The organism is Noviherbaspirillum album, from assembly GCF_035916955.1.
In the GTDB taxonomy this organism is placed as follows: Bacteria; Pseudomonadota; Gammaproteobacteria; order Burkholderiales; family Burkholderiaceae_D; genus Noviherbaspirillum; species Noviherbaspirillum album.
The window spans coordinates 56,735-113,062 of sequence record NZ_JAWIIV010000018.1 but is presented as its reverse complement, the minus strand read 5'-3'; the positions used below and the strand labels follow the sequence as shown (position 1 = coordinate 113,062).

The window sequence follows — 56,328 nt, the reverse complement described above, 5'->3', positions numbered from 1 at the left end:
GCTTATCATACCCCGCTGAGCGCGGCGGCCAGCGATGCCTTGCGTGCGGCCTTCGTCAAGCTGGCCGAAACCGCCGACGAAGACCCGCGCATCCACATCGAGGCGCGCGAAATCCGCGCCTTGCGCCGCGCGGGAGGCGTAGTCTGGTTCGATTTCGCGACCCTGTGCGGCGGGCCGCGTTCACAGAATGACTACCTGGAACTCGCAAGCCGCTTTCATACGGTGGTTCTTTCGGACATTCCGAAGATGTCTGCCGCCATGTCGTCGGAAGCGCGCCGCTTTACCTGGCTGATCGATGTATTCTATGACCACAAGGTAAAACTGCTGATGTCGGCGGAAGTGGAGCCCGACCAGCTTTACACGGAAGGCATGCTGGCCAATGAATTTCACCGCACGGTGTCGCGCATCATCGAGATGCAGTCATCGGAATACATGAACAGCGAGCGGCGCGACGTGGCCGGCTCCATTGCCTGACCAGATTCCAGGAAGGAAGCGAAGCCGATGATTCCGACTCTCCAGCAACACCGACGGCCTCCTCGCAAGGGTGCAATTGGATCAGCTGCCTTGCTTGCCGCCGTCCTCGTCATCGGCGGCGTGAGCGCCGCGGCGGCGCAAAATACTCGGGTTCAAGGCGCGCAATCGCAGACGGTCGACATCGGTGCTGTCGCCAGGCGTTATCCCTCCGGATCCATCAAGACCGCCGAGCAGGCCGAGAGGGCGCTGGATGAAGCAGCCCTCGAACGCGATGCGGTGCAGGCACGCCATGCTCAGGAAGAGCAGCGATGCAATCCGAAGTTCTTTTCGAGTTCCTGCATTGAGGATGCCAATGAAGCGCGGCGCGAGGCGCTGCGGTCGCTTCGTGCCGTCGAGGTCGATGCCAACAAAGTCATACGCCAGGCCAAGGTCACATCGCGCGAAGAAGCGCTGGCCGCGAAACGGGAAAAGGAAGGCGCCAGCCGGGAAGAGCGGGATGCCGCTGCACGCGAAGCGGCGTCCGGCGCGCCGATTCATGGTGCAAGCCAGACTGACGGCGCGGCGCCGGAGCCAACGTCCAAGCCTTTACCTTCCGCCAAGCCGCGCGCGGTTGACCGCGTTGCCGAGCACGAAGAAAAGATGCGTCTGCTCAGGGAAAAGGAAGCGGCAGAGGCTGACAAGCGGGCGAAGAACATCGCTTCTTACGAGCGAAAAGTGCAGGAGTCCGAAGCGCGCCAGAGGGAAGTCGCAAGGCGAAAGGAAGAAAAAGCGCGCAAGCTTGAGGAGAAGAAGCAGCGCGCAGCCGAGTCAGCAGCGAAATAGTTGGATCGCTGGATCATCGGCAGGATTGCGCGATCAATTGTGAGGTCGCCATGCGTGCCGGATTACAGCTGCGCAATTACACGGCACGCCGCATCCGGTCCACGGTATAGGACTTGGTTTCCCGGGTCGGTTCCGCCAGTTTGACCACCGCCATCGTGCAGTTGTCGGCTTCGTGGCCCGCTGCCCGTTCGCGTGCCTTGGCAATCAGCATCTCGCAGGCCTGCCTCGGGGAATTGACTGCAATCGCCGCGCCCAGCTCCGCGCGCGAGAAATACTGCCAGAGTCCATCGGTGCATAGCAGAAAAGCATCGCCTGCCTTCAGATTGGCGCATTTGCCGATCGTGATTTCCGGCTCGCTTTCCGCGGAACCGAGCGCGCTGAACAACAGGTGCGCCATCTTGTGCTCACGCGCCTGCTGAGGCGTAATTTTTCCCTGCTGGATGAGATTCGCCACATGGGAATGGTCGATGGTGCGCTCTGCGCAATTCGGCCCGTCGAAGCGGTAGAGTCGGGAATCGCCGGCATGCGCCCAGATTGCGGTACGTTCCGGTGTCAGCAACAGGACCACCATCGTGCTGTGCGGCTTTTTTTCCGACGAAATGGCGTTGAGCTTGATGAGGGTATGTGCGTCCCTGGCAATCGTTCTGATCAGGGTGACAGCATCTTCAGTTTGCGGGGAAAACAGATCGAATGCCTGCTTGGCGGTACGCAGCACCTGTTCGGCCGCCATTGCGCCGCCGCTCAGCCCACCCATTCCATCCGCCACGACTGCCATCAGGTAGCCGGGAGCCTTCGGTGCAGTGAACAGTGACACGCGGTCCTGTTGCTCGGCGCGATCTCCGATATGCTGCGCCGTACCTGCCTCGATTTTGTATTGGCTCATAAACTTGGGTTGTTGAACTGCTCGGGGAAATTATTGCATGGGCAAAATATCTTCCGTTTTTTTGTAGAGTTTTGTTACATCTGTTCAAGCTAACACTGTCCAGCCATGCAAGACAGTGATGTCGACCCGTACCTGTGCAAGAGTGTTTCATGTCCGCATCGCAAAAGAAATTTCCCGGCCGCCATGCCAAGCTTTTCTACGCGTGCGGGCTTTTCCCTCTTAAAATAACGGGTTATCGAACTTCATTGGCCGTTCATGATTCCGACAGAAGAAATACAGCGACGCATTGTCGAGCTGGAAGTAGAGCACCGCGACCTCGACGCCGTGATCAACCTGATGTCGCGTGATGTGCTGCATGACGAACTGCAGCTGCGCCGCCTGAAGAAGCGCAAGCTCCAGCTCAAGGATCACATCACATTGTTGAAAATGCAACTCATCCCCGACGTGCCGGCTTGACGCGCGGGGACCGTTTCTGATTGACCGCCTTGACCGACATTACCGCACCGTCCCCCGTCCCGGAATACCACGATACCGACATTGATCAATTGTTCAATGCAAGCGGCCCGCTCAGCCAGGCGGTACGCGGTTTTCGTCCACGCCAGTCGCAAACCGAGATGGCCAAGGCAATCGCCAATGCCATCGCCAACCGTCAGGCCCTGATCGCCGAAGCGGGCACCGGTACCGGAAAGACTTTCGCCTACCTGGTTCCCGCCCTGCTATGGGGCGGCAAGGTCATCCTGTCCACCGGAACCAAGAACCTGCAGGACCAGCTTTATCTGCGCGATATTCCCACCGTGCGCAAGGCGCTCAACACGCCCGTTTCGGTAGCCTTGCTGAAGGGAAGGGCGAATTATGTCTGCCATTTCCATCTGGAGCGCACCCTGCAGAACGGACGACTGACTGCCCGCGAGGATGTCGGGCACTTGCGCGAGATATCCCGCTTCGTCAAGACCACCAGTTCCGGCGACAAGGCGGAGCTTTCCAAGGTGCCGGAATCGGCATCGGTATGGAATCTCGTGACGTCGACGCGCGATACCTGCATGGGCAACGAATGCCAGTATTACCAGGATTGCTTCGTGATGAAGGCGCGCAAGGAAGCGCAGCAGGCCGATGTCGTGGTCGTCAATCATCACCTGTTCTTCGCCGATGTCGCCCTGAAGGATACCGGCGTGGCCGAACTGCTCCCGACAGCCAATACCGTCATTTTTGACGAGGCGCACCAGCTCCCCGAAACGGCCACCCTGTTTTTCGGTGAAACCATCTCCACGTCGCAGGTGCTGGAACTCTGCCGCGACGTGCTCGCCGAAGGACTGGCGCATGCCCGTGACGGCGCAGACTGGGCAAAAGTCGTTTCCACCGTCGAGCGCGCGGCACGCGATCTGCGGCTGACCTTCCCGCAGGATATCGTGCGCCTCGCGGTCAACCAGATCGCGCCGTCGAGTCCATTCTTTCCGGCGCTCGACAAGCTCAGGGAAGAACTCGACATCATGGTCGGCGTCCTTGAAGGGCAGGCCGAGCGTGCCGAAACGATAGAGCAGTGCCGCACGCGCGGACTCGAACTGGCAAAGAGGCTGGCCGACTGGGACGCGGCAAGGCAGCCGACCCAGGAAAGCACCGAATATCCGCAGGACCGCGTGCTCTGGGTGGAGGCATTCACATCGTCGCTGCAGCTGCACCTGACGCCATTGTCGATTGCGCCCATCTTCAGCAAGCAGCGCGAGGGCACGCCGCGGGCATGGATCTTCACCTCCGCTACGCTGGCGGTAAAAAACGATTTCAATCACTATGCTTCCCAGATGGGATTGTGGAACGAGCCGGCGCATACCTGGCCCAGCCCTTTCGATTACGGCAACCAGGGCCTGCTATATGTGCCGGAAAACCTGCCGGCGCCGAATTCCTTCGATTACACGGATGCCGTTATCGATGCCGCGTTGCCGATGATCGAAGCTGCAGGCGGGCGCACTTTCCTGCTCTGCACCACGATACGCGCGGTCAATCGGGCTGCAGAGCGCCTGCGGGAGGAGTTCGAGAAGCGCGGCTTGCCGTTTCCCCTGATGGTGCAGGGCGAGGCGGGGCGCACCGAGCTGCTCGACCGCTTCCGCGCCGCCGGCAATGCCGTGCTGATCGGCAGCCAGAGCTTCTGGGAGGGCGTGGATGTGCGGGGAGACGCGCTGTCCCTGGTCATCATCGACAAGCTGCCATTCTCGCCGCCCGACGACCCGGTGCTTGCCGCGCGCATCGACGCGCTCGAGCGCAAGGGCTTGAACGGCTTCGTGCATCATCAGCTGCCGGCCACCATCATCAACCTGAAGCAGGGCGCCGGACGCCTGATCCGCGATGAAACCGACCGCGGCGTATTGATGATCTGCGATCCGCGGCTCATCACCAAGCCCTACGGGCGCCGCATCTGGCAAAGCCTGCCGCCGTTCAAGCGCACCCGCGATGCTGATATAGCGAAGGCTTTCTTTGAGCAGGCTCATGTCGAGCAGCTTGCGGACAATGTGGCATAGTCGGAATGCCGGCCGCCGCATTGCGATGTTGCGTAAAATCTCTCTATACTTGCATCGCTGTGGACATTCTGCACTCGCCTGAAAGGTCACATGTCTGAACCCGTGGTTTCATTGATTCCAGTGCGTGCCGCCGACTTGGCGGTCGGCGCGCCGCTGCCGCGCTCGATTTACGACTGGCACGGCAAACTTCTGCTGGCACAGGGCTTCGTGCTGGAGAACCAGAAGCAGCTGGATGATTTGCTCGACAGCGGTTTCATACAGGACACCGCCTGGGAGTTCAACTCGGTTCCCACGGCGCGCCCGCCGGTTCAGCAACCGGCCGCGGCAGAGCCTGCCGTTCAAGCGCAGGGACCTGCGCGCGGCGATGAGAATCAGGCGAAGGAAATCGTCGTCGGCATGGACGACGTACGCTGGTATGTCGGTGAAACCCTGTACCTGCAGCAGATCGACAACTCTTCCATCCGCTATACGGTGCGGCTGATCGGTTTCGTCAAGAACAAGACAGTGTTCGTCACGGCGCCTAGTACCGATGGCAAGCTCGATTTCATTCGCGACGGGCAGACCTTCATCGTACGCGCCTTTTCGGGAAAGAAGGCTTATGCCTTCGTGGCGGCCGCCGTCAAGTCGGTGCATTCGCCGCATCCCTATCTCCATCTGTCCTATCCGAAGGAAGTGCGCTGCACCGTCGTGCGCAAGGGCGTGCGGGCCGAGGTCAAAATCATCGCCGCGGTTTCGCTCGGCTCGGCCGAAAGGACCGGAGCGGCAACGCTGACCGACCTCAGCATGGGAGGCACCTCGGGCACGGTCAAGCAGATACTCGGCACGAAGGGCGAAGAAGGGCACATCAAGTTCAAGGTGCGCGCGGCCGGGCAGGATGAATTCCTGAATTTGCGCATGGTGCTGCGTTCGGTGGCGCCATCGGAAAATGGCGACGGGTTCAAGCATGGATTCGAGTTCGTGGATGTCTCGATCCATGACCGCCTGATCCTTTCGGCCTTCGTCCACCAAACGCTGGCCGAGCGGGATTAGAGCGGAGACTTGGCGATACCGCCGCGCAGTCGCGGCGAAACCGCTCTAAGCGCCGGCCGCTGGGTACGCGGCCGGGAACTGGCGGAATGCCTTATTTCTGCGGCTGGATCACGACCTTGCCGGTGACCTTGCGCGCAGCCATGTCGTTCAAGGCCTGCGCCGTGTCGGCCAATGCATAGCGCCCGGAGATATGCGGCTTGATCTTGCCTTGTGCCATCCACTCCATCAGCTCGCGCATTGCGGCCAGGTTCGCTTTCGGCTCGCGGCGTGCATATTCGCCCCAAAATACGCCCACCAGCGACGCGCCCTTGAGCAGTGCAAGGTTAAGCGGCAGCTTAGGAATCTCGCCGTTGGCAAAACCGACAACCAGATAGCGGCCGCGCCATCCGATGGAGCGGAATGCCGGCTCGGCATAAATGCCGCCGACCGGGTCATAAATCACATCAGGGCCTTTGCCGTCCGTTGCCGCCTTGATCGCCTCGCGCAGGTCCTGCGTGGTGTAATTGATGGTCGCATCCGCACCGTGCTCGGTACACACGGCGAGCTTTTCGTCGGTCGATGCCGCGGCGATAACGCGCGCGCCCAGTGCCTTGCCTATCTCGATCGCGGCAAGCCCCACGCCGCCTGCGGCTCCCAGCACCAGCATGGTTTCGCCCGCCTTCAACTGGGCCCGGTCGACGACCGCATGATGGGATGTGCCGTAGGTAAGCGTCACTGCCGCTGCTGTGTCGAAGTCCAGTCCCGGCGGCATGGGCATCACCAGCTTAGCCGGCACGGCGATCTGCTGCGCAAAGGCGCCCTGGCTGACAAAGGCCAGGACCTTGTCGCCCGTCTTGACATTGGTTACGCCGTCGCCGACGGCCGTAATGACGCCGGCCAGTTCGCTGCCCGGTGTAAACGGGAGTTCCGGCTTGAACTGGTACTTGTTCTGAATGATGAGCACATCGGGAAAATTCACGCCGGCTGCCTCCACCCGGATGGCAACCTGGCCGGCGGCGGGAATGACATCCGGCAGCTCCTCTACGACCAAGGTATCGGGAAGTCCCCAGCTCTTGCAGAGGATAGCTTTCATGGTGTCTCCTTGTTGTCAATGATGGTAAAAAAGAACGGTCGTTTTATTCTAGGCTTCTGCCGCAAAATGTCAACAAGGTCCCGATGCCATGCTGGAAGACTGGATCGCATCGGGTAAAATTCCGGTATGAAAATTCTCGTTAGTAACGACGACGGTTACCTTGCTCCGGGCATTATCGCGCTTGCAAATGAAATGCAGTCATTTGCCGAGGTGATGGTGGTCGCTCCGGACAGCAACCGGTCCGGCAGTTCCAACTCCCTCTCGCTGGACCGTCCGCTGATGGTTTATCGCGCGGACAACGGCTTCTATTTCGTCAACGGCACGCCATCCGACTGCGTGCACATTGCGCTGACCGGCCTGTCGTTTCGTCCGGATCTGGTCGTTTCGGGAATCAACCAGGGTCAGAACATGGGCGATGATACGCTGTACTCGGGGACGGTGGCTGCGGCCACCGAGGGATACCTGTTCGGCATTCCGGCCATTGCCTTCTCCCAGGTGGAAAAGGGGTGGGCGCATGTGGACTCGGCGGCGCGCATCGCGCGCGAATTCGTGCAGCGCGATCTCGACCTGCTGGGCAAACCCTATCTCCTGAATGTCAACATTCCCAATCTGCCTTACGAGGACATCCGCGGCATGCGCGCAACCCGGCTCGGCAAGCGGCATGAGTCCGAACCTGTGATCAAGACGCTCGACCCCCAGGGCCGCGAAATCTTCTGGATCGGTCCGGCGGGCAGGGCCAAGGATTCGGGCGAGGGCACCGATTTCCATGCGGTCGCCGGCGGCCACGTTTCCGTGACGCCGCTGCAGATCGATCTTACCCACACGGCGCAGCTCGACGTGCTCAAGCGGAGCATGGCATGAGCGGCAAGGACAAGCGTTTCCCGCTGCCCCTTTCTTCCGTGGTCGACAAGGCGGCGGGCAGGGCGCAGCCATCGAGGCCGTTGCCAAGGGTAGCAACGCCCCAAACCGCAACACAGAATGCAACGCTGAATGCCTCGCTCAACCTGAACCGGTCGGCGCCGGTCATCGACGCCGTTCACGGGCGCGGAATTGCGCGCTCCGCTTCGGCCAATCCGCCGCCGGTCGCCCGTCCGGAACCGATGGTGTCGGATGCGGTGCGCTCGGCCATGGTCGCGCGTGTTGCCAAGCAGGGCGTGAAGGATGCCAAGGTGCTGGCCGCAATGGCGGCCGTCCCGCGCCACATGTTCGTCGAACCGGGACTGTCGGGCCAGGCCTACATCGATGCATCGCTGCCGATCGGACATCACCAGACCATTTCCCAGCCTTATATCGTCGCGCGCATGATCGAAGTCATGCGCGCCAATGCCAGCGGCGGCGTGCTCGACAAGGTTCTGGAAATCGGCACCGGCTGCGGCTACCAGGCCGCGGTGCTGTCGCTGGTAGCCAGGGAAGTGTATTCCATCGAGCGCATCAAGCCCTTGCATGAACTGGCCAAGTCCAACCTTCGCCCGCTTCGCATCGCCAATATCCGGCTGCAGTATGGAGATGGTATGCTTGGCCTTCCGCAAGCGGCACCGTTCGACGGCATCATCCTCGCGGCCGCGGGAATGGAAGTGCCGCAGGCGCTTCTGGACCAATTGAGTATCGGCGGACGACTGGTTGCTCCGGTCGGCGCGCAACGGCAGGTACTGCAACTCATAGAGCGCGTCAGCAAGTTCGAGTGGACCAACACCACGCTGGAGGATTGCCATTTCGTTCCCCTGCGTCCTGGCGTCGTCTGACTTCCCGATTTCGATGCAGACCCGTCGCGCGCTGTCGCCAAATGTAAATAGTATGAGAATGAGAACAAAACAATCCCTGTTTATCGCAGCCCTTTCGATTTGGCTCGCCGCGTGTACGACGCCGCACGGCACCGCACCCGTGGTTGACCGGCCGGTCGGACCCAGGGTGGGCGAGGCGCCGAAGCCCGCTGCGCCTCCGCCCGCACAGCAGCAGGCCGCACCCGCGACCCGCGCCGACAACCGTGGTTTCTACACCGTTCGCAGAGGCGATACATTGATCCAGATCGCGCTAGATTTTGGGCAGAACTATCGTGACATCGTTGCATGGAACAACCTTGCCAACCCGAACGACATCAAGGTGGACCAAGTGTTGCGCGTCCTGCCGCCGGACGGCGCGCCGCAGACCGGGAGCGTTGCCTCCGCGCCGGGTACGGAGGTTCGTCCGCTGACGCCGCCCCAGTCCGCAGCCGGCGCAGTACCCAACAAGTCGGGACCGCGCGGCGACAAGCGGCCGTACTCCGACGGAATTCTTGCGGAACTGCAGAAACCGGATTCGGCCGTTGCCGCGCCTGCGGCACCCGCCGCCGGAACGCCTCCGCGCGCGGAAGCGCCGAAAGCCGTGGACAAGACTCCTGAACCCGGGCCCTCGGGCGATGATGAAAACATCGCATGGATCTGGCCTGCGGAAGGCAGGGTCATTTCCCATTTCAGCGAAGGAAAAAGAGGCATCGATATTGCCGGAAAGATGGGGCAGCCGGTTGTAGCGGCGGGGTCGGGCAAAGTGCTGTATGCTGGCAGTGGCATTCGGGGTTACGGTAATCTTGTCATCGTCAAGCACTCCAACAACTTGTTATCCGCTTACGCGCATAACAAAACCATCTTTGTGAAAGAAGATCAAAATGTCACCAAGGGTCAGAAGATTGCCGAGATGGGAAATTCTGATACCGACGAGGTAAAGCTGCATTTCGAGATACGTCAGCAAGGAAAGCCGGTCGATCCGTCAAAATTTCTTCCAAGCCGCTAAATGAATCGCACTCCTCACGATCCCATGGATGACGACGCTTCTTCGGATGGCCTGTCCGAAGACATGCCGCTCAACGTCGCAGATGATGCCGACGAACTGATCGACGATACAGAACGTGGGGAGGAGGCCATCGCACCGGCGGCGGATCCCGTTGACGAGTTGAAAACGGTGCTGGCGGCCGAACTGTCAACCGACACGACGCAGCACTATCTCAACCAGATCGGGGCTAGGCCGCTGCTGACGGTCGCGGAAGAAGTGCATTACGCAACGCTCGCCAAGCAGGGAAATTTCGAAGCGCGGCAGAAGATGATCGAGCACAATCTGCGGCTGGTCGTCTCGATTGCCAAGCATTACATCAACCGCGGGGTTGTGCTGCTCGACCTGATCGAGGAAGGCAATCTCGGCTTGATGCGCGCGATCGATAAATTCGAACCCGAGCGCGGTTTCCGTTTTTCCACCTATGCCACCTGGTGGATACGCCAGAGCATCGAACGCGCGATCATGAACCAGGCGCGCACTGTGCGCCTGCCGGTTCACATGGTGCGTGAACTCAACCAAATTCTCAGGGCCAAGTATCACCTCGAGGCGCAGCATCACGACGGCAAGGACGCAACGGCGGAAGATATCGCCCATCTCGTCGACCGTCCCGTGGAAGACGTGCAGGATATCCTCGCGCTGTCGGAGCATGCCACCTCGCTCGACGCTCCGCTCGACAACGACCCGCAGGCCAGCCTGATGGACATGCTGCCGGGTGATGCGGACGACGGTCCGGATTCGCGCGCGGAGCATCACGAAATGATGGGATTGGTGCGGGACTGGCTGAAGAAGCTTCCCGACAAGCAGCGGGTCGTCATCGTTCGACGTTTCGGCCTCGATAACGACGATCCGGCCACGCTGGAAGAACTTGCCGCCGAAATGAGCGTCACCCGCGAGCGGGTGCGCCAGATACAGCAGGAAGCCCTGGTCAAGCTGAAGCGGGCATTGACGGCGCGCGGCGTCGGCAAGGACGCTTTGTTGTGATTCCCGTTCTTGTATTCGACATCGAGACGATTCCCGATGTCGCCGGCTTGCGTGCCTTGAACCCGGAATTCGCCTCGCTGACCGATGCCGAAGTTGCCGCAGCAGCCTTCGCTGCCCGCCGTGAAAAGACGGGATCGGAATTCCTCCAGCATCATTTGCACCGGGTCGCCGCGATTTCCTGCGTTTTTCGCGACGATGACGGCTTCCGCGTCCGCTCGCTTGGCACCCTGGATGACCAGGAGCCGAAGCTGATCCACGACTTCTTCCGCATCATCGACCGTTACACGCCGCAGCTGATTTCCTGGAACGGCGGCGGATTCGACCTGCCTGTTCTGCATTATCGCGCGATGGTGCATGGCGTCTGCGCATCCCGCTACTGGGAAATGGGAGAGGAAGACCGCGATTTCAAATGGAACAATTATCTGAGCCGGTACCACACGCGGCACATGGACCTGATGGACCTGCTGGCGCTGTACACCGGGCGTGCCAATGCGCCTCTCGATGACCTGGCCAAGCTGTGCGGCTTTCCGGGAAAAATGGGCGTCGACGGTTCGCAGGTATGGACGCTGTTCCAGGAAGGGCGCCTCAAGGAAATCCGGGATTATTGCGAGACCGACGTGGTCAACACCTATCTCGTATACTGCCGTTTCCTGCTGATGCGCGGCGTCATGAGCAAGGCCGCTTATGAAGAGGAAATGGCGATGGTGCGCGATGCCTTGGCCCTGCAGGATGGCGAGCACTGGAAGGAATACCTCGCCGCGTGGTAGATTCCACGGTTTTCCATCGATTATCTTGATTTCCACAGCCGAGCCGCGCCTCCCCTTGTCTTTTGCGTAACAGAAGGACGAATGACAGGGGCCGCGCACGTCAGGCGACTACTATTTCCTATGCAACAGAGCACTATTGTTATCGAATCCCTCGACATGGAGGGACGCGGCGTCGGCCACTTGCAAAACGAGGATGGCACGCCTGGGAAGGTCATCTTTGTCGAAGGCGCCTTGCCTGGAGAGCGTGTCAGCTTTCAATCCTTTCGCAAGAAGCCGAAGTGGGAAGCGGCAACCCTGACGGAACTCCATAGCGAATCGGCCTTGCGGGTCGCGCCGAAGTGCACCTATTTCGGCACCTGCGGCGGCTGCGCGATGCAGCATCTGGAGCCCTCGGCGCAGGTGGCGATCAAGCAGCGCGTACTGGAAGACAACCTCTGGCACATCGGTAAGGTAAAGGCGGAACGCATGATGCGGCCGATCTACGGCCCGACCTGGGGCTACCGCTACCGCGCGCGCCTGTCGGTCCGCAATGTGCAGAAGAAGGGGGGCGTACTGGTCGGTTTTCATGAACGCAAATCCTCGTTCATCGCCGACATGAAAACCTGCGAAATCCTGCCGCCGCACGTGTCGGCAATGCTGGTGCCGTTGCGCCGCCTGGTGGAATCGCTTTCGATATTCGATCAGATGCCGCAGATCGAGCTTGCGGTGGGCGCCAGCGTCACGGCACTGGTGATGCGGAACATGGCGCCGCTGACCGCAGACGATGAAGCGAAGCTGCGGGCCTTTGCCGACGAGCATGCTGTCCAGTGGTGGCTGCAGCCGAAGGGGCCGGATACCGTTTATCCGTTTTACCCGACCGATGTGCAGCTTGATTACGTATTGCCGGAGTTCGGCATCACGATGCCTTTCAAGCCGACCGACTTTACCCAGGTAAATCACCATATCAATCGCGTTCTCGTAGGACGCGCGTTGCGCCTGCTCGATGCGCAGCCGGATGAAAGGGTGGCGGACCTGTTTTGCGGGCTTGGCAATTTCACGCTACCGATCGCAACCCAGGTTCGGGAAGTCGTAGGTATCGAAGGCAGCACCGCGCTCACCGAGCGCGCGCTCGCCAACGCCAGGACCAACGGTGTAGATACGAAAACCTCGTTTCATTGCCGCAATCTGTTTGAAGCGACAACCGAGGATTTCATCGCGCTGGGCAAGTTCGATCGCATGCTGATCGATCCGCCGCGAGAGGGAGCGATTGCAGTCTGCCAGGCCATCGTCGGGCTGGGAGAAACCGCACCGGGATTGCGTCCCAAGCGTATTGTCTATGTCTCTTGCAGCCCGTCGACGCTGGCGCGAGACGCCGGCTATCTAGTACACCAGGGTGGATATCGCCTGAGCCATGCAGGAGTGGTGAACATGTTCCCTCATACCGCGCACGTGGAATCGATTGCCGTGTTTGACCTGCCTTGATAATCGAGCCCTCGGCAACGATAGGACATGAAAATAAAAAGCCGACCCGAGGTCGGCTTTTTCTCTGCGCGGGGCCTTTCCATGCCAAGGCGTGGTTCAGTCCCGGCTGCCGCCTGCGAAGCCCAGCAGGGCAAGCAGGTTGCTGAAGATATTGTAGACGTCGAGATAGATGGCCAGCGTTGCCGAAATGTAATTCGTTTCGCCGCCATTGATCACTCGCTGCACATCATGCAGGATGTAGGCAGAAAAAATCACGATCGCCATCACTGAAATTACCAAGTACAGCGCCGTCATCTGCAGGAAAATATTGGCCAGTGCGGCAACGATCAGCACCAGCACGCCTACGAAAAGCCATTTGCCGAGTCCTGAGAAATCGCGCTTGGAGACGGTGGCGATGGTCGCCATCCCCGCGAAAATTGCAGCCGTGCCGCCGAAGGCCATCATGATCAGCGAAGCGCCGTTGGAATAACCGAGGATATGCCCGATCAGGCGAGACAGCATCAGACCCATGAAGAAGGTGAAGCCGAGCAGCACGGCGACGCCTAGTCCTGAATTCTTGGTCTTCTCGATCGCATAAAAGAAACCGAATGCGATTGCAAGGAATGCAACGAAACCGAAAATAGAATTGCCCGCAAAGAATGAAAAATTGAACTGCACTCCAATCCATGCGCCCAGCACCGTGGGAAGCATGGAAATTGCCAGCAGCCAATAGGTATTGCGCAAAACGCGGTTGCGGACGACCAGGGCTTCCCGGCCCGCGGTCGGTGAGTAAGTCTGCTGCAGATGATTATCCATAAAGCCTCCTGAAAAAGGAACACGACCACGATTTGTGTCTGTTAGCAGCATAGCATGCTGATTCAGTGTTTAGGCCACGTGGAACCTATAAAGGTTCTCCCGCATCAAAACGCGCTGCCTGTAGGGAAGCTCTGAGTTCAAATGCTTTCGTGCTAAAATTGAAGGTTAGTTGATTTCTCGATTATTCACCTTAACCCTTTCTTTTTATTGGAGTTTTCACAGATGGCAAATGAACGCACCCTGTCGATCATCAAACCCGACGCTGTAGCGAAGAACGTTATCGGCCAGATTTATACCCGTTTCGAAAACGCCGGCCTGAAAGTCGTCGCAGCCCGCATGGCGCAGCTGTCTCGCGCCGAAGCCGAAGGCTTCTATGCCGTGCACCGCGAGCGTCCGTTCTTCAAGGACCTGGTCGATTTCATGGTTTCCGGTCCGGTGATGATTCAGGTGCTCGAAGGCGATAACGCCATTGCCAAGAACCGTGAACTGATGGGTGCAACCGACCCAAAGAAGGCAGACAAGGGCACCATCCGTGCCGACTTCGCCGACTCCATCGATGCCAACGCGGTCCATGGCTCCGATGCGCCGGAAACAGCCCAGGTCGAAATTTCCTATTTCTTCCCCGCGCTGAACGTTTATTCGCGCTAATTGCAATCCCGTCTGTCCGTGAATCACTATTCTGGACAGACACTATTAATGAAGACTTGTCATGACGGAACTCACCAATCTGCTGGATCTTGATCCTGCGCAACTTATTGCCTACTGCGGCGAGTTGGGTGAAAAACCGTTTCGTGCCAAGCAATTGCAGCGCTGGATACACCAATTCGGCGCCAGCGATTTCGATTCAATGACGGATCTTGCGAAATCCTTGCGTGACAAGCTGAAACTGCATGCAAGGATTTCCGCGCCGGCCGTGATCAGCGATCACACCTCGTCGGACGGAACACGCAAGTGGCTGCTGGACGTAGGGCAGGGTAATGCCGTCGAAACTGTTTTCATTCCCGAGGAAAACCGCGGCACGCTTTGCATTTCCACACAGGCGGGCTGTGCGGTGAACTGCCGTTTCTGCTCGACGGGCAAGCAAGGCTTCAACCGCAACCTGACGGTCGGTGAAATCATCGGCCAGCTCTGGATGGCTGAATTCGAGTTGCGGCGTACCAAGGGCATCGAGCCCGGACCCAAGGGTGAACGCCAGATCACCAATGTCGTGATGATGGGCATGGGCGAACCGCTGCTGAATTTCGAACCCACGGTCACCGCGCTCAAGCTCATGCTCGATGATAATGCCTATGGCCTGTCCCGCCGCCGCGTGACCGTCTCCACCAGCGGCGTCGTGCCGATGATGGACAAGCTGTCCCAGGAATGCCCGGTGGCGCTTGCCGTATCGGTCCACGCATCGAACGATGCTCTGCGCGACGGACTGGTGCCGCTCAACAAGAAATATCCGCTGGCTGAACTGATGGCGGCCTGCCGTCGCTATCTCGAATTCGCACCGCGGGATTTCGTTACCTTTGAATACTGCATGCTCGACGGCGTTAATGACACCGACGCGCATGCGCAGGAATTGATCAATCTGGTGATGCACGGGCCGGAACCGGTTCCCTGCAAATTCAACCTGATTCCATTCAATCCCTTCCCGGAGTCGGGTCTCAAGCGGTCCAACAATGGCCGCATCAAGGCCTTTGCCCAGATCCTGATGGATGCGGGCATCGTCACGACCATTCGCAAGACGCGTGGCGACGACATCGATGCCGCCTGCGGGCAGCTGGCCGGCGAAGTGCAGGACCGCACCCGGGTACAGGAACGTATGCAGAAAATGGCCGAGTACCAGCAAAAGTTCGGCAAGAATTTCGGCCGCATCGTCGAGGTGCCAAGGTGAGTCATCGCAGGACGGGCGCACTGCGCCTGACATTTATTTCCGCCATGGCGTCCCTGGTATTTCTGACCGGTTGCGCCACGACTTCCGGCACTTCGGGGGAACTTCCAACGCTGTCGGACCAGACCGACAACCAGAAGCGCGCGCGCATCCGCTTGCAGCTTGCGGTCGGTTACTACGAGCAACGCCAGATGGCGGTAGCACTCGACGAGATCAAGCAAGCGCTTGCCGCCGACCCGGATTTCGCCGATGCCTACAGCATGCGCGGCCTGATCTATATGGATATGGGCGAGACCCGGCTTGCTGAGGAAAACTTCCTCCAGGCGATCCGGCTCGCGCCGAATACTCCGGATTTTAATAACAACTATGGCTGGTTTCTCTGCCAGAACGGCCGTGAAAAGCAGTCGATCCAGTACTTCGAGGCGGCGCTGAAGAATCGCGCCTACCAGTCGCCGGCCAAGGCCCTGAACAACGCGGGATTCTGCAGCCTCAAGAGCAACGACAAGGTGGCGGCCGAACGGTATTTCTCACAGGCGTTCCAGGTCGATCCCGGTAATCCTTCGACGAACCTCAATCTCGCCCGCCTGTATTTCGAACGCGGCGATTATGAGAGAGCGCGGTTTTACGTTGCCCGGGTCATGAAAGCTGAAGTGATGACAGCCGACGTGCTCTGGCTCGCAATCCGCATTGAGCACCGGCTGGGCGACCGCGCAACCGCGGCCAGCCTTGCCAACCAGCTGCGCCGCCGCCACGCCGGTTCGGCCGAATATGCCGCTTATCAACGTGGAGCCTTCAATGAATGAGCCAGGATTGAACGATCAAGCCATGCCCGGCGATACCGGTAGGGAGCAGCCCGTCCCGGCTTCCCCGGGAGCACGCCTCGCGGCCGGCCGCCAGGAGCGCGGCTGGACGATCGAGCAGGTGGCTGGCCAGCTGAATCTCGCCCCCAGGCAGGTGATTGCCCTCGAGGCGGACGACTATCCGTCACTGCCCGGCATGGCGACGGCGCGCGGGTTCGTGCGGCAGTATGCGAAGCTGCTCAAGATCGATGCAGCACCTCTGCTTGCCTCGCTCGGCGGCGAAACCATGGTGGCGCAGGAGCTTGTGCGTCCGCGCCAGAATCTGTCGACGCCGTTTTCCGAGGCTCGCCTTCCATCGATGAACGCTCGTACGGGCGGTGGTACGGCAAAATGGATCGTCGCAGGTGTCGCGATCGCGGCGATCGGCGCCGTCGTGTTTGCGCTGCAGCAGGGCGTGGATTTTGCAGGCATGTCGCAATCGGCCAGTTCCCAAGTCAGGGATGGCCTGTCCCAGATAAACACGCCATCGGCACCCGATTCCCAGGGTGCATCCACGCCGCCCGCGCCGGATTCCGTATCCGCATCGCCGGAACCCGTCAATGCACAGCCGCCGCTTGATCCGGCTGCAGCCAGCGACCCGCGCAATCCAGCGCAACCCGCGCAATCCACGGCGCAGGGAGCAGCCGACGATTCCCCGGCCCAGCAAAGCGCAAGTCCTGCCGTCCCTGCAACGACAGCGGCCGCAGCCGCACCTTCTACATCGGCATCGCCCGCAGATGGAGCCAATTCCCTGGTGATCCGGGTAAGGCAGGATTCATGGGTCGAAGTCCGGTCCGCTGGTGGCAAGCCGTTGATAGCGCGCGTGGTCAAGGCAGGGGAAACGGAAACTTTCGACGTCACGGATCCTGTCGCCGTCGTCATCGGCAATGCATCCGGTGTCGATGCCACGCTGCGCGGAACCCCGGTCGAACTCAAGGCGCCGGGCAATGGCAACGTCGCCCGCTTAACCCTGAAATAATCATCCCATGTCGACAGCCAATTCTCCTATTGCCTCGGGCCCGATGTCCAAGCGCCGCACCCGCGGAGTGTCCATACGCTATGGCACCCGGGAAGTGCTGGTCGGAGGCCCGGCGCCGGTCGTCGTACAGTCGATGACCAATACCGATACCGCGGATGCCATCGGCACCGCGATCCAGATCAAGGACCTTGCCCGTGCCGGTTCGGAACTCGTGCGCCTCACCGTCAATAATCCCGAAGCCGCCGCCGCGGTGGTCGCGATCCGCGAGCAGCTTGACAGGATGGGCGTCGATGTTCCGCTGGTCGGCGATTTCCACTATAACGGCCACAAGCTGCTGACCGATTTTCCGGAATGCGCGCAGGCATTGTCGAAGTACCGGATCAATCCCGGCAACGTCGGTCAGGGTGCCAAGCGCGATACCCAGTTCGCGCAGATGATCGAGGTGGCCTGCAAATACGACAAGCCGGTCCGCATCGGCGTCAATTGGGGTAGCCTCGACCAGTCCCTGCTGGCCCGCATCATGGATGAAAACGCCGGCCGCGCCGAGCCGTGGACTGCGCAGGCTGTCATGTATGAAGCCCTCGTGACCTCGGCGATCGAAAACGCCCAGCGCGCAGAAGAACTCGGACTGAATGCCGACAAGATCATCCTGTCGTGCAAGGTCTCCGGCGTGCAGGACCTGATCGCGGTATATCGGGAGCTCGCACGCCGCTGCGACTATCCGCTGCACCTCGGATTGACGGAAGCCGGCATGGGCAGCAAGGGCATTGTCGCTTCCACCGCGGCCCTGTCGGTGCTGCTGCAGGAAGGCATCGGCGACACGATCCGCATTTCTCTTACCCCGGAACCCGGCGGCGATCGCACCAAGGAAGTCGTGGTGGCGCAGGAAATCCTGCAAACCATGGGCCTGCGCAAATTCACCCCGATGGTCATTGCCTGTCCAGGTTGCGGCAGGACGACATCCACCGTATTCCAGGAACTCGCCGACAGGATCCAGACTTACCTGCGAGACCAGATGCCGGTCTGGAAAAAGGAATATCCCGGCGTCGAAAACATGAACGTCGCCGTCATGGGCTGCATCGTCAACGGTCCCGGCGAGTCCAAGCATGCCAACATCGGCATCAGTCTTCCCGGCACCGGCGAGTCGCCTGCCGCTCCCGTGTTCGTCGACGGCGAGAAGAAAGTGACTCTGCGCGGCGAGCGCATCGCCGAAGAATTCCAGGCCATCGTCCTGGATTACGTTAAAACCCGTTACGGGAAAAATGCGGTCGCAGCCTGAAGGCGCCGTACACCGAGTAAAAGCATGTCTGAAAATAAAAAAGCTGAAAAAATCGTCGGCGTGAAAGGGATGAACGATATCCTGCCAGCCGATGCGCCCCTGTGGGAGCTGTTCGAAAACACCGTGCAATCGGTACTGAAGAGCTATGGCTTCCAGCAGATCCGCACGCCTATCGTCGAACCGACGGCTCTGTTCGCGCGCGGGCTCGGCGCGGTCACCGATATCGTCGAAAAGGAGATGTATTCCTTCGTCGACTCGATGAACGGCGACCATCTCACCCTGCGTCCGGAAAGTACGGCAGGCGTGGTGCGCGCGGCGCTCGAACACAATCTGACTTACGACGGCCCGAAACGGCTTTGGTATGTCGGCCCCATGTTTCGCCATGAAAGGCCGCAGCGCGGGCGCTATCGCCAGTTTCACCAGGTCGGCGCCGAAGCCATCGGCTTCACCGGGCCGGATATCGACGCCGAGCTGATCATGCTTTGCCAGCGCCTGTGGGACGATCTCGGGCTGGACGGCATCAGGCTGGAGCTCAATTCCATCGGCAATGCCGAAGAGCGCAGCCGCCATCGGGCCGATCTGGTTGCCTATTTCGAGCAGCACAAGGAACTGTTGGATACGGACGCGCAAAGGCGCCTGCACTCCAATCCGCTCCGCATCCTCGATACCAAGAATCCCGTCATGCAGGAGATGGTGAACGGCGCCCCCAAGCTGCTCGACTATCTCGGCGAAGAGTCGCGTGCCCACTTCGAGGGCGTGCAGAGGATCCTGCGCCACAACAGCATCCCCTTTACCATCAATCCACGACTTGTTCGCGGCATGGATTATTACAACCGCACGGTGTTCGAGTGGGTGACCGACCAGCTTGGCTCGCAGGGTACGGTATGCGGAGGCGGGCGTTATGATCCATTGATCGAAATGTTCGGCGGCAAGCCGACGCCGGCGTGCGGCTTCGCGATCGGCGTCGAGCGTCTGCTCGAACTCCTGAAGGCAAACGGTGAACAGTTCACTCCCAACCAGTGCGACGTATATGTCGTGCACCAGGGCGATGAAGCGCAGCTGCAGGCCTTCGTGGTTGCCGAACGCCTGCGCGACGCGGGGCTGGATGTCGTGCTTCATTGCGCGTCCTCCAACGGCGGCGGCAGTTTCAAGGCGCAGATGAAGCGCGCGGATGCCAGCGGAGCAGGTTTCGCCGTCATCATCGGCGAAGACGAAGTGGCCAAATCGGTCGCTTCCGTCAAGAACATGCGGGCCGATGCGGCTGAAGGCAACCAGGTCGCCGTTCCGCTCGAAAACGTTGCCACCTACGTCCTGGACCAGATTGTCAGCGGCGACGAGTGCGACGATCCCGCTCACCATCATCATCATCATTAATCCGAAAGCATCATGGCATACAATCTTGAAGAACAGGAACAGCTGGCGTCGTTGAAGTCCTGGTGGAGCCGGTACGGCAATCTGGTCACATGGATCGTGATCATTGCGCTCGCCGCCTACGCTGCGTGGAGCGGCTGGAATCTGTACCAGCGCAACCAGGCGACCCAGGCCGGGCAGCTGTATGAGGAATTGCAGAAGGGCTTTGCGGCCAAGGACGACCAGAAGGTGCAGCGCGCGGCAAGCGATCTCGAGAGCAAGTTCGGCAAGACAGCCTATGCGCAGATGGGAGCGCTCGCCGCCGCAAAAAGCGCCTTCGATGCCAATGACCTGAAGACCGCGAAATCGCAGCTGCAATGGGTCGTGGAGAACGGCACCGAAGCATACAAGGCGATCGCAAGAATCCGCCTCGCCGGTGTCCTGCTCGACGAGAAGGCGTTCGAGGAAGGCCTGAAGCTGCTCGAGGGTCAATTTCCCGAGCAGTTCGCCGGTGCGGTGGCCGACCGCAAGGGTGATATTCTCGTCGCCCAGACCAAGATCGATGAAGCCCGCGCCGCCTACAAGCTCGCGCTTGAAAAAACCGATGAAAAAAATCCGGCGCGCCAACTCATCCAGCTCAAGCTGGACGCAATCGGCGGCGCAGCCAAGGCTGCCGCATAAAAATTAAAAAAGGGGAATCCATGCATACTGCTGTAAAGCTCACCTATGTCGGACTGATGGCCATGCTGGCGGGATGTTCATCGCTCAATCCGTTTGCCAGCAAGGCGGCGCCGCGCAATCCGCCGGCCGCGCTCGAGAACATTCAGCAGACATTGGAGGTGCGCACTGCATGGACGAGCAGCATCGGCAGCGCAGGCGGGTTCGTGTTTTCGCCAGCCGTCGCTGAGGGCAGTGTCTATGTCGCTGCGGCGGATGGCGCAGTGTCACGCATCGACGCGGCGTCCGGCCGGACGCAATGGCGGATCAATGCGGGCATGCCGCTGACCGCGGGCGTTGGAAGCGACGGCAGCACCGTCGCGGTCGCGGGCGAGAAAGGCATGCTGCTTGCTTTCGATGCGGACGGCAAGCTGCGCTGGAAGGTGCAGGCTTCCAGCGAAATCCTCTCCGCACCCGCCGTGGGGCAAGGCGTGATCGTTGTCAGGAGCGTCGACAACCGGATTGCCGCCTACGAAATCGAGAACGGCAACCGACGCTGGGTGGCGCAGCGCCAGACGCCGCCCCTCACCTTGCGTACCGCGCCCGGCATCGCCATTTTCGGACCGACCGCCTACGTGGCCCTGCCGGGAGGCCGTCTCTCGGCGCTGGCGCTGACCAACGGCGGCGCGCGTTGGGAAGCCGCGGTCGGCGACCCGCGCGGCACGACCGAACTCGAGCGCATCGCCGACTTGTCGGGAACGCCCGTGATCGCCGGACGAGACGTCTGCGCCATCGCCTACCAGGGACGTGTCGCATGCTTCGATGCGACGACCGGCGCGCCGCGCTGGGGCAAGGAGGCATCGAGCGAAGTCGGTGTCGCGGTGGACGAGCGCTCGGTCTATGTGGCGGACGATCGCGGCAACGTGACGGCGCTATCGCGTGAGTCAGGCAGCGGCGCATGGCGCAATCCCAAGCTTGCCTACCGGCGTCTCTCCACGCCCGTCGTCGCCGGACGTTCCGTCGCGGTGGGCGATGGACAGGGATACATTCATTTTCTTTCGCGCGACGACGGTGCCATGCTGGCCCGCGTTGCCACCGATGGCAGCCCGGTAACCGGCACGGCATCCGTAGCCGCTACGACGGCACTTTTCCAAACTCAAGCAGGTACAGTGGTTGCCCTCGCAGCCGAGTAATAAATCAATGAAGCCGGTAATCGCATTAGTAGGCCGACCCAATGTCGGCAAATCCACATTGTTCAACCGGCTTACCCGGTCGCGCGATGCATTGGTCGCCGACCTCCCTGGTCTTACGCGTGACCGACATTACGGCGAAGGCCGGGTCGGCGAGCGTCCGTTTCTGGTCATCGATACCGGAGGTTTCGAGCCGGTCGCCAAAGAGGGGATCATGCATGAAATGGCCAAGCAGACCAAGCAAGCGGTCGCCGAGGCCGACGTCGTGATCTTCATCGTCGACGGCCGCCAGGGCTTGACACCGCATGACAAGACCATCACCGACTTCCTCCGCAAGTCGGGACGCCAGGTCATGCTGGTCGTCAACAAGGCGGAAGGCATGAAATACACTTCTGTCACTGCGGAATTCTATGAACTGGGCCTGGGCGATCCCTATGTCATATCGGCTGCGCACGGTGACGGCGTGGTCGATCTGGTCAACGAGTCGCTCGACCTCGCCTTCGCGCAGCGTCCGCCGGAATCGGAGGCCGAGGTGTCCGCGACCCGCGGCATCAAAATCGCCATCGTCGGACGTCCGAACGTAGGAAAGTCCACACTGGTCAATACGCTGCTCGGCGAGGACCGCGTGATCGCCTTCGACATGCCCGGCACGACGCGCGATTCCATCGAAATCCCGTTCGAGCGCGAGGGCAAGCATTACACGCTGATCGACACCGCGGGCATTCGGCGGCGCGGCAAAGTCTTCGAAGCCATCGAGAAGTTCTCGGTTGTCAAGACCCTTCAATCGATCTCGGAAGCCAACGTCGTCCTATTGCTGCTGGATGCCCAGCAGGATATTTCCGAACAGGATGCCCATATCGCCGGTTTCGTTCTGGAGTCGGGCAGGGCACTGGTGGTTGGCGTTAACAAATGGGACGGCCTCGACAGCGACCGGCGCGACGAGATCAAGATCGACATGGAACGCAAGCTCGCCTTCCTGTTCTTCGCGAAATTCCATTTCATCTCGGCGCTGAAGGGAAGCGGCATTGCTCCGCTGATGAAATCCATCGATTCTGCCTATGCCGCGGCAATGGCGAAGCTCTCGACGCCACGCCTGACGCGCGCCCTCATCGAAGCGGTCGAGCATCAGCAGCCGCGCCGCAAGGGTTCGATCCGGCCGAAGCTGCGGTACGCCCACCAGGGTGGCCAGAATCCGCCGATCGTCGTTATCCATGGCAATGCGCTGGAAGCAATTGACGACAACTACAAGCGCTATCTGGAAAAACACTTTCGTGAAACTTTTTCATTAGTGGGGACTCCATTGCGTATCGAGCTGCGTTCCAGCAAAAATCCCTTCGCAAAGGATCAAAAATAATCTTTTCAGGATGCCTTCACGCTTGGCAAGTGGCGCAAAAGCCGATACAGTCTTAAAGCAATATTATCAGAGAGACACTTGAAATCCACCCAAGCGTCTCCAACTCCACATCACAACAACACCATGGAGCTGTCATGAGCAATAAAGGGCAACTGTTACAAGACCCCTTCCTCAACGCCTTACGTAAAGAGCACGTTCCCGTTTCCATCTACCTCGTGAACGGCATCAAGCTTCAGGGGCACATCGAATCGTTCGACCAGTACGTCGTGCTGCTTCGCAATACCGTCACCCAAATGGTTTACAAGCATGCTATATCGACAGTCGTACCGGCTCGCGCGGTAAACATCAATCTTGAATCTGATTCGGAATAAGAGATCGTTACCACTACCACTCAACTCATGCGCGCTGCACTAGTCGGCGTCGATTTCGGCAAGGGTGACTTTGCCGCTAGTCTGGAAGAGCTTTCACTGCTGTCCAAGTCAGCCGGTGCCGATCCAGCCATCACGATCACAGCAAAACGTTCAAGTCCCGACGCTGCCTTGTTTGTCGGATCCGGCAAGGCAGATGAAATTTCGGAAATCGTTGCCCTCGAGCGCCTGGAACTCGTCATCTTCAATCACGCGTTATCGCCTGCGCAGCAACGCAATCTCGAACGGCATCTCAAGGTGCGTGTCATCGATCGCACCAGTCTTATTCTCGATATCTTTGCCCAACGCGCCCAGAGTCATGAGGGCAAAGTCCAGGTGGAGCTTGCCCAGCTTCAGCATCTTGCAACTCGTCTGATCCGCGGATGGACCCACCTCGAACGGCAAAAAGGCGGTATCGGCTTGCGCGGCCCCGGCGAAACGCAGCTCGAGACCGACCGCCGCCTCCTCGGTGATCGTGTCAAGGCGTTGCGCATCCGGCTGGACAAGCTTCACAAGCAGCGCGAGACGCAGCGCCGCGCACGTGGCCGGAACAATACGTTTTCCGTGTCCCTCGTCGGCTATACGAATGCCGGCAAGTCAACCCTGTTCAATGCGCTGACGAAAGCGCAGGCCTATGCCGCGAACCAGCTCTTCGCGACGTTGGATACCACGTCGCGCCGCATCTATCTGGGCGAGGCAGGCAACGTCGTCATTTCCGACACGGTCGGCTTTATCCGGGAATTGCCGCACCAACTGGTCGCGGCATTCCGTGCCACCCTCGAGGAAACCATCCACGCGGACCTGCTGCTGCATGTTGTAGATGCGGCAAGCCCGGTACGCATGGAGCAGATCGAGCAGGTCAATGACGTACTGGCGGAAATCGGGGCGGATCATATCCCGCAGATTCTTGTTTGGAACAAGATTGATGCAGCTGGGCTAGAACCGGGCGTCGAACGTGATGAATATGATAAAATCCGCCGTGTTTCAATAAGCGCCCAGACCGGCGCCGGCCTTGATCTACTTCGCGAGGCGGTAGCCGAATTCGCAAAAGGGAATGCAGTGGCGCATCTTGACCCACTTCCGGTTCGGGAACAACCCAACGAACCGCGACCGGTGTCTTTTGCCCGAGGCACTCCCGATACCTGAATTGCAAACCATTAACATAAGCCGGATGGCGAGAGAATGCCTATTCCTCTAATCAAAAAAATCGGCCTTAAATTTTCTCTGAATGACCCGAGATGGGGACGGGGGTCACAAGACAACGGCCCAAATCAAAACCAGGATGGAAAACGGCCCAATGACGGTCCACCGGATCTCGATCAGCTATGGCGCGAGTTTAATCAGCGCCTCAATCGCCTATTCGGAAACCGTGGAAACGGTGGCGGCCGCGGCGACGGCAATTACAGTCCTGACATGAAGGGGGCGGGAATCGGTGTCGGCCTGATCGCCATCATCGTTGCCTTCCTGTGGCTGATTAGCGGCTTCTTCATCGTTCAGGAGGGGCAGACCGCCGTCGTCATGACCTTCGGCAAATACAGCCATACCACGCCGGCAGGTTTCAACTGGCGCTGGCCTTATCCGATCCAGAGCCATGAAGTAGTCAACGTTTCACAGGTGAGGACCGTAGAGGTTGGTTACCGGTCGAATGTCAGAAACAAGCAGCCGCGCGAATCGCTGATGCTCACCGATGATGAAAACATCATCGACATCCAGTTCGCCGTCCAGTACAAGCTCAAGAACGCCGCAGAATGGATTTTCAACAATCGCGAGCAGGACGAGATGGTGCGCCAGGTGGCGGAAACTTCGATCCGCGAGATCGTCGGACGCAGCAAGATGGATTTCGTTCTTTACGAAGGCCGCGAGAAAGTCGCTTTTGACGCCAGCCAGTTGATGCAGCAGATCGCGGACCGCTACAAGGCCGGCGTGCAGATCACGAACGTGACAATGCAAGGCGTGCAGCCGCCCGAACAGGTGCAGGCCGCATTCGATGATGCAGTGAAAGCGGGCCAGGACCGGGAACGGCAGAAGAATGAAGGCCAGGCTTATGCCAATGACGTCATTCCCCGGGCGCGTGGTGCCGCATCTCGCCTGCTGCAGGAAGCGGAAGCCTATCGAGCACGCGTACTCGCCAATGCCGAGGGTGATGCATCGCGCTTCAAGCAGGTGCTGGTTGAGTATCAGAAGGCTCCGGCCGTCACGCGCGAGCGCATGTACATTGAAACCATGCAGCAGATTTTCGCAAATACTACCAAGGTCATGGTTGACAGCAAGAATGGCAGCAATCTGCTGTACCTTCCTCTGGACAAGCTGATTTCGCAGGCGGCCGGCGACGCTGCGGCAGGCAGATCCAACGTCGGCACGACAGCGCCGCCGGGCAGCACATCGACAGGAGAGGCATCGCCACCCATGGAACCACAGCGGCAGAGGGACTCGCGTACGAGAGAGAGCCGGGATTTGCGTGATCGGGAGACTCGATAATGAATCGCCTCGTTTCTTATTCGATTGCGGCACTGATACTGCTCTCGGTACTCATGTCCACCTTGTTTGTCGTGGACCAGCGTCAGTATGCGATCGTGTTCGCGCTGGGAGAAGTGAAGAAGGTCATCAGCGAACCGGGACTTCACTTCAAGCTGCCTCCGCCGTTCCAGAACGTTTTGTTTCTCGATAAGCGAATCCTGACGCTCGATACGCCGGAAGCCGACCGCTTCATCACGGCCGAGAAAAAGAATATTCTCGTCGACGCCTATGTGAAATGGCGCATCACCGACCCACGGCTCTATTTCGTCAGTTTTACCGGCGAGGAGCGCCGCGCGCAGGACCGGATGTCGCAGATCATCAAGGCGGCGCTGAACGAGGAAATCACCAAGCGCACGGTGCGTGAAGTGATCTCCGGGGAGCGCGGAAAGGTGATGAATGCCATCCACAAAAAAGTGACCGATGAAGCCAAGCAGATTGGCGTGGAAATCATCGACGTGCGTCTGAAGCGTGTGGACTACGTCGAGCAGATCAACCAGTCGGTCTACGACAGGATGAAGGCCGAACGCGTGCGCGTCGCCAATGAACTGCGTTCCACCGGTGCCGCCGAATCGGAAAAAATCCGGGCCGATGCCGATCGTCAACGCACGGTGATTCTGGCGGAGGCGTATCGCGATGCAGAAGGCATTCGCGGCGAGGGCGATGCCAAGGCAACCCAGGTCTACTCCCAGGCATTCGGCCAGAATCCCGAGTTCTACAAGTTCTATCGCAGTCTTGAAGCTTACCGCTCAAGCTTCAAGAACCGTAGCGACATGATGGTCGTGGATTCCAATTCCGAATTCTTCAGGTATTTCAGGGGTATAGGCAGTGCGGGAGCAGTGGTCGGCGCACCTAGTGCCGCACCGCCTGCGCCGGCCAGGAAATAAAACAGGCGGGCTGCCGGAACGCGCCCGCACGAAAAGAATAATGCCCTCACGAGGCATTATTCTTTTCGCCTTTTTTACCCTGAACGCCAGATGTTGTGCGTTCATGTGCAATGGATGAGAAAATACATGCTTCTCAGCTGCATTACCTGCCCCGCACAACAATAATCGCTGTATAAACGTCGAACACTTTCCGTCCGTACACCTCTTTCCATTTCAATCTTTAGGCACTCCCACGTTCGCCATGCCGAATTGGCTTCTCCCCGAAAACATTGCTGATGTCTTGCCGTCCGAAGCACGCAAGATCGAAGAACTGCGCCGCGTCCTTCTCGACAAGTTCCGTTCCTACGGTTACGAACTGGTGATGCCGCCCATGCTCGAGTACCTCGAATCCCTGCTGACCGGGGCGGGGCAAGACATGGATCTGAAAATTTTCAAACTGGTGGATCAATTGTCGGGACGCACGATGGGAGTGCGCGCCGATATGACCACGCAAGTGGCCCGCATCGATGCTCACCTGCTGAACCGGCGCTCCGTTACCCGGCTCTGCTACGCGGGAAGCGTGTTGCATACGAGGCCGTCGGGTTTGCATGCCACGCGTGAACCGCTGCAGATCGGCGTGGAGATCTACGGGCATGCCGGACTGGAAGCCGATGCTGAAATTCAGGAGCTTCTGCTGGCTTCTCTGAAATTGGCCGGCATCAGCCGTGTCCGGCTCGATTTGTGTCATGTCGGCGTGCTGCGCGCCATTATTGCCGACGATGAAAACGCTAAGAATTGCGATGCGGAGTTGTTTTGCCTGCTGGAATCCAAGGACACGCCAGGCCTGCGCAAGCTGACGTCGGACTTTCTCCCGCAGACGCGCGAAGCGCTGCTCGCCTTGCCTGCGCTTTACGGCGATGCCTCCGTCATCGAGCGCGCGCGCGACGCATTGCCGAAGCTGCCGGAGGTTACGCGCGCGCTGGATGAATTGGACACGCTCGTCCGTCAGGTGGGCAATGCCGATGTGACCGTGGACCTGGCCGACCTGCGCGGCTACCATTATCACAGCGGCGTGATGTTCGGCGCCTATGTGCCAGGTCTGCCGAATGCAGTCGCACGCGGCGGACGCTATGACCATGTCGGCGAGGAATTCGGCCGCGCCCGTCCCGCTACCGGCTTCTCGCTCGACCTGAGAGAACTGGCGCGCCTGCTTCCCGTTGCGGAACGCAAGCGTGCCGTCATGGCGCCCTGGGGAACCGAGCCGGCGCTGCGGCAAAAGATCAACGAATTGCGTGAATCGGGGGAGGTCGTCATCCAGGCCTTGCCGGGACACGAGCACGAGCAGGACGAATTCGACTGCGATCGTGCAGTCGTCTTCAACAATGGAAACTGGATTCTTCAATCACTAGGTTAATAGCATGGCAAAGAATGTCGTTGTCATCGGCACCCAATGGGGCGATGAAGGTAAAGGTAAGATCGTCGATTGGCTGACTGATCACGCACAAGGCGTTGTGCGCTTCCAGGGCGGACACAATGCCGGCCATACGCTGGTCATCGGCGGCCAGAAAACCGCGCTGCAATTGATCCCGTCGGGCATCATGCGCCCCGGCGTCGCATGCTATATCGGCAATGGCGTCGTGCTGTCGGTTCCGGACCTGCTCCGCGAGATCGACAAGTTGCAGGCCAATGGAGTCGAAGTCGCGTCGCGGCTCAAAGTGTCCGAAGCCTGTCCGCTCATTCTTCCTTATCACACCGCGCTGGATGCGGCGCGCGAGACCGCGCGCGGCGCTGCCAAGATCGGCACCACCGGCAAGGGCATCGGCCCGACTTATGAAGACAAAGTGGCGCGCCGCGCCATCCGTGTCGCCGACTTGCTCAATGAAGGTCGTTTCGCAGAAAAGCTGAAGGAAAACCTGGACTATCACAATTTCGTCCTGGCGAATTACCTCAAGGCCGACACCGTCGATTATCAGAAGACACTGGACGATGCCCTGGCCACGGTGCCGCGCATCGCGCCGATGGTGGCCGACGTTTCCAGCGCGCTGTACGCCGCCTATCAGGCCGGCGGAAACCTGCTGTTTGAAGGCGCGCAGGGCAGCCTGCTGGATGTCGATCATGGCACTTACCCGTTTGTTACGTCGAGCAACTGCGTGGCCGGCAATGCGGCGGCAGGTTCGGGCGTTGGCCCCAACATGCTGCATTACATCATGGGCATCACGAAGGCCTATACCACGCGCGTGGGCTCGGGCCCGTTCCCGTCCGAACTGCCGACCGATCAGGGCATTGGCAAGCACCTCGCCAGCGTTGGCCATGAATTCGGTACGGTCACCGGCCGTGCGCGCCGCTGCGGCTGGTTCGACGCGGCGCTGCTGCGCCGTTCCGTGCAGATCAACGGCGTGTCGGGCATGTGCCTCACCAAGCTGGACGTGCTCGATGGCCTGGAGTCGCTGAAGCTTTGCACCGGCTATATGCTCGATGGGAAAAAGATCGATATCTTCCCGGTCGGCGCCGAGGATGCATCGCGCTGCGAACCGATCTACGAGGAAATGCCCGGGTGGAGCGACTCCACCGTCGGCGCGAAATCCCTGGAAGCGCTTCCCGCGACCGCACGCGCCTATATCAAGCGTATCGAAGCACTGGTTGGCGTGCCGGTCCATATGGTTTCCACCGGACCGGATCGTGAGGAAACGATAGTTCTTCATCACCCGTTTGCATGAACCTCAACAGCGAGAAAGAAGACGTGATGTCGAGCGAAAAGGATCTTTGGGTATCTTGGGATGATTACAATCGGGCCGTCGTCGAATTGGCCCGCATGGTGTATGAATCGGGTTGGCAGTTTGACCAGGTGCTATGCCTGGCGCGCGGCGGTCTGCGTCCGGGCGACGTGTTTTCACGTATCTTCGATGTGCCGCTGGCGATCCTGTCGACCAGTTCCTACCGCGAAGAAGCCGGGAAGGTGCAGGGCAGCCTTGATATCGCCAAGCACATCACGATGACGCGCGGAAGCCTATCGGGAAAGGTGCTTCTGCTCGATGACCTGGTCGATTCCGGCGTGACGCTGGAGCGGGTGCAGAGTCATCTTCGGGAAAACTTTCCGGGCATTACTGAAGTCAGGTCGGCCGTCATCTGGTGCAAGGCCTGTTCTTCAGTCCGGCCGGATTACTACCTGCAGTATCTGGCCAACAATCCCTGGATACACCAACCGTTCGAGGAGTACGACAGTCTGCGGCCGAACCAGCTTGCTGCATGGCTGAAGAAGGGCGAGATTGCCTGAGATGGGCGAACTCGCCACTCCATTCATACTCAAAAATGCTGTTACGGGTGTAATGGGGCAGAAGTCGACGTAGTAAAAAGCAAAAGCCCGTTGCGTTGCGAACGGGCTTTTCGTTTTCGCTTGCACAAGCAACCTTTTGAAGCGGGCGACTTGCCGGGACCGATTGCCAACCTGACTGTTCCGGTAAGGGCGATTGCGGCGGGTATGCGAGGCTGGCGTGGTCGTCATGACACCTTGGTGCCGGACAAGCGTTCCACGCAACTTTGGATGAGGTGGAAATGGAAGCGGAGCAGGACAAAAATGCGGGGAAAAGAAAAAGGCCCGCCGAAGCGAGCCTTTTTCTATCAACNCGCAACTTTGGATGAGGTGGAAATGGAAGCGGAGCAGGACAAAAATGCGGGGAAAAGAAAAAGGCCCGCCGAAGCGAGCCTTTTTCTATCAACCTGGTGCCCAGAAGAGGACTCGAACCTCCACAGTGTTGCCACCGCTAGGACCTGAACCTAGTGCGTCTACCAATTCCGCCATCTGGGCTGCGAAAGACCGAAAGTATAACCGAAAAATGGAATATGTCAATTCGGCGATGCTGGCAGGCCAGAGTGCGTTAGGAAATACGCGATGACTCCGTTACACTTACTCTCTAAATAATCTAACAATGAATTGAAGTAAACCATTTGAGCCAATTTTCCTACACCATCCCCAGCCGGGAGGAGATTCTCGGCATACTGCGCACGGCAGCCAGCCCGCAGGACCTGCAATCACTTGCGGCGGCGCTCAACGTCAAGCCCGACGAGATCGAAGGCCTGACGCGGCGCCTGAATGCCATGGAGCGCGACGGCCAGATCAAGCCCAACCGCAACGGGCATTACCAGCTTGCGCACCAGCCCAACTTCATCGAGGGCCGTGTCATCGGTCACCGGGAAGGCTACGGCTTCCTTGCACCTGACGACGGCAGCGGCGACATCTTTCTGCCCGAAAAGGAAATGCAGAAAGTGCTCAACGGCGACCGGGTCCAGATCCGTATCGTGGGCACCGACCGCCGCGGCCGCCCGGAAGGCACCATCGTTGAAGTGATCGATCGGGCCAATACCCACGTGATCGGCCGCCTTCTGAATGAAAACGGAGTCTGGGTCGTCGCGCCGGAAGACAAGCGCATCGGACAGGACATCTTGCTTCAGGGTACGCCTGGCCAAGCGAAGACCGGACAGGTCGTCAGCGTGGAACTCATCGAGCAACCGTCCCGCTACACCCAGCCGGTCGGCAGGATAGTGGAGATTCTCGGCGACATCGACGACCCCGGCATGGAGATCGAGATCGCGGTACGCAAGTACGGCGTTCCGCATGAATTCTCGGAGGCGGCAAAGAAGCTCGCGACGAAACTGCCGAGCGAAGTACGTGACGCCGACCTGGCCGATCGCGTCGACCTGCGCGATATTCCTCTGGTGACGATCGACGGCGAGGATGCCCGCGATTTCGACGACGCGGTGTACTGCGAGCCAATCAAGATCGGCCGCGCCAAGGGCTACCGCCTGCTGGTGGCTATTGCCGACGTCAGCCATTACGTCAAGCCCAACGATGCGCTCGACAAGGATGCGCTGGAACGCAGCACCTCCGTGTACTTTCCGCGCCGCGTGATTCCGATGCTGCCGGAGAAACTGTCGAACGGCCTTTGCTCGCTCAACCCGGCGGTAGACCGCCTGACACTGGTATGCGACATCGTGATTACCGCCAAGGGCGACATCAAGGCATACCAGTTCTATCCGGCGGTGATACATTCGGCGGCCCGTCTCACCTATACCGAAGTCGCGGCCGTGCTGGCCAATACCCGTGGCCCGGAGGCCGCGAAGCGGCAGGGACTGGTGCCGCATTTGCTTAATCTCTACGAAGTGTTCCAGGCATTGCTGCAGGCACGCCAGGCGCGTGGCGCAATCGATTTTGAAACCACGGAAACCTATATCGTCTGCAATGCTGCCGGCAAGATAGAGAAAATTATTCCCCGCACCCGCAATGACGCGCATCGCGTGATCGAGGAATGCATGCTTGCGGCCAACGTCTGCGCTGCAGACCTGCTGGCACGCCACAAGCATCCCGGCGTGTATCGCGTCCACGCGGGGCCGTCCAAGGAAAAGCTGAACCAGGTCCGCACCTTCCTCAAGCAGATGGGATTGCATCTCGGCGGAGGCGACACGCCGGCTGCCTCGGATTACGCGGAACTGATACCCAAGATCAAGCTGCGGCCGGACGCCGTGCTGCTGCAGACCATGCTGCTGCGTTCCATGCAGCAGGCCGTGTACAGTCCCGACAATATCGGACACTTCGGCCTCGCGTATGAAGCCTATGCGCACTTCACCAGTCCGATCCGCCGCTATCCCGATCTCCTGACCCATCGTGCGATCAAGGCCATCCTGCAAGGGAAGCGCTACGAACCAAAGGGCATCGAGACCAGCGAACTCAACACCATGCTGTCGCCTGCGGCGCGCAGGATGGCTGCCGAAGACAAGGCCAACGGCAAGAAAAAGAAGGAAGGCGATCTGGCGGTATGGGAAGCGCTGGGCATTCATTGTTCGGCCAATGAGCGCCGCGCCGACGAGGCGTCGCGAGATGTCGAGGCATGGCTCAAATGCTATTTCGTGCGCGACAAGCTGGGAGAGGAGTTCACCGGCACGATATCCGGCGTCACGCCTTTCGGCATCTTCGTTCAGCTCGATGCCCTGTACATCGAAGGGCTGGTGCATATCACGGAACTGGGTGCCGATTACTTCCAGTATGACGAAGTGCGACATGAATTGCGGGGCGAGCGTACCGGCATCCGTTACCAGTTGACCGACCGCGTTACCGTGCAGGTCAGCAGGGTCGACCTTGATGCGCGCAAGATCGACCTGCGCCTGGTGATCGAGCCGGATATCCGCACGACGCTGAAGAACGAGGCACGCCGGGCGGAACTCGAGCATGCCAAGGAAAAAGCGCCGAAAAAAGCTGCCAGGGAATCCGCCAAGGGCAAGCCGGCCGGGAAGACGGCGACGAAGGCGGCCGCTCCCGCCAAGGGCAAGCCCTCGAAGACATCGAGCGCAGGCAAGACCGCCCGCGGCGGCAGGACCGCCGCAAAAACAGGCAGGAAGAAAAGATAAAAATGAAAAGCAAAATGATTTTCGGCTTTCATGCCGTCACGTCGAGGCTGCGTCACGAAGCCTCTTCCATCGAGGAGATCTACGTCGACGCCTCCCGACACGACCGGCGCATGCAGGATCTGCTGCGCGCGGCCGAAGAGGCGAAGGTAAGGATTATCCAGGCGGATGACCAGCGCCTTGACGGCATGGTCGGCACGCGACGCCATCAGGGAGTGGTGGCGAAGGCCGGCGAACTGTCGCTTGCCCGTAACCTCGACGAACTGCTGGATGCAATCGAAGGGCCGCCGTTGTTGCTGATTCTTGACGGCGTTACCGATCCTCACAACCTTGGCGCATGCCTGCGCGTGGCCGACGGAGCGGGCGCCCACGCCGTGATCGCACCCAAGGACCGTGCGGTGGGGCTGAACGCGACCGCTGCCAAGGTGGCTAGCGGCGCCGCCGATACGGTGCCCTATATCACGGTGACCAATCTTTCCCGCACCCTGCGGGAATTGAAGGAGCGCGAGATCTGGGTCATCGGAACCACGGACGATGCCGACAAGGGCCTGTATGAAGCGGACTTCGTCGCGCCGACCGCGCTGGTGATGGGATCGGAAGGCGAGGGCATGCGCAGGCTGACGCGCGAGAATTGCGATGTGCTTGTCAGCATCCCGATGCACGGCGCGGTGGAAAGCCTGAATGTATCGGTCGCCTCCGGTGTCTGCCTGTACGAGGCAAGGCGCCAGCGAATGCTCGGGGTCTAGAAGCCGGCTTGCCGGCGCCTGCGAACTCGCGATGTGATAGCCGCTCCGCGGCGGCATCATCATCCATCCTCCATCAGTTTTTTCAATTTCTGCCGTTTCATGTTCAACCGCCTTCGCGAAGACATCGCCAGCATCATCGAACGCGATCCTGCCGCGCGCACCTCATGGGAGGTCCTGACCTGTTATCCCGGCTTGCATGCGATCGTCATGCACCGCTGGGCGAGCTGGTGCTGGCGGCGCGGACTAAAGTGGCTGGGGCGGTTCATTTCCCAGTTGGCACGCTGGTTCACCGCGATCGAAATCCATCCCGGAGCAACGATAGGGCGCCGGGTGTTCATTGACCACGGTTTCGGCGTGGTCATCGGCGAGACTGCGGTGGTCGGCGACGACTGCACCATCTACCAGGGCGTCACTCTCGGCGGCACTTCGCTCAGCAAGGGAGCGAAGCGCCATCCGACGCTCGGCAAAGGCGTCATCATCGGTGCCGGCGCGCAGGTGCTGGGCGGCTTTGCCGTGGGCGATGGTGCGAAGGTCGGGTCGAATGCCGTGGTGGTGAAGGAAGTGCCCGCCGGCGCGACGGCCATCGGCAATCCCGCGCATATCGTGCAAAAGGATGCCGGCAGGCAGAGAGAAGAGGCGACCGCGCGCGTATTCGCCGCCTATGGCGTCACCTTGAGCAGCGGGGAAGATCCGCTAGCCACAGCCTTGCACAGATTGATCGATCATGCGGCCGCGCAGGACCAGCAAATGCAGACACTGGTCGCCGCACTAAGGAAGGCCGGCGTGGATTGCACGCAATTGGCGGAGGCCGGCCGTATTGATCCTGACCAGTTGAATAAATTAGTCGAATGAAAGTCATGCCGTGAGTAATAACACTGAAAGCACCGGGAACACCGAGAACATCGGGAACATCGGGAACACTGAAAACACGCCGACCCCGCGCGATGGCGGGGAACTGCTCGATGCTTATGAAATTCGCGTGCTCGCGGTGCTGGCGGAGAAGGAGGCCCTGACGCCGGACAACTATCCGTTGTCATTGAACGCACTTACCAACGGCTGCAATCAGCTGTCGAGCCGGGACCCTGTCATGTCGATCTCGGAAGACACGGTGCAGGATGTGCTGCAGCGGCTGAGTCAGAAGAGGCTGGTGTCCGAAGTCCGGCAGGCCGGCGGGCGCGTCGCCAAGTACGAGCATCGCATGCGCATGAAATGGTCACTTGAGCAGGACAAGCTGGCAGTGCTGACCATCCTGATGTTGCGGGGCATACAGACCGCCGGAGAGATCCGCGTGCGAACCGGCCGCCTGCATGATTTCGCCAGCGTCCCGGATGTGGAAACGGCGTTGCAGTTCCTGATCGACAAATACCCGCCGGTGGTGGCGCGGCTTGCACGCGCGCCGGGAACCAAGGAGGCGCGTTACGCGCATCTGCTGTCCGGCGAGGAAGTGCTGGCGCGCCAGGAATCGGCGGCCAGTTTTTCGGCGCAGGTGGAGACGCCGAGGCAGGACAGGATTTCCCAGCTTGAGAACGAAGTTGCGCAACTGCGCAGCCAGGTGGAAAGCCTCACCGCGCAATTCCAGGAATTCCGCAAGCAGTTTGACTGAATGTTTGGAATTTGCAGAGGGCGGTGCGAACTGCAGGCCCGAGGAAAAGTGGATGTGGTGGATGAGTTATTTCCATCCCCGGCCCGAAAGGCACAATGTCGAAAATGGCGATCAGCAAATCAGCTGATTGCCATATCAGCAGGGTAGTTGCAATTCGCCGAGGTCGATGCGCCGAACGGTTCCGTCTTCATTCATCGCCAGCCATCCGCCGCGGGGAATCGCAGTATCGCATTCCCAATCCGGCAGCACGTATCTTGTCCTCACACTTCCGTCGATCTCGTGACGGTGAATGGCGGGGCGATGGGTGTGGCCATGGATCATCAGCGCCGCACCGGACTGGGCAAACACGCCGTCGATGGCAGCCAGGTTGACATCGGTGATCTCATGGGACTTGCCGCGTTGCGCATCCCTGCTGCCGGCGCGCATTCCTTCTATCACAGCCTTGCGCTGCGCAAGCGGCATTGCCAGGAACTGGCGCTGCCATTCCGGCTGCCTCACCATCGCGCGAAACTGCATGTAACCCAGGTCATCCGTGCATTGGGCGTCGCCGTGCAGTAGGACCACCGGATGGTTCGCGATCTCGGTTACATAGGGTTCCTGCAGCAGTTGCGCGCCAGTCGCCTCGGCAAAGCCCTGGCCGACCAGAAAATCGCGATTTCCCGCAATCCAGTAAAGCCGGACACCCGCATCGCTGACCGCGCGCAGGGCATCCGCGATCCGGCGCAGGTAGGGCGTTTCCAGATCGTCGTCGCCGGCCCAGTATTCGAACAGGTCACCAAGCAGGAAAAGCTGCCTGGCTCTCGGCGCTTCCCGCCGCAGGAACAGGAGGAAGGCGTCGGTCGTGCACGGCAGTTCCGGCTGCAGGTGTACGTCAGAAACAAAAAGCGCAACCGGTGCGGATTGCGCTTTTGCTGATGGAGTCATCATGGGGGGCAGGTCCGTGCAATCGATTCGGTGCCGGAGCGATCCGGCACGGCGCGCTTAAACCTCTTCCGCCTTTTCGATCACGACATCTTCGACGGGAACGTCGGCGAACATGCCGGTACGGGTAGTCTTGACCGCCTTGATCTTGTCGACCACGTCAGTGCCTTCCACGACCTTGCCGAATACGCAGTAACCCCAGCCGTCCTGGCCGGGATAGTCGAGGAAGCTGTTGTTCTTCACATTGATGAAGAACTGCGCGGATGCCGAATGCGGAGCCGATGTGCGTGCCATGGCGAGGGTGTAGGGCTCGTTCTTGAGGCCGTTCTTGGCTTCGTTCTCGATCGGATCGTTGGTCGGCTTCTGCGTCATGCCGGGTTCGAAACCGCCGCCCTGGACCATGAAGCCGTCGATGACGCGATGGAAGATGGTGCCGTTGTAATGGCCGGAGCGTACATACGCAAGGAAATTCTCAACAGTCTTCGGTGCCTTGGCTGCGTCGAGTTCGATCTTGATTTTGCCGTGATTGGTGGTGAGGAGGACAGCCATGATATTCCTTTATGAAAGTGGTTTTATTTGACGATGGATGCGGATTCGATCACAACCGGCTTGGTCGGAACGTTCGCATGCATGCCGCTGCTGCCGACGTCGACCTTCTTGATCTTGTCGACGACGTCGCTACCCTTGACGACCTTCCCGAATACCGCATAACCCCAGCCGTCACGGCTCGGATAATCGAGGAAAGCGTTGTTGCTGACGTTGATGAAGAACTGGGCGGTTGCCGAATGGGGATCCGAGGTGCGGGCCATGGCCAGCGTGTAAGGCTCGTTCTTGAGGCCGTTCTTCGCCTCGTTCTCGATGGGCGCGCCGGTGGGTTTCTGTGTCATCGACTTGTCGAAGCCGCCGCCCTGGATCATGAAGCCATCCATGACGCGATGGAAAATCGTGCCGCTATAGTGGCCGCTTTTGACGTAGTCGAGAAAATTGGCGACCGATTTGGGCGCTTTCTCCGGATAGAGTTCGACCACGATGCTGCCCATGCTGGTCTTGAGCGCGACCTGCGGGTTTTCCGCGGCCAGCGCAACCTGCGATGCACTCGCAGACAAGCCGGCAATCGACAGGGCAGCGAGCAAGCGGATGAAATATCGGCGTGAAGACGGCATTGCTGTTTCCTTTTCTTTTCTCTTTACAGGAAAATTCCGATTGTGTATCTTCCATGACCCTTGCCACCCGGATTGCCTCTCGGACCGGCAAGGCTTCAATGTTATACTGCGGCGAAACCGTGCATTTTATCAAAATAAGCATCAAAGAAGGGTTTCGGCAGCGCTGTTGCATGTTGTCATTTGCGCCGGGGCGCGATAGCGTGCGCAGGCAAGCCAGTCGCCATCACAGCTGCTTCCCAGCCGAAACGGAAAACCGCCCATGACCGCACTCAAGATCTACAACACGCTCGCGCGCGACAAGCAGACTTTCGTCCCGATGCAGGAAGGCAAGGTGCGGATGTACGTTTGCGGCATGACCGTCTACGACTACTGCCATCTCGGACATGCGCGGGTCATGGTGGTGTTCGACATGGTGCAGCGCTGGCTGCGCGCATCGGACTACGCGGTGACCTATGTGCGCAACATCACCGACATCGATGACAAGATCATCAAGCGCGCCGTGGAAAACGGGGAAACGATTTCGCAGCTGACCTCGCGCTTCATCCAGGCGATGGACGAGGATGCCGCGGCGCTCGGCGTGCAGAAGCCGGATCATGAACCGCGTGCGACCGCCTATGTGCCCCAGATGCTCGGCTTGATTGAAAAACTTGAAGCGCACGGCCTTGCCTACAAGGCATCCGACGGCGACGTCAACTATTCGGTCCGCGATTTCGCTGGCTACGGCAAATTGTCGGGCAAGTCGCTCGACGATCTGAGGGCCGGCGAGCGCGTCGAGCTCAACACGGGCAAGCGCGATCCGCTCGATTTCGTTCTCTGGAAGGCATCGAAGGAAACCGAGCCCGACGAGGTGAAATGGGAATCGAAGTGGGGCAGCGGCCGGCCCGGCTGGCATATCGAATGTTCCGCCATGAGCAATGAACTGCTGGGGGAACAGTTCGACATCCACGGCGGCGGCGAGGATCTGCAGTTTCCCCATCATGAAAACGAGATAGCCCAGTCCGAGGGTGCGCACCAGCACGCCTTCGTCAATTACTGGATGCATAACGGTTTCATCCGCGTCGACAATGAAAAGATGTCGAAGTCGCTCGGCAATTTCTTCACTATCAGGGATGTGCTGAAGAAGTACGACGCCGAAGTCGTGCGCTTCTTCATTCTGCGCGCGCACTACCGCAGCCCCCTCAACTATTCGGATGCGCATCTCGACGATGCGAGGCACGCGCTGACGAGGTTGTACACGGCCCTCAAGGACGTGCCGGATGACGGGCAGCCGCTTGACCGCGAAGAAGCCCATGCAAAGCGCTTCGCCGACGCGATGAACGACGACTTCAATACACCGATCGCTATTTCGGTGCTGTTCGACCTGGCAAACGAGGTAAACAAGACTCGCTCGGCAGCACTGGCGCGCCAGCTCAGGGCGCTGGCCGGAATCGTGGCGCTGCTGCAGCGTTCGCCGCAGGAGTTTCTGCAGGCGGCGCCGGCATCGGGCGGCGATGACTCTCTGTCCGAAGAGCAGATCGCGGCGCAGATTGAAGCTCGCGCGGCAGCCAAGAAGGCAAGGAATTTCGCCGATGCGGACCGCATCCGCGCGGACTTGCTCGCGGCGGGCATCGTTCTCGAAGACAAGCCGGGCGGCATCACCGAGTGGCGAAGGGCGTAAGCATCATGGCGACATTACTGGAGCCCGAGAGCCGCGGGGTGCCCGTCTACTGGCATGACGCCAAGGAGGAGCTGATGAAGCGCGACCGCATCATGCGCAAGCTCATTCCCCAGTTCGGCGACATGCATCTGGTCGGCCGCAGCGAAGCCTTCAATACGCTGGCGCGGTCGATCATCAGCCAGCAGATTTCGGTCAAGGCAGCGGAAGCGGTGTGGCAGCGTTTCCTCGAAGCGTGCCCGAAGTGCGCGCCCGCCCAGGTCATCAAGGCAGGACCGGAGAAGCTGGCGGCATGCGGACTGTCCAAGCGCAAGGCGGAATACGTGCTGGATCTGGCCGAGCATTTCAAGGCCAAGCGGGTGCATGCCGACAAATGGTCGGAGATGGAAGACGAGGAAGTCATCTCGGAACTGATACAGATTCGGGGCATCGGACGCTGGACAGCGGAGATGTTTTTGATATTTAATTTGCTCCGCCCCAACATTTTGCCGCTGGACGATGTGGGTTTGCTGAAAGGCATCAGCATCAATTACTTTTCCGGCGAGCCGGTGACCCGCAGCGATGTGCGCGAGGTCGCCGCTAACTGGGAACCGTGGCGCACTGTCGCAACCTGGTACCTGTGGCGCAGCCTGGATGCCGCGCCGGTGGTCTACTAGTGAGCCTGGCGACATTACACATTCACCTCGTGTTGATATAAGGATGCACGATGAGCAAAACAACTTTTCTCGGATTTGAGCAACCCATTGCCGAACTCGAAGGAAAAATAGAAGAACTGCGCTTTGTGCAGGATGACTCGGCGGTGGACATTTCGGAGGAAATCGACCGCCTGTCCAAGAAAAGCCAGCAGCTCACCAAGGATATTTACGCCAAGCTGACTCCCTGGCAGGTGTCGCAGATTGCACGCCATCCGCAGCGGCCCTACACCATGGATTACGTGCGGGAAATCTTCACCGACTTCCATGAACTCCACGGCGACCGCAGCTATGCCGACGACCTGTCCATCGTTGGCGGACTGGCCCGTTTCAATGGCCAGTCTTGCATGGTGATCGGCCACCAGAAGGGGCGCGATACCAAGGAACGCGCGATGCGCAACTTCGGCATGCCCAAGCCGGAAGGCTATCGCAAGGCGATGCGCCTGATGAAGCTGGCAGAGAAGTTCAACCTGCCGGTCTTTACCTTCGTCGATACGCCCGGTGCATTTCCGGGCATCGACGCGGAAGAGCGCGGCCAGTCGGAAGCGATCGGCCACAACCTGTATGTGATGGCCGAACTGAAGGTGCCGCTGATTGCCACCATCATCGGCGAAGGCGGCTCCGGCGGGGCGCTTGCCATCGCCGTCGGCGACGCCGTGCTGATGCTGCAGTATGCGACCTATTCGGTAATCTCGCCGGAAGGCTGCGCATCGATTCTCTGGAAGACCTCGGAGCGCGCCTCCGATGCGGCCGATGCTCTCGGCTTGACCGCTCACCGTCTCAAGGCAATGAACCTGATCGACAAGATCGTCAATGAGCCCCTGGGCGGCGCACACCGCGATCCGAAGCAGATGGCCGTGATGCTCAAGCGCGCGCTGGCCGATTCGCTGAGGCAGTTCCAGGGCGTAAAGACCAAGGACCTCCTGGCCGCCCGCCACGAGAAGCTCATGAGCTACGGCAAGTTCAAGGAAATCTCCTCGCCGGAATAAGCGCGTACCGGAATCCACGTGTCCAGCAGGCAGTCCACGGCAGTCGACGCCAGTCCCAATGCAAAATTCGAACGCGCGCTCGGAGCGATCCGTGCGCGCGTTTCTGCATGCCTGCCCGAAGCCGGCGGCCCATCGGCCGCGATGGCCGTGGCGTACAGCGGCGGACTCGATTCCACGGTATTGCTGCACCTCGCACATGCGCATGCCCTGAATCGCGGTTTGCGACTGCACGCCTTCCATGTTCACCACGGACTGAGTCCGCATGCGGACGCATGGCTCCTGCATTGCGAGCGGCAGTGCGAGCAGCTGGGCGTGCCGCTTGACGTGCGCCGCATTGTGCTCGACGGGGTGCGCGGACAGGGCGTGGAACAGGCTGCGCGGATAGCGCGCTACGCTGCACTCGGCGAACTATGCGAAGCCCGGGCCGTTCCGCTCCTGCTCACAGCGCATCACCAGGACGACCAGGCCGAAACCGTATTGCTTCAGTTATTCAGGGGGTCAGGCGTGGCGGGATTGTCCGGCATGGATGCCGCCAACAGCGCACCAGGCCTGCTCGGCAGCGACCGTGTTTTCATGGGGCGCCCATTGCTCGGCAGCTCGCGCGCCGACCTGGAGCGTTACGCCGCAACGCACGGCATCGGGCACATCGAGGACGAGTCGAACGCAGATCCCCGCTTTGCGCGCAATGCGTTGAGACATCGCGTGATGCCGGTCATCGGCGACCATTTCAGCGGCTACCAGGAGCGCATCGCCCGAGCCGCCTCCCATGCCCAGGCCGCACAGCGCATTCTCGATGAAGTGGCCGCGCAAGACCTGGAAGCCTGTAGTGACGGAGAAGCTCTCGTGATTTCCGCTCTCAAGTCCTTGAGCCAGGACCGCTGCAACAATTTGCTGCGCCATTGGTTCGCATTGCGAGGACTGCGCATGCCGGCATCGGCCTGGCTGGATGAGATGCGTATCCAGATTTTCAGCGCCAAGGATGATGCCCGCATTCGGGTCACGCATGCCGACGGCGAGATCCGCCGCCATCGCGACCGTATCCACCTCACGCGCCGCTTCGACGACAACGATCTGCACATGCCCGCCATCGACTTCAGGTGGAGCGGCGAGGGTGCGTGCCGCTTCGAGCGTTACGGAGGCACGCTGCAATTCGAACATGCAAGCCGGGGTCTCGACACGGCGTGGCTGCGGGAACAGGCTTTGCAGTTGCGCTTCAGGCAGGCGGGCGACAAACTCAGGCTGGCTGCCAACCGCCCGACGCGCACGCTCAAGCAGCACTACCAGGCGCTGGGCGTGCCGCACTGGGAACGCGAGCGGCTTCCCATCATCACCGCGGCAGGGCACATATTGTATGCCGCAGGTATCGGCATGCATTGGCATGGCGAGCATTGCGACAGGGACGGAGGCATCGCGCTACGGTGGCTGGCGGATCCGATCTGAGCTTTACCGGCCTGAAAACGACCGCATTTTCAACGGTTTTTTCATTTCGCTAACGCTATTTCTACGGCGCGGACTTGCCTTTGGGACGAGCAGCGGGTAAAGTAAAGGGTTGATTTTTATCAAAAAATTTCTTTTCTTCGTTCAGCGTATCTTTCCCACCTTATGGCTTTAATCGTCCACAAATATGGCGGCACTTCCATGGGCTCGACCGAGCGCATCAAGAATGTCGCCAAGCGCGTCGCCAAATGGCACGACGCAGGTCATCAAATCGTTGTGGTGCCCTCCGCAATGTCCGGCGAAACCAACCGCCTGATCGCGCTCGCGAAAGACATCATGCCGCAGCCGGATCCGCGCGAGCTCGACATGCTTGCCTCGACGGGCGAACAGGTGTCGGTGGCCTTGCTGTCCATGGCGCTGCAGTCCATCGGCAAGCAGGCCGTGTCCTATGCCGGCTGGCAGGTTCCCATCAAGACCGATTCCGCATATACCAAGGCGCGCATCCAGTCGATTGACGACCAGCGGGTGCGCAGGGATCTCGGCGAGGGAAAGATCGTCATCATTACCGGCTTCCAGGGCGTGGATGACCGAGGCAACATCACTACGCTTGGCCGCGGCGGTTCCGATACTTCCGCAGTCGCGGTCGCGGCCGCGCTGAAGGCGCAGGAATGCCTGATCTACACCGACGTCGACGGCGTCTACACGACCGACCCGCGCGTCGTCACCGAAGCGCGCCGCCTCAAGACCGTGACTTTCGAAGAGATGCTCGAGCTGGCTTCGCTCGGTTCGAAGGTGCTGCAGATCCGCTCGGTCGAATTCGCAGGCAACTACAAGGTCCCGACACGCGTGCTGTCGTCGCTGACCGATCCGCTCATGTCGCTGGAAGAGGAAGCCAATTCCGGCACCCTGATTTCGTTTGAGGAAGATACACACATGGAACAAGCCGTTATTTCCGGTATCGCGTTCAACCGCGATGAAGCAAAGATCACCGTGCTGGGCGTGCCGGACAAGCCGGGCATTGCCTACCAGATCCTCGGTCCGGTGGCTGATGCCAACATCGAAGTCGACATGATCATTCAGAACCAGTCCGTCGACGGCAAGACCGACTTCACCTTCACTGTACCCCGCGGCGAATACGCGAAGGCGATGGACGTGCTCAACAAGAGCGTGCGCGAGCACATCGGCGCCGGCAGCATCGTCGGCGATACGAAGGTGTCGAAGGTGTCCGTGGTCGGCGTCGGCATGCGCAGCCATGTCGGTATTGCATCGCAGATGTTCCGCACGCTGTCGGAAGAGGGCATCAACATCCAGATGATCTCGACATCGGAAATCAAGATTTCCGTACTGATCGACGAGAAGTACATGGAATTGGCTGTCCGTGCGTTGCACAAGGCATTCGATCTGGAAAAAGCTTGATCCATCTCGACTGATTGCATTGTTTCATTGACCAATCCCGCTCGAGCCGCTATCATGCGGGACTTCAGTGAAGCAAGCGCAAGCGCGTTTCATGTGTGGAGACGTGGCCGAGAGGTCGAAGGCACTTCCCTGCTAAGGAAGCATATGGGCTTAAACCTGTATCGAGGGTTCGAATCCCTCCGTCTCCGCCAAGGATTTAAAAATGCCCCGCAAGGGGCATTTTTTTTGGTGGAGCGGGAGCGCGCATTGCGCGCGATCGGGATTCGAAGGACTGGGCATGCAAAGCCCAGTCGCGGCCTGCGGAATGTAGGCGAATCCCTCCGTCTCCGCCAAGGATTTAAAAATGCCCCGCAAGGGGCGTTTTTCATTGAAGCGGGCAGGGCGCACGGCAAGCGTCAATCAACGCCCTTGATCAATCCATCGATCGTATGCGCCTGCACCACGTGTTCGAGCTCGTCGACGATGCGGCAGGTCAGGTGGGACCGTGCCTGCTGCGGCAGGGCGTCGTAATAGTTCCGAGTGAATTGCATGTCATGATGCTTTGCGTTGGTGGCATCAGGCGCGTCGACCCCGAGCACGAACACCGGCCGGGACTTGTCGGAACGGTTGGCGGTGCCGCGGTGTATCGCCAACGCGGAGCGCGCCGAGATGTCCCCCATCTTCGGGTACTTGCGCTGCGCGCGCGCCTCGTAGCGATGATAGTGCGAGGGCGGCGGGAACATGCCCTTGTCGCATCCCTCGAATTCATCCCATTGCGTGCCGGGCGCGATTTCGAATGGGCCCATGTCCTCTTCAACGTCAACCGTTGTGATGTTGAAGGCAAGCGAGTTGAGGCGGCGGCCGACGCGCGTGGCATCGGGCATGGAAAAGTCCCGATGCCATGGCTGGTTGGCCGCTCCCGGACCCGGGACATCGAAGCCGGCTTCGACAATCCGGTATTCCGGGCCGAGAACGGCTGTGCAGACGGCAACTACCCATGGATGGGTGATGAGGTCGACGAAGCCGCGGATGCGTTCCGGATGCACTTCCACATAAAAGCGGTTCGGCCCGCGGCCGAGGGCGCCGCCCGGGCGCCTCAGCGCCTCCGCAAACAGCATGTCGATATCCTGGCGCAGGCTTTCCACCCAATGGCGCTCGAACGCGCCTTTAAGGCCAATGATTCCATCGCCATAAAGACCGCGCATGATGTCGGCGGTATCGAAGTGATCATATCGGGGTTGCAGTACTGCGCTCATGTCTCGTCCTTGAATGGAATGGCGGCGCGCTTGGCGGAAAGCCGCATTGCGCACCTGTCAATGCTGGGTCGGTGGTGGCTGCCGGCCACATGGCTGGAGGCTCAGCGGAAGACAGGCGGCAGGTATTGAAAGTGCCCGATGCCGCGCAAATATTTTTCCGGTTTGCATCTTTGGCAACCGATTTGAAAACCGTAGAAACAGAGGTCACGCAAAAATTGCGACCAAGGCCCTAAATTGGGCAAAACCTCTGCCGTTAAGGAATCAGACGGAAGCTTTTTCAAATATTTTTTTCCGCAACCCTAAAGTTCGGCGTTTTGCTGCCGTAATACAACAAAGCCATGCGTTCGACGACTGCGGTATCCGGCAAAAATAGAAATTTTGTTGGTGGCAAGGCGGACGGAGCAGGCAAGTTTTTTAAAAATTTTCCCTTCGGCAAGGCCGGCAAACATTGCAGTTGATTCAGCTGCAACCCAAGCGCCAAGCCACTCTCCGGGCTTTGAAAGAAGCGCGGCCATCGGCATGCTCGGCGCTTGTAAGACAAACGCCGACAATCCGCCTTACCCCTCGTCTGACGCGAAATATGGGTGCACTCCGATTTTCCCAATTTTCGTCCGCGTTCAGAATCACTCTCAATGCAGTGCCAACAGGAAACTGCAGCCAAAGTTGATAGGGGTTCAAGATGACGACGAACGACATGCTGGCAGAAATCCGGGACGCCAATTTGAGTTACCTCATGCTGGCGCAGCAGATGATTCGTTCTGACAAGGCGGCGGCGGTATTCCGGCTCGGTATCACCGGTGAAATGGCGGACTTGCTCGAGGGGTTGAACAATGCCCAGATACTGAAGCTTGCCGGTACCAACATGATGCTGGCGCGCTTCCGTTTCGACGATGGCGCGATCCTTGGCATGCTGACCAATTACAGCAAGGGACGCAGCCTGTCGCAGACGCACGGCGCCATCCTGATGGCGGGGCAGAAGGTCGAGGAATTGTCCTGAACGGCGTTGCCGCTTCGGGTTTGGTGCATGACAAGAGGACAGCATGACGAAAAAGAGCGTGGTGACGGAAGCGCAGGACATCCAGCTTGCGATCGAACTGATCAATCTGGGCGCGCGCCTGCAGTTGCTCGAATCGGAGACGTCGCTTTCGCGTGAACGACTGCTCAAGCTCTACAAGGAGCTTAAGGGTGTGTCGCCGCCGAAGGGCATGCTGCCGTTCTCGACCGACTGGTTCATTACCTGGCAGCCAAACATTCATTCGTCCCTGTTCATCAATATTCACAAATACCTGGTCGAGCACGCGCAGATCTCGGGCATCGAGGCCATCATGAAGGCCTACAAGCTCTATCTCGAGCAGGTGGAGCCGGATGCGTCCGGCGAGCCCGTACTGTCGCTTACCCGCGCCTGGACCCTTGTCCGCTTCTTCGAAAGCAAGATGCTGGAAACCGCATGCTGCAGCAAGTGCGGCGGCGACTTCGTCGTGCACCGCCTGGATTTGCACAATGACTACATATGCGGCCTTTGCCACATGCCTTCGCGCGCCGGCAAGACCAAGAAGCTGAAGGAAGAAAGTGCGGGAACGTCCGCGCCGCTGTTCCAGGCCTGAACGCCGCCCGTTCATTTCAATCACGCTCCATGATCAGCAGGCGCTCGCAGCCGGGCGCCTCGCCGCGCCGGTTGCTTACTATTCCTCCCGCGGTCCAGGCATTTCTCATTCAGTGCATTGCACTGCCGATCACTCTGGGCATTGCTTTTCACGTGCTGCCGCGCTTCGGCATGCAGCTCAATGTGGCCACGGCCATGCTGCTGCAGGGCGGCATCGCCGCCGCGCTTACCCGCTGGCGCCGGCTCGCGCCCTGGTGGCTGGCCATTCAATGCCTGTTTCCCATTTCCGTGGTGCTGGTCCTGTCGTTCGGTTTGCCGTCATGGATCTTCCTGGCCGCATTCGCCTTGCTGCTCGTTCTGTATTGGAGCACCTTCCGCACCCAGGTTCCCTACTATCCGTCAAACCTGGCTGTCTGGCGGGAAGTCGAGCGGCTGCTGCCGCAGGACCGCCCGGCACGCTTCATCGATATCGGCAGCGGCTTCGGCGGCCTGACGATGCATCTCGCCCGGCGCTTTCCCGATGGACGGTTCGAGGGAATCGAACTCGCTCCGCTGCCATGGTTCGCCAGTCTTGTGCGGGCGCGCTTGCGTCGCAGCCGGGGGCGCTTCCTGCGAGGCGACTATGCCGACCTCGACTTTGGCGACTATGACGTGATCTTTGCCTACCTTTCGCCGGCAGCCATGCCCGCGCTCGTCAGCAAGGCGCAAGCCGAGATGAAGCCCGGAAGCCTGCTCCTCAGCCATGAATTCGCGATGCCCGGCGTCGAGCCGCAGCTGGTCCTGTATCCCGGTGGCGGTCATGATGCCTTGTTCGGCTGGTATCGCTGATCCGGTCTCAACCGCTGACAAGATGCAATCCGGTTCAAGTTCGAGCGGATTCGGCCGTTATTTTCCGATGAACCCTGCCTGCGCAGGCACGTTTGACCACAACTGCGCAGAGAATGGTTGTGAAGGACAGCCTGAATTGGCAAAATGGTTGAACTAAGGAAATATACCTAACCAGAGTACCGGTTCTGACAGGCGCATTGCTGCAAAGCGCCTGCAGAACATCAGTCATCAAACCGGAGCGCGGCCCTTGTTAGTCATTGTTGGATACATCATCGTTTGTGGTTCCGTGTTCGGCGGTTTTATTCTGGCGGGCGGGCATGCAGCCATCCTTTTCCAGCCGATCGAATTGCTGATGATCGGCGGCGCAGCCTTTGGCGCTTTCTTCGTCGGTAACAACACAAAATCCATCAAGGCCACGATAAAAGCGTTGCCTTCCGTTCTGAAGGGCTCGAAGTACAACAAGGCCCTATACATGGAATTGATGACCCTGCTGTTCGAAATTCTCAGCAAGGTGCGCAAGGAAGGCCTGATGTCGATTGAAGGCGATATCGAGGAGCCGGAACAAAGCCCCATCTTCAGCAAATACCCGGGCATCCTGGCGGACCATCATATCGTCGAATTCATGACCGATTACCTGCGCCTGATGGTGTCGGGGAACATGGATGCCTTCCAGATCGAGAACCTGATGGACAACGAGATCGATACCCATCATGCCGAAGCCGAGGTGCCTATCCACTGCGTGGCCAAGCTGGGCGACGGCCTCCCTGCGTTCGGCATCGTGGCAGCGGTGATGGGTGTGGTGCACACCATGGAGTCGGTCGGCTTGCCCCCCTCGGAACTGGGAATCCTGATTGCAAAGGCGCTGGTCGGTACCTTCCTTGGCATTCTGCTGGCGTACGGCTTCGTAGGCCCGCTGGCCGGTCTGCTGGAGCAGAAGCTGCATGAGTCGTCGAAAATGTTCCAGTGCGTCAAAGTGACGCTGCTGGCCAGCCTGAATGGCTATGCTCCGGCCCTCGCGGTGGAATTCGGCCGCAAGGTTCTTTTTTCGACCGAGCGTCCGTCGTTCAGCGAGCTTGAAGAGCACATCAAGTCATCCAAATCCAAGTAACACCTCGAGACACGACAGGCAACGCGAGACATGGCTGACGAAGGCTTACGCCCGATTATCGTTAAACGCATCAAGAAGGGTGGAGGCGGCCATCACGGCGGTGCATGGAAGATCGCCTATGCCGACTTCGTGACGGCGATGATGGCCTTCTTCCTGCTGATGTGGCTGCTCGGTTCCACCGCGAAGGGCGATCTGCAGGGCATCGCGGAATATTTCAAGACGCCGCTCAAGGTGGCGATGTCGGGCGGCTCCGGTTCCGGCGACAGCTCCAGCCTCGTCCAGGGCGGCGGCAAGGATCTCACCCGCAAGGACGGCCAGGTCAAGAAGGGCGACGACCCGGAAATGAAGAAGACCTACAACCTCCAGGCTGCGCATCTGAAGGAAGCGCAGCAGGAGCTCGAACGCGCCGAACTTGCTCGCTTGCGCAGCCTGAAAACCCGGATCGAGGAAGCGATCGAGGCACGTCCGGCGCTGCGGCAGTTCAAGAGCCAGCTGCTAATCGATATCACCACCGACGGATTGCGTATCCAGATCGTCGACGAACAGAACCGGCCGATGTTCGCGCTCGCCAGGGCCGAGCTGCAGCCCTACACCAAGGACATCCTGTATGAAATCGGGCGCGCACTGAACGACATGCCCAACAGGGTGAGTCTTTCCGGACATACCGATGCCACGCCGTACGCGAACGGCGAAAAGGGTTACAGCAACTGGGAACTGTCGGCCGACCGCGCCAATGCGTCGCGGCGCGCATTGCTGGCCGGAGGCATGGATGAAAGCAAGGTGCTGCGGGTGGTCGGCTTGTCGTCCGCAGTCCTGTTCGACAAGGAAAATCCGCTCAATCCGATCAACCGGCGCATCAGCATCATCGTAATGAACCGCAAGGCGGAGGAAAGTGCATTGAAGGATGGCAGCACGATCGAGGTGCAGGCTGCATCTCAGGTGAAGCCGGACATAGGTAGCACGGTTGCGAAACCGGAGCCGGTCAAGTGAAGGATGGTCGTCAGCAGTCGACGCAATAAGGTCGACGGACTAACGGGGTGGGGACGGGACATTTCCATGACTAAAGAGAAACAGCTGGGCTCGCAGGTGCAGAACCTGCTCTCCAATTTGTCGGATCATGGCACGCAGCATTTGAACGAAGTCGAGACTGACCTGGCGCAAACCAGTCTGCTGCTCGGCGAGGCGATCGAGAAGCTGGGAGCCAGTTTCATGGCAATCCATGAAGCGGTCACTTCCCAGCAGGCGACGATCGACTTGCTGCTGTCGGGCGTGTCGCTGACGCCGGAATTGGCGGGCCAGCTGAAGGCGCGCCATGCCGAGATCAGCCAGCACGTCAATTCAGCGGTCACCGGCCTGCAGTTCCAGGACATGACCGGCCAGCTGATCGGCAGAACGGTGCGGCGCGTGAGCGGTTTACGGGAAGTGCTCGGCGGCCTGGGGGCGGGCAGTTCCGGTATCTCCGACAGCAATGCGGAAGAAATCGTCGTTTCGCTCCACGCGATCAACAAGGTGCTCGAGGAGCAGAGCGTCAAGCTGGAAAGCGCGTTGTGGAAGGCGGTTTGCCAAACGCACATGGAAAGCGGCGACGTCGAGCTGTTCTGAGCGCCATATTTCACGCGTACGCAATACAGGAAAACCGGACCGATCCGGAAACGAAAACAGCAGGACAAACAGCAGGAGTTAGAAAATGGCAAAAACGATATTGGCGGTAGACGATTCGGGTTCGCTGCGACAAATGGTCGTGTTCAGCCTGCGGGCAGCCGGCTACCAGGTCACCGAGGCGGTCGACGGGCAGGACGGCCTCGACAAGGCGAAGACCCAGGTGTTCGACCTGGTGCTGACGGACCAGAACATGCCGCGCATGGATGGGCTTAGCCTCATCCGTTCGCTGCGCGGCCTGCCGACCTACCAGAAAGTGCCCATTCTCATGCTGACCACCGAGTCCAGCGATGAAATGAAATCCAAGGGCAGGGCCGCCGGCGCCAACGGCTGGCTGGTCAAGCCTTTCGATCCCCAGCGCCTGACGGAAGTCGTGAAGAAGGTGATCGGCTGAGGCCGTTCCCGCCGCCATCACTGCAACCAAGTAGAGCGTAGATCACGGAGTTCCAATATGACCATTGATATGAGCCAGTTCTTCCAGGTGTTCTTTGACGAGACCGAAGAACTTCTCGCAGAAATGGAAAAACTGCTCCTGGCAATCGATATCGCGTCCCCGGACGAAGAGGATCTGAATGCCATTTTCCGCGCCGCCCATTCGATCAAGGGCGGCGCCGGCACGTTCGGTCTCAATGACCTGACGGAGGTCACCCATGTGCTGGAGTCGCTGCTGGACAAGATACGCAAGGGCGAGATGGCCTTGTCGGCCGAGCACGTGGATGCCTTCCTCATGGCCAAGGACGTGCTGAAGATGCAGCTCGACGGCCATCGCCTGCAAACGCCGGTCGATCAGGAAGCCGTTGCCGATGCCCGCATGATGCTGGAGTCGCTGTCCGAGGGCGAGGTGCCGAAGGCGGCGCCGGCGGCGTCGCTGGAGATGGCGCCGAGGCAGCCATCCGCCATTATTCCGTCCGACGGCAGCGCGCGTTGCTTCCGCATCGAATTGCCCAAGATCGCGGAGCGCGACGTCGATGCGCTGTTCGCGGAGCTTGGGCTGCTTGGGCAGGCCGCCAGGCAAACGGCGCCGGACGGCCATACGATATTTACGCTTGTCGGCGGCAGCAGCCGCGATGAAATCATTTCCATCTGCTCCTTCATCGTTGATACCGATGAACTGAAGATTCTCGAGGAAACGCCGCCGCAACAGATGACCGCGGCGGAACTCAAGGCCGCGCAGGAAGAGGCACAAGGTTACGGCTTCTTCGATCCGATCGAGCCGGGCGAGGCGCAGACCGACCAGCAGCGCGCCGCGGCGAAGGCCGCGCAGGAAGCCGCGCAAGGTTACGGCTTCTTTGAAGGATTCGAGCCACCGGTACGGAAGGAGTCGCAGGAAACCGAAGCAAACGCGGCGGCTTCGGCGGCTGCAGCCGTCCTGCAGCAGGAAGCGGCGAGCGCAGCGCTGGTCGACAAGAAGGCAGCCGCAAAGCGCGAGACGGACAAGGCGAATCACAACGCCGAGACGTCTTCCATCCGCGTCGGCATCGAAAAGGTGGACCAGCTGATCAACCTGGTCGGCGAACTCGTCATTACCCAAGCCATGATCGAGCAGCGCACCAGCACGCTCGATCCCATGCTGCACGAGAAGCTGCTCAACAGTGTCAGCCAGCTGACGCGCAATACGCGCGACTTGCAGGAAGCGGTGATGTCGATCCGCATGATGCCGATGGATTACGTGTTCTCGCGTTTTCCGCGCATGGTGCGCGACCTTGCCAGCAAGCTTGGCAAGCGCATCGAATTCGTGACCCACGGCGCCGCTACCGAGCTCGACAAGGGCCTGATCGAGCGCATCGTCGATCCGCTCACCCACCTGGTGCGCAACAGTATCGATCACGGCATCGAAATGCCCGAGGTGCGCAAGGCGGCCGGCAAGAGCGAGCGTGGCCGCCTGTCGCTGTCTGCCGGCCATCAGGGCGGCAATATCGTCATCGAGGTCACCGACGACGGCGGCGGCCTGAACCGGGACAAGATCCTGGCCAAGGCCAGGTCGCAGGGGCTGCCCGTCGCCGACACGATGACGGATGCGGATGTCTGGCAGCTCATCTTCGCACCAGGATTTTCCACCGCCGACGCCGTGACCGACGTCTCGGGACGCGGCGTCGGCATGGATGTGGTAAAGCGCAATATCACTGCCATGGGCGGAGTGGTGGATATCCGTTCGGCCAAGGGATTCGGCACCACCATCTCGATTTCCCTGCCGCTGACCCTGGCCATCCTCGACGGCATGTCGATCAAGGCAGGAGAGGAAATCTACATCCTGCCGCTCGGCTACGTGGTCGAGTCGCTGCAGCCCGAACCCGCGGATGTCAAGGAGATCAGCGGCCAGGGACGCGTGGTCAAGGTACGCGGAGAGTATCTGCCGCTGATCCCGCTGTACCAGATGTTTGGCATCGAACCGCGTTTTTCGGATCCTTCGCAAGGCATCGTGGTGATCCTCGAATCGGAAGGCAGGAAAGCCGCGCTGTTCGTTGACGAGCTGGTCGGCCAGCAGCAGGTGGTGGTCAAGAACCTTGAATCGAATTACCGCAAGGTGGCCGGCATATCCGGGGCCACCATTTTGGGCGACGGCGGCGTCTCACTGATCATCGATGTCGCGGCCCTGCTGCGATCCAGTCGTCAGCTTGCTGACGAATCGATTTTTTCCTGATTTTCCTATACTTCTTGATTAGGACCTCAACATGACACAAGCAGTACAGATGAATGCTCCGGCTGCCGGAGACAAATCCGACAAGGATATCGCCGGCCAGGAATTCCTCGCCTTCACCCTGGGCAAGGAGGAGTACGGCATCGACATTCTCAAAGTTCAGGAAATCCGCGGTTATGAAACCGTAACCCGTATTGCCAATGCACCCGACTTCATCAAAGGCGTGGTGAACCTGCGCGGCATCATCGTGCCGATCGTGGACATGCGCATCAAGTTCAACCTGGGCGAGCCAACCTACGACCAGTTCACTGTCGTCATCATTTTGAACATCGGCGGACGCGTCGTGGGCATGGTGGTCGACAGCGTGTCGGACGTCATCACGCTCTCGCCCGAGCAGATCAAGCCGGCCCCGGAAATGGGCACCGCGCTCAATACCGATTACCTCATCGGTTTGGGCACCATCGATCAGCGCATGCTGATCCTGGTGGACATCGACAAGCTGATGTCCAGCGCCGAAATGGGCCTGATCGAACAGCTCGCCGCCTGAGCGAAAAGCCTGCCCAGGGCCTGTCGGCCCGGACAGCCTGGAACCGGCTCGGCACCGATACAGCAGCAATAAAGAAATAGCGCAGCATAGAAAAGAAGCACTCACACCATAAAAATCGGCATGCCGGCAACGTACCGGCATGCATGCTGGAGACTTGAGAATGGATAGCAGGAGGCAGGGAAGGTCGGGATCGGGCCGCAATTGATCTTCAATCCCTGCCGCGGCGTATCCATTCGCTTCAGCACTCACCCGGAGGGTAGAAGAGACAATGTTTAACAACCTGACCATCAAATCCCGGCTTGTCTTCGTCATAGGCCTGTTGTCGCTGCTGCTTGTCGGCAGCGGGGTCGTCGGCATTTCGAGCCTGAGCACGGCCAATTCGTCACTGAAGGCGATCTACGACGATCGCATGGTCCCGATAGGGCAACTCAATCAGATCGTTCGTTTGTCGAACGAAAACCGCATGGCGGTGGCCGAATCGATGAACGGCGACCCGGCCGTGGTCGTCAAGCGCATGGATGAGGTCGACCGTCGCTCCGCCGAAGTCGACAAGCTCTGGGAAACCTTCATGGCGAACGGCCTGGATGCGGAAGAAAAGGCACGTGCCGCCAAATCGCTGGAGATGCGCAAAAAATATGTCGCCGAAGGCCTCAAGCCTACCGTCGATGCCTTGCGTGCCGCCAATGTGCAGCAGGCGATGGAACTGCTGCAGGGGCCGATGAGCCAGCATTATGCGCAATTCCAGGAGCACATCGACGGCCTCATCAAGCATGAGGAAAGCGTGGCGCGCAAGGAGTTCGAAAAGACGCAGAGCATGTATCTCATGGTTCGCAACATGTCGATTGCCGCCATGGTCTTCGGTGTCGGCCTTGCGGCACTGATCGGTTTCTGGCTGATCCGCGCGATTTCCGCACCGCTGAACGAGGCGGTGCGCGTGGCGAAGGCAGTGGCCTCCGGCGACCTTTCTCAGCGCATCGAAATCAAGTCGAATGACGAAACCGGGCAATTGCTCACCGCGCTGAAAGCCATGACCGAAAGCCTGTCGCATACCGTGGGCCAGGTGCGCGTGAGCACCGAAAGCATCGGCGTGGCGTCGCGCGAGATCGCGGCCGGCAATGCCGACCTGTCTTCCCGCACCGAATCGCAGGCCAGTTCGCTGGAAGAAACCGCTTCCTCGATGGAAGAACTGACTTCCACCGTCAAGCAGAATGCCGAGAATGCGCGCCAGGCCAACCAGCTGGTGGTTTCCGCCTCCGACGTCGCCGTGCGCGGCGGCCAGGTGGTCGGGCAGGTGGTCGAGACCATGGGCTCGATCAAGGACAGCTCGCGCAAGGTGGTCGACATCATTGGCGTGATCGACGGCATCGCCTTCCAGACCAACATCCTGGCGCTCAACGCGGCGGTGGAAGCCGCACGTGCCGGCGAACAGGGCAGGGGCTTCGCGGTGGTGGCGGCGGAAGTACGCAACCTGGCGCAGCGCTCGGCGGGCGCGGCGAAGGAGATCAAGGGCTTGATCAGCGACTCGGTGGAGAAGGTCGATGCCGGAGGCAAGCTGGTCGACGAGGCGGGCAAGACCATGAACGAGATCGTCACATCGGTCAAGCACGTGGCCGACATCATGAACGAGATCACCGCCGCCAGCCAGGAGCAGAGCTCGGGCATCGAGGAGGTCAATCGCGCGATTGCCGAGATGGACGAGATGACGCAGCAAAACGCGGCCCTGGTCGAGCAGGCCGCAGCGGCGGCCGGAAGCATGCAGGATCAGTCAATCAAGCTGGAACAGGCTGTGGCCGTATTCAAGCTCGGTACGGGCGGCATGCAACCCGCATCGGCCGCTGTCCAGCCGGCTCGTTCCACTGTCCTGCCCGATGCGCGTGCGGCCGCGGCACCTGCCGTTCGGAGCGGCAAGGTGGTCGCCTTATCGTCCCCGAAAGCGAAAACCTCCCGCAGCAGCGACGAATGGGAAGAGTTCTGATTGTCCGTATCACGCCGTAAAGTCAGCATGACTTTGCGGCCCGGCGCATAGCGAAGCCGCTCGGGCTTCGCCATGGAATGTCTCAAGGCGTTCTTCCGCCTACAGGCGCGCGGTACCACGCATCTCCTTTTTCTTTTCAATTTCACAACGCATTTTCTCGGTGCCGCACCTGCTCGGTCAATATCCCGTGGCGGCGTGGCGCTTCCTGTGGCTTTCTTTGCCGATCACATGCTGCGCTTGTAAATAATGCTGCTTTTTCAGCATTTAAGATGGTTCGCGACATTTCTTCGGGGTAATATATTCCTCGTGAAAGCCGGTCAAGCGGAGCCGCTGCGCCGAACGCAATGGACGGTGCCTGAATGGTCCGTTCGGTTATTCCAAGACAAGTACAAATCGATATTGCCGGAACGGCCGGTACCAAAAGCGAGAGGGACACTTATATGAATCTGCGCAGCTTGAAAATCGGCGCGCGTCTCGGGGCAGGCTTCGGCGTCATTCTCGCCATCCTCGTGCTGAGCATTGTCATTGGCAACGTGCTGACGACGAATAACAAGAAAAAGCTTATCGATGGGCTGGAAACTTCGAATACAAAGAGCCAGCTGGTGGCGACGATGAAGAGCGCCTTGCTCGAAGGCGGCGTCGGCATGCGCAATATCGGCTTGCAGTCCGATGTGGGCGAGATGCAAAAGGAAGAAGCCCGCGTCAAGGCGCACAACAAGCGCTACGCGGAGGCGCGCGACAAGCTGGCCGCGCTAGGCCTGACGGATGCGGAGAAAAAGATTGTCGCGGAAATCGCCAGGCTGGACCA

At 59.8% G+C, this 56,328-nt stretch carries 55 protein-coding genes and 2 tRNA genes (2 of these 57 only partly in view); 48 read left to right on the top strand and 9 right to left on the bottom strand.

Annotation, left to right across the window (positions count from 1 at the left end; translation table 11 throughout):
• Together zapE and RY831_RS20000 are read left to right on the top strand one after the other, a co-directional pair.
• Positions 1–474 carry the final stretch of a cell division protein ZapE gene (gene zapE / locus RY831_RS20005; protein WP_326508145.1) on the top strand. The gene continues 624 nt to the left of window position 1, outside the view, so 474 of the gene's 1,098 nt are visible here — the last part of the coding sequence; the start codon falls outside the window, past its left edge; the stop codon is at positions 472–474.
• A 27-nt stretch (positions 475–501) separates the two neighbouring features.
• Positions 502–1,296, top strand: coding sequence for a hypothetical protein (locus RY831_RS20000; protein ID WP_326508144.1), 795 nt, complete (start codon positions 502–504; stop codon positions 1,294–1,296).
• Between the two features lie 76 nt (positions 1,297–1,372).
• On the opposite strand, the gene RY831_RS19995 is transcribed toward RY831_RS20000, so the two are convergent.
• Positions 1,373–2,179, bottom strand: a complete 807-nt coding sequence (locus RY831_RS19995) for a PP2C family protein-serine/threonine phosphatase (protein WP_326508143.1) — start codon at positions 2,177–2,179, stop codon at positions 1,373–1,375.
• Between the two features lie 255 nt (positions 2,180–2,434).
• Between RY831_RS19995 and RY831_RS19990 the strand changes: the two genes are divergently transcribed.
• The 3 genes from RY831_RS19990 to RY831_RS19980 all read left to right on the top strand — a co-directional run bounded on the left by RY831_RS19990 (position 2,435) and on the right by RY831_RS19980 (position 5,718).
• Positions 2,435–2,635 (top strand): YdcH family protein, encoded by a 201-nt coding sequence (locus tag RY831_RS19990; protein ID WP_326508142.1) that lies wholly within the window; start codon positions 2,435–2,437, stop codon positions 2,633–2,635.
• A 29-nt stretch (positions 2,636–2,664) separates the two neighbouring features.
• Positions 2,665–4,689 (top strand): DNA repair helicase YoaA, encoded by a 2,025-nt coding sequence (gene yoaA, locus RY831_RS19985; protein WP_496196643.1) that lies wholly within the window; start codon positions 2,665–2,667, stop codon positions 4,687–4,689.
• Positions 4,690–4,779: 90 nt separating this feature from the next.
• The gene (locus tag RY831_RS19980) at positions 4,780–5,718 is read left to right on the top strand and encodes a flagellar brake protein (RefSeq protein WP_326508140.1); all 939 of its coding nucleotides are present in this window, start codon (positions 4,780–4,782) and stop codon (positions 5,716–5,718) included.
• Positions 5,719–5,809: 91 nt separating this feature from the next.
• On the opposite strand, the gene RY831_RS19975 is transcribed toward RY831_RS19980, so the two are convergent.
• The gene (locus tag RY831_RS19975; RefSeq protein ID WP_326508139.1) at positions 5,810–6,790 is read right to left on the bottom strand and encodes an NADPH:quinone oxidoreductase family protein; all 981 of its coding nucleotides are present in this window, start codon (positions 6,788–6,790) and stop codon (positions 5,810–5,812) included.
• A 126-nt stretch (positions 6,791–6,916) separates the two neighbouring features.
• Here RY831_RS19975 and surE point away from each other — a divergent pair, with 126 nt between their 5' ends.
• The 6 genes from surE (at position 6,917) to rlmD (ending at position 12,804) form a co-directional block, all read left to right on the top strand.
• Entirely contained in the window at positions 6,917–7,651 is a 735-nt protein-coding gene (surE, locus tag RY831_RS19970) for a 5'/3'-nucleotidase SurE (protein WP_326508138.1), read from the top strand.
• Complete coding sequence (locus tag RY831_RS19965) at positions 7,648–8,532, top strand: protein-L-isoaspartate(D-aspartate) O-methyltransferase (protein WP_326508137.1); 885 nt, start codon at positions 7,648–7,650, stop codon at positions 8,530–8,532. Before surE ends, RY831_RS19965 begins: the two co-directional genes overlap by 4 nt.
• A 58-nt stretch (positions 8,533–8,590) precedes the next feature.
• On the top strand, positions 8,591–9,556 hold the full coding sequence (locus RY831_RS19960; protein WP_326508136.1) for a peptidoglycan DD-metalloendopeptidase family protein: 966 nt from the start codon (positions 8,591–8,593) through the stop codon (positions 9,554–9,556).
• A complete protein-coding gene (gene rpoS, locus RY831_RS19955; RefSeq protein ID WP_326508135.1) occupies positions 9,557–10,576 on the top strand; it encodes an RNA polymerase sigma factor RpoS in 1,020 nt (339 codons plus the stop codon). It begins immediately after the preceding gene.
• The gene (locus tag RY831_RS19950) at positions 10,573–11,343 is read left to right on the top strand and encodes a 3'-5' exonuclease (protein ID WP_326508134.1); all 771 of its coding nucleotides are present in this window, start codon (positions 10,573–10,575) and stop codon (positions 11,341–11,343) included. The genes rpoS and RY831_RS19950 overlap by 4 nt, the downstream gene beginning before the upstream one ends.
• A gap of 120 nt (positions 11,344–11,463) precedes the next feature.
• Positions 11,464–12,804 (top strand): 23S rRNA (uracil(1939)-C(5))-methyltransferase RlmD, encoded by a 1,341-nt coding sequence (rlmD, locus tag RY831_RS19945; protein WP_326508133.1) that lies wholly within the window; start codon positions 11,464–11,466, stop codon positions 12,802–12,804.
• 96 nt (positions 12,805–12,900) lie between these two features.
• Here the strand turns inward: rlmD and RY831_RS19940 are convergent, their stop codons facing one another.
• Positions 12,901–13,599, bottom strand: coding sequence for a Bax inhibitor-1/YccA family protein (locus RY831_RS19940; protein WP_326508132.1), 699 nt, complete (start codon positions 13,597–13,599; stop codon positions 12,901–12,903).
• A gap of 222 nt (positions 13,600–13,821) precedes the next feature.
• Between RY831_RS19940 and ndk the strand changes: the two genes are divergently transcribed.
• The 16 genes from ndk (at position 13,822) to RY831_RS19860 (ending at position 30,184) form a co-directional block, all read left to right on the top strand.
• Positions 13,822–14,247 carry a nucleoside-diphosphate kinase gene (gene ndk / locus RY831_RS19935; RefSeq protein ID WP_326508131.1) on the top strand — a complete coding sequence of 142 codons (426 nt, stop codon included), beginning with the start codon at positions 13,822–13,824 and terminating at the stop codon, positions 14,245–14,247.
• A 61-nt stretch (positions 14,248–14,308) separates the two neighbouring features.
• Positions 14,309–15,478 (top strand): dual-specificity RNA methyltransferase RlmN, encoded by a 1,170-nt coding sequence (rlmN, locus tag RY831_RS19930; RefSeq protein WP_326508130.1) that lies wholly within the window; start codon positions 14,309–14,311, stop codon positions 15,476–15,478.
• A 44-nt stretch (positions 15,479–15,522) separates the two neighbouring features.
• Positions 15,523–16,278, top strand: a complete 756-nt coding sequence (gene pilW / locus RY831_RS19925) for a type IV pilus biogenesis/stability protein PilW (RefSeq protein WP_326508156.1) — start codon at positions 15,523–15,525, stop codon at positions 16,276–16,278.
• Entirely contained in the window at positions 16,271–17,293 is a 1,023-nt protein-coding gene (locus tag RY831_RS19920; RefSeq protein WP_326508129.1) for a RodZ domain-containing protein, read from the top strand. The genes pilW and RY831_RS19920 overlap by 8 nt, the downstream gene beginning before the upstream one ends.
• Positions 17,294–17,300: 7 nt before the next feature.
• The gene (gene ispG / locus RY831_RS19915; protein WP_326508128.1) at positions 17,301–18,572 is read left to right on the top strand and encodes a flavodoxin-dependent (E)-4-hydroxy-3-methylbut-2-enyl-diphosphate synthase; all 1,272 of its coding nucleotides are present in this window, start codon (positions 17,301–17,303) and stop codon (positions 18,570–18,572) included.
• Positions 18,573–18,596: 24 nt separating this feature from the next.
• The gene (gene hisS, locus RY831_RS19910; protein ID WP_326508127.1) at positions 18,597–19,946 is read left to right on the top strand and encodes a histidine--tRNA ligase; all 1,350 of its coding nucleotides are present in this window, start codon (positions 18,597–18,599) and stop codon (positions 19,944–19,946) included.
• A gap of 12 nt (positions 19,947–19,958) precedes the next feature.
• Positions 19,959–20,603 (top strand): YfgM family protein, encoded by a 645-nt coding sequence (locus RY831_RS19905; protein WP_326508126.1) that lies wholly within the window; start codon positions 19,959–19,961, stop codon positions 20,601–20,603.
• Positions 20,604–20,623: 20 nt separating this feature from the next.
• Positions 20,624–21,772 carry an outer membrane protein assembly factor BamB gene (bamB, locus tag RY831_RS19900; RefSeq protein ID WP_326508125.1) on the top strand — a complete coding sequence of 383 codons (1,149 nt, stop codon included), beginning with the start codon at positions 20,624–20,626 and terminating at the stop codon, positions 21,770–21,772.
• A 7-nt stretch (positions 21,773–21,779) separates the two neighbouring features.
• A complete protein-coding gene (der, locus tag RY831_RS19895) occupies positions 21,780–23,123 on the top strand; it encodes a ribosome biogenesis GTPase Der (RefSeq protein ID WP_326508124.1) in 1,344 nt (447 codons plus the stop codon).
• Positions 23,124–23,257: 134 nt separating this feature from the next.
• Positions 23,258–23,494, top strand: a complete 237-nt coding sequence (gene hfq / locus RY831_RS19890) for an RNA chaperone Hfq (protein ID WP_151636316.1) — start codon at positions 23,258–23,260, stop codon at positions 23,492–23,494.
• Between the two features lie 27 nt (positions 23,495–23,521).
• Positions 23,522–24,676 carry a GTPase HflX gene (gene hflX, locus RY831_RS19885; protein ID WP_437126296.1) on the top strand — a complete coding sequence of 385 codons (1,155 nt, stop codon included), beginning with the start codon at positions 23,522–23,524 and terminating at the stop codon, positions 24,674–24,676.
• A gap of 36 nt (positions 24,677–24,712) precedes the next feature.
• Complete coding sequence (gene hflK / locus RY831_RS19880; RefSeq protein WP_326508123.1) at positions 24,713–26,008, top strand: FtsH protease activity modulator HflK; 1,296 nt, start codon at positions 24,713–24,715, stop codon at positions 26,006–26,008.
• Positions 26,008–26,931: a protease modulator HflC gene (gene hflC / locus RY831_RS19875; RefSeq protein ID WP_326508122.1), complete on the top strand. Its 924-nt coding sequence runs from the start codon at positions 26,008–26,010 to the stop codon at positions 26,929–26,931. Before hflK ends, hflC begins: the two co-directional genes overlap by 1 nt.
• A 241-nt stretch (positions 26,932–27,172) precedes the next feature.
• The gene (locus RY831_RS19870) at positions 27,173–28,324 is read left to right on the top strand and encodes an ATP phosphoribosyltransferase regulatory subunit (protein WP_326508121.1); all 1,152 of its coding nucleotides are present in this window, start codon (positions 27,173–27,175) and stop codon (positions 28,322–28,324) included.
• A gap of 4 nt (positions 28,325–28,328) precedes the next feature.
• Complete coding sequence (locus RY831_RS19865; protein ID WP_326508120.1) at positions 28,329–29,627, top strand: adenylosuccinate synthase; 1,299 nt, start codon at positions 28,329–28,331, stop codon at positions 29,625–29,627.
• Positions 29,624–30,184, top strand: coding sequence for a phosphoribosyltransferase (locus RY831_RS19860; RefSeq protein WP_326508119.1), 561 nt, complete (start codon positions 29,624–29,626; stop codon positions 30,182–30,184). The genes RY831_RS19865 and RY831_RS19860 overlap by 4 nt, the downstream gene beginning before the upstream one ends.
• Before the next feature lie 444 nt (positions 30,185–30,628).
• Here RY831_RS19860 and RY831_RS19855 read toward each other — a convergent pair.
• A tRNA-Leu gene (locus RY831_RS19855) sits at positions 30,629–30,715 on the bottom strand.
• Between the two features lie 140 nt (positions 30,716–30,855).
• Here RY831_RS19855 and rnr point away from each other — a divergent pair.
• The 4 genes from rnr (at position 30,856) to RY831_RS19835 (ending at position 35,655) form a co-directional block, all read left to right on the top strand.
• Entirely contained in the window at positions 30,856–33,309 is a 2,454-nt protein-coding gene (gene rnr / locus RY831_RS19850) for a ribonuclease R (protein ID WP_326508118.1), read from the top strand.
• 2 nt (positions 33,310–33,311) lie between these two features.
• Entirely contained in the window at positions 33,312–34,052 is a 741-nt protein-coding gene (rlmB, locus tag RY831_RS19845; RefSeq protein ID WP_326508117.1) for a 23S rRNA (guanosine(2251)-2'-O)-methyltransferase RlmB, read from the top strand.
• A gap of 99 nt (positions 34,053–34,151) precedes the next feature.
• On the top strand, positions 34,152–34,904 hold the full coding sequence (gene cysE, locus RY831_RS19840) for a serine O-acetyltransferase (protein WP_326508116.1): 753 nt from the start codon (positions 34,152–34,154) through the stop codon (positions 34,902–34,904).
• Positions 34,905–34,962: 58 nt separating this feature from the next.
• Positions 34,963–35,655 (top strand): YceH family protein, encoded by a 693-nt coding sequence (locus tag RY831_RS19835; protein WP_437126300.1) that lies wholly within the window; start codon positions 34,963–34,965, stop codon positions 35,653–35,655.
• A 135-nt stretch (positions 35,656–35,790) separates the two neighbouring features.
• Here RY831_RS19835 and RY831_RS19830 read toward each other — a convergent pair whose 3' ends face one another.
• The 3 genes from RY831_RS19830 to RY831_RS19820 are packed head-to-tail and all read right to left on the bottom strand — an operon-like array spanning position 35,791 to position 37,739.
• Positions 35,791–36,579, bottom strand: coding sequence for a UDP-2,3-diacylglucosamine diphosphatase (locus RY831_RS19830; RefSeq protein WP_326508154.1), 789 nt, complete (start codon positions 36,577–36,579; stop codon positions 35,791–35,793).
• Between the two features lie 57 nt (positions 36,580–36,636).
• On the bottom strand, positions 36,637–37,125 hold the full coding sequence (locus tag RY831_RS19825; RefSeq protein WP_326508115.1) for a peptidylprolyl isomerase: 489 nt from the start codon (positions 37,123–37,125) through the stop codon (positions 36,637–36,639).
• Positions 37,126–37,148: 23 nt separating this feature from the next.
• A complete protein-coding gene (locus RY831_RS19820; protein ID WP_326508114.1) occupies positions 37,149–37,739 on the bottom strand; it encodes a peptidylprolyl isomerase in 591 nt (196 codons plus the stop codon).
• A 259-nt stretch (positions 37,740–37,998) separates the two neighbouring features.
• On the opposite strand from RY831_RS19820, the gene cysS reads away from it, so the two are divergent.
• The 6 genes from cysS (at position 37,999) to RY831_RS19790 (ending at position 44,118) form a co-directional block, all read left to right on the top strand.
• Positions 37,999–39,396 carry a cysteine--tRNA ligase gene (cysS, locus tag RY831_RS19815; protein ID WP_326508113.1) on the top strand — a complete coding sequence of 466 codons (1,398 nt, stop codon included), beginning with the start codon at positions 37,999–38,001 and terminating at the stop codon, positions 39,394–39,396.
• A 5-nt stretch (positions 39,397–39,401) separates the two neighbouring features.
• Positions 39,402–40,049, top strand: coding sequence for a DNA-3-methyladenine glycosylase family protein (locus RY831_RS19810; protein ID WP_326508112.1), 648 nt, complete (start codon positions 39,402–39,404; stop codon positions 40,047–40,049).
• Between the two features lie 50 nt (positions 40,050–40,099).
• Positions 40,100–41,074 carry an acetyl-CoA carboxylase carboxyltransferase subunit alpha gene (locus RY831_RS19805; RefSeq protein ID WP_326508111.1) on the top strand — a complete coding sequence of 325 codons (975 nt, stop codon included), beginning with the start codon at positions 40,100–40,102 and terminating at the stop codon, positions 41,072–41,074.
• Positions 41,075–41,092: 18 nt separating this feature from the next.
• Positions 41,093–42,514: a tRNA lysidine(34) synthetase TilS gene (tilS, locus tag RY831_RS19800; protein WP_326508110.1), complete on the top strand. Its 1,422-nt coding sequence runs from the start codon at positions 41,093–41,095 to the stop codon at positions 42,512–42,514.
• A gap of 162 nt (positions 42,515–42,676) precedes the next feature.
• On the top strand, positions 42,677–43,927 hold the full coding sequence (locus tag RY831_RS19795) for an aspartate kinase (protein ID WP_326508109.1): 1,251 nt from the start codon (positions 42,677–42,679) through the stop codon (positions 43,925–43,927).
• A gap of 97 nt (positions 43,928–44,024) precedes the next feature.
• Positions 44,025–44,118 (top strand) — tRNA-Ser (locus tag RY831_RS19790).
• A gap of 204 nt (positions 44,119–44,322) precedes the next feature.
• Here RY831_RS19790 and RY831_RS19785 read toward each other — a convergent pair.
• Together RY831_RS19785 and RY831_RS19780 are read right to left on the bottom strand one after the other, a co-directional pair.
• Complete coding sequence (locus RY831_RS19785) at positions 44,323–45,162, bottom strand: phytanoyl-CoA dioxygenase family protein (protein WP_326508108.1); 840 nt, start codon at positions 45,160–45,162, stop codon at positions 44,323–44,325.
• Positions 45,163–45,461: 299 nt separating this feature from the next.
• Complete coding sequence (locus RY831_RS19780) at positions 45,462–45,683, bottom strand: hypothetical protein (RefSeq protein WP_326508107.1); 222 nt, start codon at positions 45,681–45,683, stop codon at positions 45,462–45,464.
• 158 nt (positions 45,684–45,841) lie between these two features.
• On the opposite strand from RY831_RS19780, the gene flhD reads away from it, so the two are divergent.
• The 11 genes from flhD to RY831_RS19725 form a co-directional block, all read left to right on the top strand.
• Complete coding sequence (flhD, locus tag RY831_RS19775) at positions 45,842–46,159, top strand: flagellar transcriptional regulator FlhD (protein WP_326508106.1); 318 nt, start codon at positions 45,842–45,844, stop codon at positions 46,157–46,159.
• Between the two features lie 43 nt (positions 46,160–46,202).
• Positions 46,203–46,766: a flagellar transcriptional regulator FlhC gene (flhC, locus tag RY831_RS19770; RefSeq protein ID WP_326508105.1), complete on the top strand. Its 564-nt coding sequence runs from the start codon at positions 46,203–46,205 to the stop codon at positions 46,764–46,766.
• Positions 46,767–46,795: 29 nt separating this feature from the next.
• Complete coding sequence (locus tag RY831_RS19765; protein ID WP_326508104.1) at positions 46,796–47,593, top strand: class I SAM-dependent methyltransferase; 798 nt, start codon at positions 46,796–46,798, stop codon at positions 47,591–47,593.
• Between the two features lie 247 nt (positions 47,594–47,840).
• Complete coding sequence (gene motA, locus RY831_RS19760; protein WP_326508103.1) at positions 47,841–48,701, top strand: flagellar motor stator protein MotA; 861 nt, start codon at positions 47,841–47,843, stop codon at positions 48,699–48,701.
• A gap of 30 nt (positions 48,702–48,731) precedes the next feature.
• A complete protein-coding gene (motB, locus tag RY831_RS19755) occupies positions 48,732–49,691 on the top strand; it encodes a flagellar motor protein MotB (protein ID WP_326508102.1) in 960 nt (319 codons plus the stop codon).
• 66 nt (positions 49,692–49,757) lie between these two features.
• The gene (locus RY831_RS19750; RefSeq protein WP_326508101.1) at positions 49,758–50,303 is read left to right on the top strand and encodes a chemotaxis protein; all 546 of its coding nucleotides are present in this window, start codon (positions 49,758–49,760) and stop codon (positions 50,301–50,303) included.
• A gap of 85 nt (positions 50,304–50,388) precedes the next feature.
• Positions 50,389–50,754: a response regulator gene (locus RY831_RS19745; RefSeq protein WP_151636348.1), complete on the top strand. Its 366-nt coding sequence runs from the start codon at positions 50,389–50,391 to the stop codon at positions 50,752–50,754.
• A gap of 57 nt (positions 50,755–50,811) precedes the next feature.
• On the top strand, positions 50,812–53,001 hold the full coding sequence (cheA, locus tag RY831_RS19740) for a chemotaxis protein CheA (RefSeq protein WP_326508100.1): 2,190 nt from the start codon (positions 50,812–50,814) through the stop codon (positions 52,999–53,001).
• A gap of 49 nt (positions 53,002–53,050) precedes the next feature.
• Entirely contained in the window at positions 53,051–53,545 is a 495-nt protein-coding gene (locus RY831_RS19735) for a chemotaxis protein CheW (RefSeq protein WP_437126299.1), read from the top strand.
• A gap of 268 nt (positions 53,546–53,813) precedes the next feature.
• Complete coding sequence (locus tag RY831_RS19730) at positions 53,814–55,520, top strand: methyl-accepting chemotaxis protein (protein ID WP_326508098.1); 1,707 nt, start codon at positions 53,814–53,816, stop codon at positions 55,518–55,520.
• A 440-nt stretch (positions 55,521–55,960) separates the two neighbouring features.
• Positions 55,961–56,328, top strand: partial view of a methyl-accepting chemotaxis protein gene (locus tag RY831_RS19725; protein WP_326508097.1) — the 5' portion only. Its footprint extends 1,384 nt past the window's final position; only the first 368 of its 1,752 coding nucleotides appear in the window; it begins with the start codon at positions 55,961–55,963; the stop codon falls past the right edge of the window.

What these genes read in the sequence shown, in the direction of transcription:
- RY831_RS19980 (WP_326508140.1), top strand. Translation starts at nt 4,780, where the DNA reads ATGTCTGAACCCGTGGTTTCATTGATTCCAGTGCGTGCCGCCGACTTG.
- RY831_RS19750 (WP_326508101.1), top strand. Translation starts at nt 49,758, where the DNA reads ATGACTAAAGAGAAACAGCTGGGCTCGCAGGTGCAGAACCTGCTCTCC.
- RY831_RS19780 (WP_326508107.1), bottom strand. Translation starts at nt 45,683, where the DNA reads ATGCCGATGGCCGCGCTTCTTTCAAAGCCCGGAGAGTGGCTTGGCGCT.
- RY831_RS19960 (WP_326508136.1), top strand. Translation starts at nt 8,591, where the DNA reads ATGAGAACAAAACAATCCCTGTTTATCGCAGCCCTTTCGATTTGGCTC.
- RY831_RS19825 (WP_326508115.1), bottom strand. Translation starts at nt 37,125, where the DNA reads ATGGCTGTCCTCCTCACCACCAATCACGGCAAAATCAAGATCGAACTC.
- RY831_RS19745 (WP_151636348.1), top strand. Translation starts at nt 50,389, where the DNA reads ATGGCAAAAACGATATTGGCGGTAGACGATTCGGGTTCGCTGCGACAA.
- RY831_RS19860 (WP_326508119.1), top strand. Translation starts at nt 29,624, where the DNA reads ATGAACCTCAACAGCGAGAAAGAAGACGTGATGTCGAGCGAAAAGGAT.
- RY831_RS19765 (WP_326508104.1), top strand. Translation starts at nt 46,796, where the DNA reads ATGATCAGCAGGCGCTCGCAGCCGGGCGCCTCGCCGCGCCGGTTGCTT.
- surE (WP_326508138.1), top strand. Translation starts at nt 6,917, where the DNA reads ATGAAAATTCTCGTTAGTAACGACGACGGTTACCTTGCTCCGGGCATT.
- cysE (WP_326508116.1), top strand. Translation starts at nt 34,152, where the DNA reads ATGTTCAACCGCCTTCGCGAAGACATCGCCAGCATCATCGAACGCGAT.
- rlmN (WP_326508130.1), top strand. Translation starts at nt 14,309, where the DNA reads ATGACGGAACTCACCAATCTGCTGGATCTTGATCCTGCGCAACTTATT.
- RY831_RS19785 (WP_326508108.1), bottom strand. Translation starts at nt 45,162, where the DNA reads ATGAGCGCAGTACTGCAACCCCGATATGATCACTTCGATACCGCCGAC.
- motB (WP_326508102.1), top strand. Translation starts at nt 48,732, where the DNA reads ATGGCTGACGAAGGCTTACGCCCGATTATCGTTAAACGCATCAAGAAG.
- cysS (WP_326508113.1), top strand. Translation starts at nt 37,999, where the DNA reads ATGACCGCACTCAAGATCTACAACACGCTCGCGCGCGACAAGCAGACT.
- ndk (WP_326508131.1), top strand. Translation starts at nt 13,822, where the DNA reads ATGGCAAATGAACGCACCCTGTCGATCATCAAACCCGACGCTGTAGCG.
- RY831_RS19795 (WP_326508109.1), top strand. Translation starts at nt 42,677, where the DNA reads ATGGCTTTAATCGTCCACAAATATGGCGGCACTTCCATGGGCTCGACC.
- RY831_RS19830 (WP_326508154.1), bottom strand. Translation starts at nt 36,579, where the DNA reads ATGACTCCATCAGCAAAAGCGCAATCCGCACCGGTTGCGCTTTTTGTT.
- rlmD (WP_326508133.1), top strand. Translation starts at nt 11,464, where the DNA reads ATGCAACAGAGCACTATTGTTATCGAATCCCTCGACATGGAGGGACGC.
- flhC (WP_326508105.1), top strand. Translation starts at nt 46,203, where the DNA reads ATGACGAAAAAGAGCGTGGTGACGGAAGCGCAGGACATCCAGCTTGCG.
- RY831_RS19870 (WP_326508121.1), top strand. Translation starts at nt 27,173, where the DNA reads ATGCCGAATTGGCTTCTCCCCGAAAACATTGCTGATGTCTTGCCGTCC.
- RY831_RS19995 (WP_326508143.1), bottom strand. Translation starts at nt 2,179, where the DNA reads ATGAGCCAATACAAAATCGAGGCAGGTACGGCGCAGCATATCGGAGAT.
- hisS (WP_326508127.1), top strand. Translation starts at nt 18,597, where the DNA reads ATGTCTGAAAATAAAAAAGCTGAAAAAATCGTCGGCGTGAAAGGGATG.
- hfq (WP_151636316.1), top strand. Translation starts at nt 23,258, where the DNA reads ATGAGCAATAAAGGGCAACTGTTACAAGACCCCTTCCTCAACGCCTTA.
- hflK (WP_326508123.1), top strand. Translation starts at nt 24,713, where the DNA reads ATGCCTATTCCTCTAATCAAAAAAATCGGCCTTAAATTTTCTCTGAAT.
- RY831_RS20000 (WP_326508144.1), top strand. Translation starts at nt 502, where the DNA reads ATGATTCCGACTCTCCAGCAACACCGACGGCCTCCTCGCAAGGGTGCA.
- RY831_RS19990 (WP_326508142.1), top strand. Translation starts at nt 2,435, where the DNA reads ATGATTCCGACAGAAGAAATACAGCGACGCATTGTCGAGCTGGAAGTA.
- hflC (WP_326508122.1), top strand. Translation starts at nt 26,008, where the DNA reads ATGAATCGCCTCGTTTCTTATTCGATTGCGGCACTGATACTGCTCTCG.
- hflX (WP_437126296.1), top strand. Translation starts at nt 23,522, where the DNA reads ATGCGCGCTGCACTAGTCGGCGTCGATTTCGGCAAGGGTGACTTTGCC.
- RY831_RS19865 (WP_326508120.1), top strand. Translation starts at nt 28,329, where the DNA reads ATGGCAAAGAATGTCGTTGTCATCGGCACCCAATGGGGCGATGAAGGT.
- RY831_RS19820 (WP_326508114.1), bottom strand. Translation starts at nt 37,739, where the DNA reads ATGCCGTCTTCACGCCGATATTTCATCCGCTTGCTCGCTGCCCTGTCG.
- flhD (WP_326508106.1), top strand. Translation starts at nt 45,842, where the DNA reads ATGACGACGAACGACATGCTGGCAGAAATCCGGGACGCCAATTTGAGT.
- RY831_RS19805 (WP_326508111.1), top strand. Translation starts at nt 40,100, where the DNA reads ATGAGCAAAACAACTTTTCTCGGATTTGAGCAACCCATTGCCGAACTC.
- der (WP_326508124.1), top strand. Translation starts at nt 21,780, where the DNA reads ATGAAGCCGGTAATCGCATTAGTAGGCCGACCCAATGTCGGCAAATCC.
- cheA (WP_326508100.1), top strand. Translation starts at nt 50,812, where the DNA reads ATGACCATTGATATGAGCCAGTTCTTCCAGGTGTTCTTTGACGAGACC.
- RY831_RS19975 (WP_326508139.1), bottom strand. Translation starts at nt 6,790, where the DNA reads ATGAAAGCTATCCTCTGCAAGAGCTGGGGACTTCCCGATACCTTGGTC.
- RY831_RS19920 (WP_326508129.1), top strand. Translation starts at nt 16,271, where the DNA reads ATGAATGAGCCAGGATTGAACGATCAAGCCATGCCCGGCGATACCGGT.
- RY831_RS19735 (WP_437126299.1), top strand. Translation starts at nt 53,051, where the DNA reads ATGAATGCTCCGGCTGCCGGAGACAAATCCGACAAGGATATCGCCGGC.
- rlmB (WP_326508117.1), top strand. Translation starts at nt 33,312, where the DNA reads ATGAAAAGCAAAATGATTTTCGGCTTTCATGCCGTCACGTCGAGGCTG.
- RY831_RS19965 (WP_326508137.1), top strand. Translation starts at nt 7,648, where the DNA reads ATGAGCGGCAAGGACAAGCGTTTCCCGCTGCCCCTTTCTTCCGTGGTC.
- bamB (WP_326508125.1), top strand. Translation starts at nt 20,624, where the DNA reads ATGCATACTGCTGTAAAGCTCACCTATGTCGGACTGATGGCCATGCTG.
- pilW (WP_326508156.1), top strand. Translation starts at nt 15,523, where the DNA reads ATGGCGTCCCTGGTATTTCTGACCGGTTGCGCCACGACTTCCGGCACT.
- RY831_RS19810 (WP_326508112.1), top strand. Translation starts at nt 39,402, where the DNA reads ATGGCGACATTACTGGAGCCCGAGAGCCGCGGGGTGCCCGTCTACTGG.
- RY831_RS19905 (WP_326508126.1), top strand. Translation starts at nt 19,959, where the DNA reads ATGGCATACAATCTTGAAGAACAGGAACAGCTGGCGTCGTTGAAGTCC.
- ispG (WP_326508128.1), top strand. Translation starts at nt 17,301, where the DNA reads ATGTCGACAGCCAATTCTCCTATTGCCTCGGGCCCGATGTCCAAGCGC.
- RY831_RS19940 (WP_326508132.1), bottom strand. Translation starts at nt 13,599, where the DNA reads ATGGATAATCATCTGCAGCAGACTTACTCACCGACCGCGGGCCGGGAA.
- rpoS (WP_326508135.1), top strand. Translation starts at nt 9,557, where the DNA reads ATGAATCGCACTCCTCACGATCCCATGGATGACGACGCTTCTTCGGAT.
- RY831_RS19730 (WP_326508098.1), top strand. Translation starts at nt 53,814, where the DNA reads ATGTTTAACAACCTGACCATCAAATCCCGGCTTGTCTTCGTCATAGGC.